Annotated in this window: 51 protein-coding genes and 1 other RNA gene (2 of these 52 running past the window's edge); 23 read left to right on the top strand and 29 right to left on the bottom strand. The window is 44.3% G+C overall.

Annotated elements, in window-relative coordinates:
* Together ACXAH2_RS09060 and ACXAH2_RS09055 are read left to right on the top strand one after the other, a co-directional pair.
* Positions 1 to 799: the 3' portion of an efflux RND transporter periplasmic adaptor subunit gene (locus ACXAH2_RS09060; protein WP_475078010.1), read on the top strand. Its footprint begins 305 nt before the window's first position; only the last 799 of its 1,104 coding nucleotides appear in the window; its start codon lies beyond the left edge, outside the window; the stop codon is at positions 797 to 799.
* A gap of 11 nt (positions 800 to 810) precedes the next feature.
* Entirely contained in the window at positions 811 to 4,086 is a 3,276-nt protein-coding gene (locus tag ACXAH2_RS09055; RefSeq protein WP_475078008.1) for an efflux RND transporter permease subunit, read from the top strand.
* A 73-nt stretch (positions 4,087 to 4,159) separates the two neighbouring features.
* Here ACXAH2_RS09055 and ACXAH2_RS09050 read toward each other — a convergent pair whose 3' ends face one another.
* The 11 genes from ACXAH2_RS09050 to ACXAH2_RS09000 all read right to left on the bottom strand — a co-directional run bounded on the left by ACXAH2_RS09050 (position 4,160) and on the right by ACXAH2_RS09000 (position 16,082).
* On the bottom strand, positions 4,160 to 5,335 hold the full coding sequence (locus tag ACXAH2_RS09050; protein ID WP_475078007.1) for an O-succinylhomoserine sulfhydrylase: 1,176 nt from the start codon (positions 5,333 to 5,335) through the stop codon (positions 4,160 to 4,162).
* 138 nt (positions 5,336 to 5,473) lie between these two features.
* Positions 5,474 to 6,982, bottom strand: coding sequence for an amidophosphoribosyltransferase (purF, locus tag ACXAH2_RS09045; RefSeq protein ID WP_475078006.1), 1,509 nt, complete (start codon positions 6,980 to 6,982; stop codon positions 5,474 to 5,476).
* Between the two features lie 82 nt (positions 6,983 to 7,064).
* The gene (locus ACXAH2_RS09040; RefSeq protein WP_475078005.1) at positions 7,065 to 7,580 is read right to left on the bottom strand and encodes a CvpA family protein; all 516 of its coding nucleotides are present in this window, start codon (positions 7,578 to 7,580) and stop codon (positions 7,065 to 7,067) included.
* An 89-nt stretch (positions 7,581 to 7,669) separates the two neighbouring features.
* Complete coding sequence (locus ACXAH2_RS09035; RefSeq protein ID WP_475078004.1) at positions 7,670 to 8,224, bottom strand: SPOR domain-containing protein; 555 nt, start codon at positions 8,222 to 8,224, stop codon at positions 7,670 to 7,672.
* Entirely contained in the window at positions 8,221 to 9,483 is a 1,263-nt protein-coding gene (gene folC / locus ACXAH2_RS09030; protein ID WP_475078002.1) for a bifunctional tetrahydrofolate synthase/dihydrofolate synthase, read from the bottom strand. The genes ACXAH2_RS09035 and folC overlap by 4 nt, the downstream gene beginning before the upstream one ends.
* Before the next feature lie 4 nt (positions 9,484 to 9,487).
* The gene (gene accD, locus ACXAH2_RS09025; protein ID WP_475078001.1) at positions 9,488 to 10,357 is read right to left on the bottom strand and encodes an acetyl-CoA carboxylase, carboxyltransferase subunit beta; all 870 of its coding nucleotides are present in this window, start codon (positions 10,355 to 10,357) and stop codon (positions 9,488 to 9,490) included.
* Positions 10,358 to 10,389: 32 nt separating this feature from the next.
* On the bottom strand, positions 10,390 to 11,196 hold the full coding sequence (trpA, locus tag ACXAH2_RS09020; RefSeq protein ID WP_475078000.1) for a tryptophan synthase subunit alpha: 807 nt from the start codon (positions 11,194 to 11,196) through the stop codon (positions 10,390 to 10,392).
* The gene (gene trpB / locus ACXAH2_RS09015; protein ID WP_475078051.1) at positions 11,193 to 12,383 is read right to left on the bottom strand and encodes a tryptophan synthase subunit beta; all 1,191 of its coding nucleotides are present in this window, start codon (positions 12,381 to 12,383) and stop codon (positions 11,193 to 11,195) included. The genes trpA and trpB overlap by 4 nt, the downstream gene beginning before the upstream one ends.
* Positions 12,384 to 12,396: 13 nt before the next feature.
* The gene (locus tag ACXAH2_RS09010; protein WP_475077999.1) at positions 12,397 to 13,014 is read right to left on the bottom strand and encodes a phosphoribosylanthranilate isomerase; all 618 of its coding nucleotides are present in this window, start codon (positions 13,012 to 13,014) and stop codon (positions 12,397 to 12,399) included.
* Positions 12,998 to 13,822, bottom strand: a complete 825-nt coding sequence (truA, locus tag ACXAH2_RS09005) for a tRNA pseudouridine(38-40) synthase TruA (RefSeq protein ID WP_475077998.1) — start codon at positions 13,820 to 13,822, stop codon at positions 12,998 to 13,000. The genes ACXAH2_RS09010 and truA overlap by 17 nt, the downstream gene beginning before the upstream one ends.
* Positions 13,815 to 16,082, bottom strand: a complete 2,268-nt coding sequence (locus tag ACXAH2_RS09000; protein WP_475077997.1) for a motility hub landmark protein FimV — start codon at positions 16,080 to 16,082, stop codon at positions 13,815 to 13,817. The genes truA and ACXAH2_RS09000 overlap by 8 nt, the downstream gene beginning before the upstream one ends.
* Before the next feature lie 761 nt (positions 16,083 to 16,843).
* Between ACXAH2_RS09000 and ACXAH2_RS08995 the strand changes: the two genes are divergently transcribed.
* Positions 16,844 to 17,749 (top strand): alpha/beta hydrolase fold domain-containing protein, encoded by a 906-nt coding sequence (locus ACXAH2_RS08995; RefSeq protein WP_475077996.1) that lies wholly within the window; start codon positions 16,844 to 16,846, stop codon positions 17,747 to 17,749.
* Positions 17,750 to 17,837: 88 nt separating this feature from the next.
* On the opposite strand, the gene groL is transcribed toward ACXAH2_RS08995, so the two are convergent.
* The 3 genes from groL to ACXAH2_RS08980 all read right to left on the bottom strand — a co-directional run bounded on the left by groL (position 17,838) and on the right by ACXAH2_RS08980 (position 20,433).
* A complete protein-coding gene (gene groL, locus ACXAH2_RS08990; protein WP_475077995.1) occupies positions 17,838 to 19,484 on the bottom strand; it encodes a chaperonin GroEL in 1,647 nt (548 codons plus the stop codon).
* Between the two features lie 59 nt (positions 19,485 to 19,543).
* Positions 19,544 to 19,834, bottom strand: a complete 291-nt coding sequence (locus ACXAH2_RS08985; RefSeq protein ID WP_353668550.1) for a co-chaperone GroES — start codon at positions 19,832 to 19,834, stop codon at positions 19,544 to 19,546.
* Positions 19,835 to 19,962: 128 nt separating this feature from the next.
* Positions 19,963 to 20,433, bottom strand: a complete 471-nt coding sequence (locus tag ACXAH2_RS08980; protein WP_475077993.1) for an FxsA family protein — start codon at positions 20,431 to 20,433, stop codon at positions 19,963 to 19,965.
* A gap of 63 nt (positions 20,434 to 20,496) precedes the next feature.
* On the opposite strand from ACXAH2_RS08980, the gene ACXAH2_RS08975 reads away from it, so the two are divergent.
* Positions 20,497 to 20,784 (top strand): MGMT family protein, encoded by a 288-nt coding sequence (locus ACXAH2_RS08975; protein WP_475077992.1) that lies wholly within the window; start codon positions 20,497 to 20,499, stop codon positions 20,782 to 20,784.
* Positions 20,785 to 20,844: 60 nt separating this feature from the next.
* On the opposite strand, the gene ACXAH2_RS08970 is transcribed toward ACXAH2_RS08975, so the two are convergent.
* Positions 20,845 to 21,744, bottom strand: coding sequence for a LysR substrate-binding domain-containing protein (locus tag ACXAH2_RS08970; RefSeq protein ID WP_475077991.1), 900 nt, complete (start codon positions 21,742 to 21,744; stop codon positions 20,845 to 20,847).
* Between the two features lie 114 nt (positions 21,745 to 21,858).
* Between ACXAH2_RS08970 and ACXAH2_RS08965 the strand changes: the two genes are divergently transcribed.
* From ACXAH2_RS08965 to ACXAH2_RS08955, 3 genes are all read left to right on the top strand, one after another.
* Positions 21,859 to 23,010 (top strand): TauD/TfdA family dioxygenase, encoded by a 1,152-nt coding sequence (locus tag ACXAH2_RS08965; protein WP_475077990.1) that lies wholly within the window; start codon positions 21,859 to 21,861, stop codon positions 23,008 to 23,010.
* Between the two features lie 99 nt (positions 23,011 to 23,109).
* Positions 23,110 to 24,846 (top strand): BCCT family transporter, encoded by a 1,737-nt coding sequence (locus ACXAH2_RS08960; protein ID WP_475077989.1) that lies wholly within the window; start codon positions 23,110 to 23,112, stop codon positions 24,844 to 24,846.
* 299 nt (positions 24,847 to 25,145) lie between these two features.
* The gene (locus ACXAH2_RS08955) at positions 25,146 to 26,882 is read left to right on the top strand and encodes a BCCT family transporter (RefSeq protein WP_475077987.1); all 1,737 of its coding nucleotides are present in this window, start codon (positions 25,146 to 25,148) and stop codon (positions 26,880 to 26,882) included.
* Positions 26,883 to 26,988: 106 nt separating this feature from the next.
* On the opposite strand, the gene ACXAH2_RS08950 is transcribed toward ACXAH2_RS08955, so the two are convergent.
* Positions 26,989 to 27,474, bottom strand: a complete 486-nt coding sequence (locus ACXAH2_RS08950) for a YajQ family cyclic di-GMP-binding protein (RefSeq protein ID WP_475077986.1) — start codon at positions 27,472 to 27,474, stop codon at positions 26,989 to 26,991.
* Between the two features lie 82 nt (positions 27,475 to 27,556).
* On the opposite strand from ACXAH2_RS08950, the gene ACXAH2_RS08945 reads away from it, so the two are divergent.
* A complete protein-coding gene (locus ACXAH2_RS08945; protein WP_475077985.1) occupies positions 27,557 to 28,504 on the top strand; it encodes a ketopantoate reductase family protein in 948 nt (315 codons plus the stop codon).
* Between the two features lie 54 nt (positions 28,505 to 28,558).
* On the opposite strand, the gene ACXAH2_RS08940 is transcribed toward ACXAH2_RS08945, so the two are convergent.
* Complete coding sequence (locus tag ACXAH2_RS08940) at positions 28,559 to 29,392, bottom strand: CvfB family protein (RefSeq protein ID WP_475077984.1); 834 nt, start codon at positions 29,390 to 29,392, stop codon at positions 28,559 to 28,561.
* Positions 29,393 to 29,451: 59 nt separating this feature from the next.
* A complete protein-coding gene (locus ACXAH2_RS08935; RefSeq protein ID WP_475077983.1) occupies positions 29,452 to 30,006 on the bottom strand; it encodes a DUF1415 domain-containing protein in 555 nt (184 codons plus the stop codon).
* Positions 30,007 to 30,197: 191 nt separating this feature from the next.
* Between ACXAH2_RS08935 and ACXAH2_RS08930 the strand changes: the two genes are divergently transcribed.
* Entirely contained in the window at positions 30,198 to 31,391 is a 1,194-nt protein-coding gene (locus tag ACXAH2_RS08930; RefSeq protein WP_475077982.1) for a DEAD/DEAH box helicase, read from the top strand.
* Positions 31,392 to 31,449: 58 nt separating this feature from the next.
* Here ACXAH2_RS08930 and ACXAH2_RS08925 read toward each other — a convergent pair whose 3' ends face one another.
* From ACXAH2_RS08925 to ACXAH2_RS08905, 5 genes are all read right to left on the bottom strand, one after another.
* The gene (locus tag ACXAH2_RS08925) at positions 31,450 to 32,589 is read right to left on the bottom strand and encodes a hypothetical protein (protein ID WP_475077981.1); all 1,140 of its coding nucleotides are present in this window, start codon (positions 32,587 to 32,589) and stop codon (positions 31,450 to 31,452) included.
* Positions 32,589 to 34,244, bottom strand: a complete 1,656-nt coding sequence (locus ACXAH2_RS08920; protein ID WP_475077980.1) for a lipoprotein N-acyltransferase Lnb domain-containing protein — start codon at positions 34,242 to 34,244, stop codon at positions 32,589 to 32,591. Before ACXAH2_RS08920 ends, ACXAH2_RS08925 begins: the two co-directional genes overlap by 1 nt.
* A 7-nt stretch (positions 34,245 to 34,251) precedes the next feature.
* Entirely contained in the window at positions 34,252 to 35,037 is a 786-nt protein-coding gene (locus ACXAH2_RS08915) for a hypothetical protein (protein ID WP_475077979.1), read from the bottom strand.
* Positions 35,038 to 35,221: 184 nt separating this feature from the next.
* Complete coding sequence (ribA, locus tag ACXAH2_RS08910) at positions 35,222 to 35,839, bottom strand: GTP cyclohydrolase II (RefSeq protein ID WP_475077978.1); 618 nt, start codon at positions 35,837 to 35,839, stop codon at positions 35,222 to 35,224.
* Positions 35,840 to 35,975: 136 nt separating this feature from the next.
* Positions 35,976 to 36,449 (bottom strand): Lrp/AsnC family transcriptional regulator, encoded by a 474-nt coding sequence (locus tag ACXAH2_RS08905; protein ID WP_475077976.1) that lies wholly within the window; start codon positions 36,447 to 36,449, stop codon positions 35,976 to 35,978.
* Positions 36,450 to 36,661: 212 nt separating this feature from the next.
* On the opposite strand from ACXAH2_RS08905, the gene leuA reads away from it, so the two are divergent.
* On the top strand, positions 36,662 to 38,335 hold the full coding sequence (leuA, locus tag ACXAH2_RS08900; protein ID WP_475077975.1) for a 2-isopropylmalate synthase: 1,674 nt from the start codon (positions 36,662 to 36,664) through the stop codon (positions 38,333 to 38,335).
* 428 nt (positions 38,336 to 38,763) lie between these two features.
* Positions 38,764 to 39,417 carry a S24 family peptidase gene (locus ACXAH2_RS08895; protein ID WP_475077974.1) on the top strand — a complete coding sequence of 218 codons (654 nt, stop codon included), beginning with the start codon at positions 38,764 to 38,766 and terminating at the stop codon, positions 39,415 to 39,417.
* 270 nt (positions 39,418 to 39,687) lie between these two features.
* Here the strand turns inward: ACXAH2_RS08895 and ffs are convergent.
* Positions 39,688 to 39,784: signal recognition particle sRNA small type (gene ffs / locus ACXAH2_RS08890), an RNA gene on the bottom strand.
* A 185-nt stretch (positions 39,785 to 39,969) separates the two neighbouring features.
* Between ffs and ACXAH2_RS08885 the strand changes: the two genes are divergently transcribed.
* From ACXAH2_RS08885 to ACXAH2_RS08870, 4 genes are all read left to right on the top strand, one after another.
* Positions 39,970 to 40,833: a 6-carboxytetrahydropterin synthase gene (locus ACXAH2_RS08885; protein ID WP_475077973.1), complete on the top strand. Its 864-nt coding sequence runs from the start codon at positions 39,970 to 39,972 to the stop codon at positions 40,831 to 40,833.
* Complete coding sequence (gene hisI / locus ACXAH2_RS08880; RefSeq protein ID WP_475077971.1) at positions 40,830 to 41,237, top strand: phosphoribosyl-AMP cyclohydrolase; 408 nt, start codon at positions 40,830 to 40,832, stop codon at positions 41,235 to 41,237. The genes ACXAH2_RS08885 and hisI overlap by 4 nt, the downstream gene beginning before the upstream one ends.
* A 31-nt stretch (positions 41,238 to 41,268) precedes the next feature.
* The gene (locus tag ACXAH2_RS08875) at positions 41,269 to 41,454 is read left to right on the top strand and encodes a hypothetical protein (RefSeq protein WP_475077969.1); all 186 of its coding nucleotides are present in this window, start codon (positions 41,269 to 41,271) and stop codon (positions 41,452 to 41,454) included.
* Between the two features lie 136 nt (positions 41,455 to 41,590).
* Positions 41,591 to 42,376, top strand: a complete 786-nt coding sequence (locus ACXAH2_RS08870; protein WP_475077968.1) for a class II glutamine amidotransferase — start codon at positions 41,591 to 41,593, stop codon at positions 42,374 to 42,376.
* Positions 42,377 to 42,414: 38 nt separating this feature from the next.
* On the opposite strand, the gene ACXAH2_RS08865 is transcribed toward ACXAH2_RS08870, so the two are convergent.
* From ACXAH2_RS08865 to ACXAH2_RS08855, 3 genes are read right to left on the bottom strand one after another with little or no spacing between them, the layout of a single operon-like run.
* A complete protein-coding gene (locus ACXAH2_RS08865) occupies positions 42,415 to 43,368 on the bottom strand; it encodes an isopenicillin N synthase family dioxygenase (protein WP_475077967.1) in 954 nt (317 codons plus the stop codon).
* Between the two features lie 20 nt (positions 43,369 to 43,388).
* A complete protein-coding gene (locus tag ACXAH2_RS08860; RefSeq protein ID WP_475077966.1) occupies positions 43,389 to 45,704 on the bottom strand; it encodes an ATP-dependent helicase in 2,316 nt (771 codons plus the stop codon).
* A gap of 24 nt (positions 45,705 to 45,728) precedes the next feature.
* A complete protein-coding gene (locus ACXAH2_RS08855) occupies positions 45,729 to 46,871 on the bottom strand; it encodes a succinylglutamate desuccinylase/aspartoacylase family protein (protein ID WP_475077964.1) in 1,143 nt (380 codons plus the stop codon).
* A 199-nt stretch (positions 46,872 to 47,070) separates the two neighbouring features.
* On the opposite strand from ACXAH2_RS08855, the gene ACXAH2_RS08850 reads away from it, so the two are divergent.
* The 7 genes from ACXAH2_RS08850 (at position 47,071) to ACXAH2_RS08820 (ending at position 55,035) form a co-directional block, all read left to right on the top strand.
* A complete protein-coding gene (locus ACXAH2_RS08850; RefSeq protein ID WP_475077962.1) occupies positions 47,071 to 48,285 on the top strand; it encodes an ABC transporter substrate-binding protein in 1,215 nt (404 codons plus the stop codon).
* Positions 48,286 to 48,332: 47 nt separating this feature from the next.
* Positions 48,333 to 50,084 carry an ABC transporter permease gene (locus tag ACXAH2_RS08845; RefSeq protein ID WP_475077960.1) on the top strand — a complete coding sequence of 584 codons (1,752 nt, stop codon included), beginning with the start codon at positions 48,333 to 48,335 and terminating at the stop codon, positions 50,082 to 50,084.
* Complete coding sequence (locus ACXAH2_RS08840) at positions 50,077 to 50,703, top strand: ATP-binding cassette domain-containing protein (protein WP_475077959.1); 627 nt, start codon at positions 50,077 to 50,079, stop codon at positions 50,701 to 50,703. Before ACXAH2_RS08845 ends, ACXAH2_RS08840 begins: the two co-directional genes overlap by 8 nt.
* 170 nt (positions 50,704 to 50,873) lie before the next feature.
* Positions 50,874 to 52,055: an AAA family ATPase gene (locus ACXAH2_RS08835; RefSeq protein ID WP_475077958.1), complete on the top strand. Its 1,182-nt coding sequence runs from the start codon at positions 50,874 to 50,876 to the stop codon at positions 52,053 to 52,055.
* Positions 52,036 to 54,207 (top strand): ATPase, encoded by a 2,172-nt coding sequence (locus ACXAH2_RS08830; RefSeq protein ID WP_475077957.1) that lies wholly within the window; start codon positions 52,036 to 52,038, stop codon positions 54,205 to 54,207. Before ACXAH2_RS08835 ends, ACXAH2_RS08830 begins: the two co-directional genes overlap by 20 nt.
* Before the next feature lie 13 nt (positions 54,208 to 54,220).
* Positions 54,221 to 54,388, top strand: coding sequence for a hypothetical protein (locus ACXAH2_RS08825; protein ID WP_475077956.1), 168 nt, complete (start codon positions 54,221 to 54,223; stop codon positions 54,386 to 54,388).
* A 110-nt stretch (positions 54,389 to 54,498) separates the two neighbouring features.
* Complete coding sequence (locus ACXAH2_RS08820) at positions 54,499 to 55,035, top strand: glutathione peroxidase (RefSeq protein WP_475077955.1); 537 nt, start codon at positions 54,499 to 54,501, stop codon at positions 55,033 to 55,035.
* Positions 55,036 to 55,058: 23 nt separating this feature from the next.
* On the opposite strand, the gene ACXAH2_RS08815 is transcribed toward ACXAH2_RS08820, so the two are convergent.
* The gene (locus ACXAH2_RS08815; protein ID WP_475077953.1) at positions 55,059 to 56,159 is read right to left on the bottom strand and encodes a tRNA-queuosine alpha-mannosyltransferase domain-containing protein; all 1,101 of its coding nucleotides are present in this window, start codon (positions 56,157 to 56,159) and stop codon (positions 55,059 to 55,061) included.
* 77 nt (positions 56,160 to 56,236) lie between these two features.
* Here ACXAH2_RS08815 and ACXAH2_RS08810 point away from each other — a divergent pair, with 77 nt between their 5' ends.
* The gene (locus tag ACXAH2_RS08810) at positions 56,237 to 56,986 is read left to right on the top strand and encodes a dienelactone hydrolase family protein (protein ID WP_475077952.1); all 750 of its coding nucleotides are present in this window, start codon (positions 56,237 to 56,239) and stop codon (positions 56,984 to 56,986) included.
* Positions 56,987 to 57,164: 178 nt separating this feature from the next.
* Here ACXAH2_RS08810 and ACXAH2_RS08805 read toward each other — a convergent pair whose 3' ends face one another.
* Positions 57,165 to 57,671: the final stretch of an L-lactate permease gene (locus ACXAH2_RS08805; protein ID WP_475077951.1), read on the bottom strand. The gene runs 1,194 nt beyond the window's last position; 507 of the gene's 1,701 nt are visible here — the last part of the coding sequence; the start codon falls outside the window, past its right edge; the stop codon is at positions 57,165 to 57,167.

Raw genomic sequence — 57,671 nt, 5'->3', positions numbered from 1 at the left:
AAAAGGCGATTTGGTCACTCAAGATCAAAGTGTTTTAGAAATCGACTCGCGCACTCTGACCAGCCAAATTGAACAAGCTAAGCTGTTAACACAACAAAGAGAGCTTGAACTCGATGGGGTGAAAAAACTCAATGCAGGTAACCTCAGTTCTAAAGTAAATTTGGCCCAAGCACAAACCAATCTGGCTTCTGCAAAAGCCAATTTACAAAGCTTGCTCGTAGATTTGGAAGATGCCAACTTAAAAGCCCCTTTTACTGGCATTATCAACACATTAGATGTAAAACAGGGGCAAGTGTTATCATTAGGATCACAGGTCGCCACCTTGGTAGCCCTGAATCCGATCAAAATAAGCGTCAATATACCGCAAAATAAAATCCAGCAAATTCAACTTGGTACGATAGGCAAGGTTCAGTTGGAGTCGGGTTACCAAGCCGAAGGCTCTGTGTCTTTTATCAGCGCCATGGCCAACGAATCTAGCCGTACCGTGCAAGTGGAAATGGAAGTACCAAACCCTGACAATAAAATCGCCGCGGGATTAACCGCCAGCGTGGATTTTGTCTTAGAAAAACAAAAAGCGCATGCTTTCTCGCCAGCCTTGTTGACGTTGGATGAATCAGGTCATACGGCTGTAAAAGTCATTGACATCGACAATAAGGTAAAGATGATTCCCGTGGTGATTGTGAAATCAGAACGTGATCAAGTGTGGGTCAAAGGTCTGCCAAACAACATCAATATCATTACCGTCGGTCAAGGTTTTGTCGCCGTTGGTGATACGGTTGACGCACACTATCAAAACTAAGGAGGCGAGCGATGCAAACTCTTATTGAAGCCGCCTTAGCGCGTTCTCGTACCGTGCTGATGTTTTTTGTCTTATTGCTCATTATGGGTACGGTTTCCTATATTGAAATTCCCAAGGAAAGTGACCCAGATATCACTATTCCCATGGCCTATGTGTCTGTTTCTTTGGATGGTATCTCCCCAGAAGACGCTGACAGCCTTCTGGTTCATCCTTTGGAAAAAGAACTACAAGGTCTAGAAGGATTAAAAGAACTCAAGTCAACGGCCTCAGAAAGTCATGCCTCTATCGTGTTGGAATTTGAGTCAGGGGTTGATATTGACCAAGCCATCAGTGACACACGAGACAAAGTTGACCGAGCCAAAAGCGAGCTACCTGAAGACGCTGATGAGCCGACCGTTACCGAAATCAATTTATCCACTTTCCCTGTAATACGCGTCAATCTATCTGGTAATGTGGATTTTGCCACCTTAAGTCGAACCGCACAGCACTTGCAGGATTCCATTGAAGCCATTGACGGCGTGTTAGAAGCCAGTATCAGCGGCGACCGTGATCAGCAAGCACAGATTATTGTGCGCCCAGAACAATTAGAAACCTATAACCTTTCATTAACGGAAGTAGCGAATTTTGTTTCAGGCAATAATCGCCTGGTAGCGGCTGGTAATTTGGATACGGGAGCGGGTCGCTTTTCTCTAAAAGTACCCGGTTTATTAAAAACCAAAGAAGACATTCTTAATCTGCCCGTAAAAGTGGATGGCGACCAAGTCGTTTTGTTAGGCGATATCGCCACAGGCGAACTGACCTTTGAAGACCCCAATAGTTACGCCCGAGTGAATGGTAAACGAAGCATTACTCTTGGCGTATCTAAGCGCGTGGGGGTCAATATTATTGAAACCATTGAATCAGTAAAAGCGGTTGTTGAACAAGAAAGTCAAAGCTGGCCTGACGGTGTCGAATACAGCCTGACAGGCGATAAATCGGTCGACATAGAAACCTCATTAAACGACTTATTTAATAACGTCCTTGCCGCAACCTTACTGGTAATGATTGTCATCGTTTGGGCGCTTGGAATTCGCAGTGCTGTTTTAGTTGGCTTGGCCATTCCGGGGGCCTTTTTAACTGGCATTTTACTGCTTAATATTCAAGGCTTTACCATTAATATAGTGGTGTTATTCGCATTGATCTTAAGTGTCGGCATGTTGGTTGACGGCGCTATTGTTGTCACCGAATACGCTGATAGAAAACTGGCCGAAGGCGCTTCCAAACGCCAAGCTTACAGTGAAGCAGCAAAACGAATGGCTTGGCCCATTACCGCGTCCACTGCGACCACATTAGCGGTATTCATGCCATTATTATTCTGGCCAGATATTGTTGGTGAATTCATGCGCTTTATGCCCATCACCATCATTGCGACCCTGTCCTCTTCATTAATCATGGCCTTAATCGTACTTCCCACGATCGGTTCCATCATAGGTAAAAAAGGCGCATACAGTGATAAAACCATGCATACTTTGCGTATCACTGAAACGGGCAACCTTGGCGATCTGAAAGGCTTCACAGGTCTATACGGACGCGTACTAACTCGTCTAGTGGAGTACCCTATCTGGGTGTTGTTGTTTACCATTACCCTACTGTTTTGCGTTTTAGCAGGTTACGGTAAGTTTGGTAAAGGGGTGGAGTTCTTCCCGGACGTGGAACCTGAATCTGCCAACCTTGATATTCGTGCACGTGGTGATCTTTCCCTAGATGAAAAAGACGTCTTGGTCAAACAGGTTGAAGCTCAAATCCTCGGCACACCAGAACTAAAGAGTGTCGTTGCACAATCTTATGCCACCCCTGGCAATAATTCTGCCCCTGACAGTATCGGTTCAATATCAATGGAGTTTATTGATTGGTATGAGCGCCCTTCTGCAAGCATCATTCTGGATCAAATTCGCGATCAGACGAAACAAATTCCTGGTATCGAAGTCAGTGCGGAAAAAGAACAAGGTGGTCCACAATCTGGTGCAGATATTCAACTACAGCTCAGCTCCAGCTATTCTGAAGCGCTCAATCAAGCGGCCAACCAGATCTCCAAAGAACTGTTACAACGCGATGAAATTGTCACGGTCAGTGACGATAGATCCTTACCCGGTATTGAATGGCGCATTGACATAAACAGAGAAGAAGCCAGTCGCTACGGAGTAGACGTAAACAGCCTAGGGAATGTGATTAAGCTGGTGACCACAGGCATTACTTTGAGTGATTTTTTACCGGAAGGTGCAGATGACAAAATTGATATTATTCTGCGCTACCCAGTGAATCAGCGCAACCTTGAGCAATTGGATCAATTACAGATTCCAACTAACCAAGGCAGTATTCCGGCCAGCAACTTTATTAAACGTTATGCCGCCCCAAAACAAGGTGTGGTGAATCGTACCGAGGGTAAGAAAACCATTACCATAGAGGCGGATGTTGTCGATGGCCTGGTGGTGGATGAAGTAATCAAGCAGATTAAAGCTAAATTGGATGCATCTGATTTAGGAGAGACAGTGGATTATGAATTTCGCGGTAATACGGAAGAACAACAAAAATCCATGGTTTTCTTAACCAAAGCCTTTGGTGTGGCCTTTTTTATCATGGCGATCATTCTAGTCACTCAATTTAATAACTTCTTCCAATGCTTGTTGATATTAAGTGCAGTCATTTTCTCTACCATGGGGGTATTTATTGGTCTTATGCTCAAAGGACAACCTTTTGGCGTCGTCATGAGTGGTGTCGGTGTTATTGCGTTAGCGGGTATCGTGGTAAACAATAATATCGTCTTAATCGATACTTTTAATGGCCTACGTAAGCAAGGTATGAAGGTACGTGAAGCGGCCATTCGAACGGGAGTTCAACGTCTACGCCCCGTCATTTTGACGACCATTACTACCATTCTTGGTTTAGTCCCTATGGTGTTTCAATTAAACATTGATTTAGTGAATCAAGCATTGAGCATTGGAGCCCCTTCTGCTCAGTGGTGGACGCAGCTTTCCACCGCCATTGCGGGTGGTTTAACCTTTGCCACACCACTGACCTTGATTCTAACCCCCTGCTTACTGGTACTGGGATATCGTCGCAAAGAACGCAAACAGCAAGAAGTCTTGTTGGCTGCAGAAACGATTGCAAGTGATGCAACAGAAGCGGATTCCCATCAGCAGCAAGCACAAGCTTCCTACAGATTACAAACATCGCCTTTTTCCGATCAAAGCTTGACGGTAAATGACTCCACTAAGGGCGATGGTAAACCCTCTCACTTAGATCCATAAGCATCGAAGGTTATGAGTTTCCATTAAAAAAGGGGCTTAGCAAAACGCTAAGCCCCTTTTCTGTTTTAAGATATTAAATCAATTGAGCCAACGCCGCCTCGACGTCTGCAATGATGTCATCAATGTCTTCAAGGCCAACAGAAACACGCACTAGACCTTCCTTAATGCCCGCCTGCGCTTTTTCTTCATCGGTCAAGCGTCCATGTGTGGTTGTTGCTGGGTGCGTTACTAGAGTCTTACTATCGCCCAAGTTGCCCGTGATGGACATAAGCTTAACGCCATTAATAAAACCCCAAGCCGCCTCACGACCGCCAGCCAATTCGAAAGACAACAAACCACCAAAGTCTTTTTGCTGTTGCTTCGCTAACTCATGGTATTTGTGATTTGGCAAACCGCCGTAATTCACTTTTAACACCTTAGGATGCGCTGCTAAATATTCAGCCAGTTTCAATGCATTCGCAGAATGGGCTGTCATTCGCAAAGACAAGGTTTCCAAACCATTCAACAACACCCAAGCATTAAATGGGCTCATGCAAGGCCCAGCACTGCGCATGAAAGCAGTGAAGACATCAACAATGTCTTGACTGGCAATCAAAGCACCACCAAGACAACGACCTTGTCCATCAATAAACTTAGTGGCTGACTGCATTACGATATCGGCTCCCTGGGTGAGAGGATTCTGCAAGGCTGGCGTGGCCAATACCGTGTCCACACACAAGAGCGCACCTTTGTCATGGGCCAATTGAGCCACTTTGGCCACATCCACTACTTCATATAATGGATTTGATGGGGTTTCAAAGTAGCACAAACGGGTTTTGTCATTGATCGCAGCTTGCCATGCATCATAATCCGTCGCATCAACGTACACGACTTCAACACCAAACTTAGTCGTATAAGTATTAAAAAATTTCACCGTTGAACCAAAAATATTGCGCGAACAAACCACGCGATCACCAGCACTCAATAGGCTGTATGCCATGGTCATTAATGCCGCCATACCCGAACTGGTGGCTATGGCCGCTTCGCCCTTTTCTAAGGCCGCTAAACGTTTTTCAAAAAGTTCTACCGTCGGGTTAGTAAATCGCGAATACACATTGCCATCATCCTCACCAGAAAACTTACCCGCCGCTTCTTCAGCACTGGCATAGGCAAAGCTTGAAGTGACAAAAATCGCTTCGCTGTTTTCTTGCTCTTGGGTTTGACGCGCTCCCGCATGTATCGCATTCGTTGCGTCTTTATAAGCTGACATTTTGTTCTCCAACAACCTATCTAAAACTGTCTCAAATTAAGGATTTAACATCACTAGTCTAAATCGACTCACTCTCACACTCTACAAAAAATTAAGCCAGGACGAACCTGGCTTAATGACACATAGGTTCAAACAGTGTCACATAGGATGCATCATATCACTCGCTTGCACCGCTTCAATGGAAGCTTTATTTTTGTCATTACGGCTGCCTTCCAATTGCATTAAGTAATCCACATCAATATTTCCAGCAATATAAGTCGCATCAAATACTGAAGTATCAAATTCTCGAACCTCAGAGTGCTTCTCATCAATACAAGCTTCGATCAGATCTTGTAAATCTTGGAAAATCAACTTGTCAGCACCAATCAACTGACAAATTTCATCTGCTTCACGATTATGAGCAATCAATTCTGCCGCAGCCGGCATGTCGATACCATATACGTTCGGATAACGCACTTCTGGCGCGGCAGACGCTATGTAAACCTTCTTTGCCCCCGCTTCCCGTGCCATCTCAATGATTTCTTTACTAGTGGTTCCTCGCACTATGGAGTCATCTACCAATAGTACGGTTTTGTCTTTAAATTCAAAAGGCACAGGATTCAGCTTCTGGCGTACGGATTTTTTACGCACCGCTTGCCCTGGCATGATGAAGGTACGACCAATATAGCGGTTTTTTACCAAGCCTTCACGAAATGGAATATTCAAGGCTTGGGCAATTTGCAGGGCTGCAGTACGACTGGTATCAGGAATGGGAATCACCACATCAATATCGTGATCTTGCCATTCGCGTTGAATTTTCGCCGCCAGACGGTCCCCCATGTTCATACGTGCTTTGTAAACAGAGATACTGTCAATCACCGTATCTGGACGAGCAAAATACACGTATTCAAACAAACAAGGACGCGCCGCTTTCTTCGGTGTGCATTGACGAACATGCACCTTGTGATTCACATCTAGGAAAATGGCTTCGCCTGGTAAAATATCACGCTCAACTTTAAAACCAGCAGCATCCAAAGCCACACTTTCAGACGCCACCATGTATTCAATGCCAGCTTCGGTTTGACGAGAACCATAAATCAAAGGACGAATGCCGTCTGGATCACGAAACGCCAAAATGCCATAACCGGTAATCAAGGCAACCACTGCGTAGCCACCTTCGATGCGCTTGTAAACACGCTCAAGCGCATTAAAGATATCTTCTGGGGTGGGGACCAACTTGCCCTCTTCATGTAACTCGTGAGCCAACACATTGACCAGCACTTCAGAATCCGACGTGGTATTAATGTGACGCAAGTCAGATTCAAAGACTTCCTGTTTCAATTTCGCGGTATTGGTCAAATTACCATTGTGCGCAAGGGAAATACCGTAAGGGGAATTAACATAGAAAGGCTGAGCTTCAGCAGAACTGGAAGTGCCTGCCGTTGGGTAACGAACATGGCCAATACCAATGTTACCCAGTAATTTTTTCATATGGCGAGTGCGAAACACTTCGCTAACAGGTCCATTGTCTTTACGCAGACATAAACGTCCATTATGGCTGGTTACCATACCTGCAGCATCCTGCCCACGATGCTGAAGAAGAGTTAATGCATCAAAAATTGATTGATTAACCACCGACGTGCCTACGACACCAACGATACCACACATTATCTAGATCCTCGTGTTGGGGAATTGCGACTTGATAAGTCGCACGATTTTCTTTCAACTATTTTTTGTCACTGAGTTGTGACTAATTACCAAGGGCACGATCAATGAGAGTCGAATCCATTAGTTCCGAGCTCTTGCCTAACATGTCACGTGTCCAATCATTCAATTGACCTAACTGGGGGATCAACTGCGATGTTTTCCAAAATTCTGTTTCTTGTATTGCTGGGCTAAGGCTGAGCAGAGACACAAAGGCCACCACAATCAAACTGCCACGAGCAAAACCAAATAACATACCCAATACGCGATCGGTACTGGATAAACCTGTCACTTGAATTAACGAACCCAATAAAAAGCTTACCAATGCGCCAACGACCAAAGAGGCGACAAACAAGGAGATAAAGGCCACAATGTATCGTATTTGGTCATTCTGGACTTGTTCAACTAACAAGGATTGCATCTGATCTGAAAACTTTACGGCCACCACAAAGGCCACAATCCATGTCAGCAGCGATAATATTTCTTTGACAAAACCACGTTTTAAACTCAACAAAGAAGATAGCACTACAACGGCCACGATCAGCCAATCAACGGTTGTCATTTATGTCTTTACTCCATCAACATCTATTAATCGCTGCGGAGTGTAACAGATGAATTAGGGATTCAAAATACTGACTTGAAAGCCTGTGATCAATTCACCGAATACTTAACAACCAGCCCCGCTAAGCCAAACTCTTTTTTTATGTCATCACGAATTTTTTTCGACGTTTCACGTTTAAATTCAGGTCCCACAAACACCTTATAAAGCGCGTTAGTGGTGATACTGTAGGCGTCGTAATTCGCTTCTTGTAACTTGCCAACCAGCCGCGTTGCATTGTCTTTACTTTTGAAAGTAGCAATTTGCACGGTCCAACGATCGGCGGCAGGCGTCACTGTTTTTTTCTCAACCTTAACCAGCTCAACTTGGCTTCCTTTTGCCTTTTTCGCTTCGTCCACTGCCTTAGTAACAGGGATTAGCTCAATATTCTGAGGGTCTTTAGCAGCCGTTTGCTGAGTATTGATTTCTTGTACGGACTTCACTGGAGCAATCTCTACTACTTCAAACGCCGGTGGCTCAGAGACCACTACTTGCCGATCCAATTCTGCCGGTCGTTCTCCATCAAGCACCAAAGGTAATACTATGGCCGCGGAAGCTACTATTAAACCAGCGCCAATGAGTCGATAGGTCAAGGCTCTATCTATCATAATTCATGCTTTCCCTTAGCCATTTGCAAATACTCTGAGACAGTCACAAACGAACCAAACACTAGGATGGCACGATTTTCCATCAATGCTTGCTGTTGTGCTGCTTGAAAGGCCTGTGACACCGTTTCAAAAGCGTGGCAAGACACTGACGAGGTGTCTGTTTCTTCGCTAATTAATGAAATAAGTTGTGCGGCTTTCGCCCCTCTAGGGCCAGTCAAATCAGCACAATACCAAGCCGTAAAACAACTCGCTAAGCTGGTGATCACACTTTTAATGTCCTTATCGTGTAACATGCCACACACGGCAATAGGTTGACGCTCAAACCCTGCTAGACGCTGCTGAAGTTCAACAGCCGCTTCCGGGTTATGAGCCACATCAATATAGACATCGGGCTGTTGCGCAACACGCTGAAAGCGTCCTGTTAATTCAGCCTGAGCGAATAGATTTAAAAGCGCTTCATGCTGCGGAGCCAATCCCATGTAAACTAAGACAGCGACTACGGTCGCGGCATTTTGTAATGGCAAAGATGGAATAGGTAAATGGTCAAAACGCACGTCATGGTTGTGCCAAGACCAAGTATCGCCAGACACTTGAAAATAAAAGTCTTGGCCCTTTTGCTTCAAGATGGCACCAATCTCAGCAGAGGTTTCTGCAATGCTGGCCGGGGGATTCACTACCCCACTGATCAAAAAACAATCTCGACGCGCAATACCTGTTTTCTCTCGGCCAATGACTTCAATGTTATCACCTAGCCAATCCACATGATCTAGGGCAATGGAGGTCACCACCGCCACATCCGCATCCACCATATTGACCGAATCCAAACGACCACCTAAGCCTACTTCCAATACCCAATAATCCAACTGAGCATGATGAAAAATCCACAGTGCGGCTAAGGTACTGAATTCAAAGTAAGTTAATGCTATATCACCACGTGCTTGCTCAATGGCTTCAAAAGCCTGACAAATTACATCGTCAGCGCAAGCTTCATTATTGATGGCAATGCGCTCGTTAAAATCAATGAAGTGAGGTGAAGTGTAGGTGCCAACAGAATGGCCTTGTGACACCAGATATTGGGTTAACATGGCACAGGTAGAACCTTTACCATTGGTGCCAGACACTGTGATGACTTGTTGATTTGGTCTGCCTAAATTCAGCTTAGCAAGGACACGGTTACCTCGCTCTAAGCCCAACTCAATTTCTGCGGGATGCTGGCTCTCAATATAAGAGAGCCAATCCGCTAATGACGTATGTGTCATTGAGTTATGCAACCTTATGATGGGTTAGCATTGCAAGGATATTAAACAATCGATCTCGCATTTCATCACGCTTAATGATCATATCCAAAGCACCTTTATCCAATAGGAATTCGCTGCGCTGGAAGCCTTCTGGCAATTTTTCACGTACCGTTTGCTCGATAACACGAGGCCCAGCAAAACCAATCAAGGCATTTGGCTCAGCCACGTTCAAATCACCCAACATCGCCAAAGACGCAGAAACACCACCAAACACAGGATCCGTCATCACAGAAATATAAGGGATGCCCTCTTGCTTCATACGCTCAAGACCGGCACTGGTTTTCGCCATCTGCATTAAAGAAATTAACGCTTCTTGCATACGTGCACCACCACTGGCAGAGAAACACACCAATGGAATACGTTTTTCAAGACACACATTTACCGCTTGGATAAAACGCTCACCCACAATGGCCCCCATGGAACCACCAAGGAAACTAAATTCGAAAGCAACGGCAACCACAGGCATGCCGTTCAACTCACCTTGCATCGCAACCAAGGCATCTTTCTCACCTGTGGCTTTTTGCGCATCGGCAAGACGATCTTTATAGCGTTTAGAATCTTTAAACTTCAGTTTATCTTCTGGCTCAAGGTGGGCACCAATTTCCACACGACCTTCTTTGTCCAAAAAGATGTCTAAGCGACGACGAGCATTGACACGTAAGTGATGATTACACTTAGGACACACTTCTAAATTCTTTTCTAACTCTGGGCGATACAAAACGTTTTCACATTTTGGGCACTTCTTCCATAAACCTTCCGGTACAGAACCAGATGACGTACGACGCTTATCACTACGTACAATAGAAGGTACAAACTTATCTAACCAGCTACTCATTTATTTCTCCATACTTCTTTAATTGCTGCCACTCAGGCGTCCATTTCACTACGCATCGGAGCCAAAATTGCACCCAGAGCGTCAGCTATCTGTTCTATCTGTTGATCTTTATTTTCTGCTATCGCGTTAACCAATACACTGCCGACAATAACACCATCTGAACAACGGCTTACTGCGGCGGCGGTTTTCGCATCGCGAATACCAAAACCTACCCCAATGGGTAAATCGGTCACACCGCGCAAACGATCAACATGATCTTTCACACTGTCCACATCCAACTCGCTTGAACCCGTTACTCCTTTAACGGAAACGTAATACACATAACCGGATGCTAAATCACAAATCTTCTTCGCGCGTTCCATTGTCGTGGTTGGTGACAACAGATAAATTAAATCAATTTCATTTTGTCGGAAGCATTCTACTACATCTGTCGCCTCTTCTGGAGTCAGATCTACTAATAAAACACCATCCACACCAGCTTGTTTGGCTGCATCGGCAAATGTCTGATAACCGTAAAACTCAATTGGGTTCAAATACCCCATTAATACAATAGGCGTAGTTGAATTGCCTTGACGAAACTCAGCGATAATATCCAATACTTTTCGGACACTAGTACCAGCGGCTAAAGCACGCTCGCAAGCCAGCTGAATTACCGGGCCATCGGCCATAGGATCAGAAAACGGCATACCGATTTCGATCACGTCTGCACCCGCATCAACCAATGCATTCATCATGGTCACAGTAAACTCAGGCGAAGGATCGCCTGCTGTAATATAAGGAATGAGCGCCTTTTTACCAGATTTTTGTAGATTTTCAAAACATTGCTTTATTAGGCTCATACTTCAATCCCATCCAATTCTGCCACGGTCAAAATATCTTTATCACCACGACCAGACAGATTCACTACCACTAGCTGATCAGGACGCATACGAGCAGCCAATTTCATACCATAAGCAACCGCATGACTGGATTCCAATGCTGGCATGATACCTTCCAACCGAGTCAAATCACGAAACGCCGTCATCGCCTCATCGTCATTAATCGCCACATAGTTAGCACGACCGACATCTTTCAACCAAGCATGCTCAGGACCAACGCCTGGATAATCCAATCCAGCAGAAATCGAATGCGTTCCTATAATCTGACCATCATCATCGGCCATGACATAAGTACGATTACCATGTAACACACCTGGACGACCAGCAGACAAAGGCGCTGCATGACGACCCGTTTCCACACCATCACCACCGGCTTCAACACCGTACATAGCCACAGATTCATCTTCAATAAAGGGATAGAACATGCCAATGGCGTTTGAACCACCGCCGACACAAGCCACCACCGCATCCGGTAAACGACCTTCTTGCTCCATACATTGCTGCTTCGCTTCACGACCAATCACCGCTTGAAAGTCACGCACTAACTTAGGATATGGATGCGGGCCAGCTGCAGTACCTATGATGTAAAATGTATCGTCCACATTACCAACCCAGTAACGCATGGCTTCGTTTAAAGCGTCTTTTAAGGTTTTGGTACCCGATTCCACTGGCACCACTTCCGCACCCAGCAATTTCATACGGTAAACGTTCAAAGATTGACGTCGAATGTCTTCCGCGCCCATGAAAACTTTGCATTTCAAACCGAGGCGCGCGGCTACGGTTGCAGAAGCCACACCGTGTTGACCCGCTCCCGTTTCAGCAATGATATTAGGTTTACCCATGTGCTTGGCCAAAAGCGCTTGACCTATGGTGTTATTAATCTTGTGCGCACCCGTGTGATTCAAATCTTCACGTTTTAAATAAATCTTCGCACCACCGGCTTTTTCAGTTAAACGCTCAGCAAAATACAAGGGCGATGGACGGCCAACATAATGGGCTAAGTCGGTATCAAAAGCGGCCTGAAAATCAGCATCTTTGGATAGGGTGTCGTACATTTTTGCCAAATCATCCAGAGCTGACATCAGAGTTTCTGATACAAACACACCACCGTAGTCACCAAAACGGCCATGCTCGTCAGGCAAATTCATTGGGATTTTTTTATTATCCACGTTTCGCTCCAGCTATAAATTCGATTACTTTGCGAGGGTTCTTGCGGCCTTTTGAAAGTTCAACGCCACCACTCACATCTACTGCATAAGGTTGCACTTGAGCAACCGCTTGCCGCACATTTTCTGGGGTCAAACCGCCGGCCAATACAATCGGTTTACTAAGATTGTCAGGAATGAGCGACCAATTAAATGTCTCACCAGTACCGCCTGGCACCCCTTTTTTATAAGCGTCTAACAATATGGCGCCAGCAGACTTATATTGTGACACACTGCACCTAATATCATCACCTTCTTTTACGCGTAACGCTTTCATATAGTGACGTCCATAAGACGCACACTCATCTTCGCTCTCATGACCATGAAATTGAATCATCCAACGAGGGCTAGCAGTAATAACCTTCTCAACCCAAGTCTTGTCTGCATCAACAAACAGCGCCACAGGCACCACAAAGGGTGGCAATTTGGCGACTATTTGATTGGCTATTTCAGGAGACACATAACGGGGACTTTTCTCATAGAAAACAAAACCCAATGCATCTGCGCCTGCCTCGACCGCCGCTAATGCGTCTTCTAAATTGGTAATACCACAGATTTTAACTCGGCAATTCATATTTCGGCTCGTCTACACTTGGTAAAAAATGTGGCCCTAATTTGCACACAGGCACATTAAAATGAGATGGGTACTCAGCATCCACAAAATACAATCCATAAGGTGGCGCTGTGATACCGCCTTTTGCCCTGTCTTTTGCATCCAAGACTTGTTGCGCCCATGCCACTGGTTGCTCGCCAGCCCCTATGGTCATCAAAACACCGGCAAAATTACGTATCATGTGATGTAAAAAAGCATTGGCACGTACATCCAAGACAATGTATTGCCCCAATGCCTGCACATCAAAGTTCACAATAGTACGCACGGGAGTGTGTGCCTGACAACCAACGGCACGAAATGAGGTAAAATCATGAGTACCAATAAAGGTTTTCGCTGCTTCACGCATACGATTAACATCAAGCGACTTATAGGTCCAAGTCACCCCTTTTGCCAAAATCGCGGGGCAAAATTCGGACTGATAAATGACGTAACGATAACGACGTGTTAAAGCACTGAATCTGGCATGAAAGTCATCAGCCACAGAGCGCGCGGCGACAACCGTAATATCATCAGGAAGGTAAGTATTAACACCCAAAGTCCAAGCGCGTTCATTACGCTCGGCTTGGGTTTCGAAGTGAACCACTTGCGCACTGGCATGCACGCCGGAATCAGTACGACCTGCACACACCACTTTTACAGTATGGTTTGCAATAACAGATAAGGCTTTTTCTAAACTTTCTTGTACACTTGGAACATCAAATTTTTGGGCTTGCCAGCCCTTATACGCTGAGCCGTTGTACTCAACGACCAGTACCACTTTCTTAGTCACTTGGGAACATTCGCTCCATCATACTTTGTGCTTCGGCAATTTGCTGTTCATTACCAGACTCAACCACATCTTCCAAAATGACTCGAGCGCCTTCTTCGTCACCCATGTCCATATAGGCTCTGGCTAAATCTAACTTGGTTGCCACTTCATCTCCACTGGCATCAAAGAAGTCAAACTCTTCTTCTTCATCACTGGCTTCTTCATCAGATGCCGCTTCTGCTTCACCAAATTCTGGTACTTCAAGCTCATCAGCTACTTCATTCTCCATCTCGGCCAGAGTTTCTTCAATGGAGTTTTCAACACTGTCGTCTGGCACACCATTAAAAATGGCGGACTCATCAACATCTTCTTGTTCATTATCTTCCAATAAATTAGAAACAAAAGATTCTTCTTCACTGTCAATTTCAGGCTCATCGAAAGCAGCAAAATCATCCGTTTCAGGTTCGGCATCCGAAGACGCTTCTTCAACCGCTTGATCAAAAACATCCAGCTCAGGTTCCATGGTCGGAATCTCATCTTCTGCTGGTTCATCTTCGTTATCATCACCTAAATCCAATACAGGATCAGGCAAGTCATCTACCTCTTCAAAACCTGGGAATTCTTCTGGCTCATCTGCATTCTCCAGAATATCTTCCGCGACGGCCTCATCCTCAAAGCCCATTTCATCGTCATCAGTCACCTCTGGGAACTCAGTTGAAGTGACCTCTTCGTCAAAAGAACGGAATTCCTCTGCTTCGCCTGCAGCCACATCTTCATCTGGCGTATCAAAATCAAAAGCAAAGGGATCTTCTTCAGGCAACTCTGGTTTTACTTCCGGCTCAGCTGGCTCCTCATCCATTGCTGCAGCTACCACAGGCGCTGCAGCGACAGTTGCTGTGGCAGGTGACAAATCAAATTCATCCTTTGACACCATCTCTTCTTCGGCTTTTTTCTTACCAGAACGGCGCATAATTAAGCCAATAAGGAATCCAAGTAAAAGGAGAACCACAGCACCAATGGAAACCACAATAGGATTGCCAAACACTTTATTGATTAGAGAGTCGGCTTCCGCCTGCTCTTTTTCACGACGAATTTGATCCGCTTCCAGTAATTGATCGACCGTATTCTTTTGTTCTTGCATGGCTTGCTGAGCGCTGGCAAGTTGTTGTTGTAACTCTGCCATCTGCTTATCTTTCAGACTAATAAGCTGTTCTAATGTTTCCAGCTGATTATTAAGCTCTGTTAGCTGATCTGATAATTCTGTTTTTTCACGCTGTTCTTTATCCAACATCTCCTGTGAAGCGGATAGTTCACTTTTTAAGGATTCCACTAACGCCGAATCATCGCCCTCATTGGAACTGGCTTCTTTCTCCGGCAATACACTTTGTCCAGAGGCCAAGGTCAATTTATCACCCGTATTTTCAGGCGTCGAATCCGCAGGTTTAGCTTCAGCCTGAGTGTTCAACTGAGCTTGTTTCACCTCGCCTTGAGTCGCTCCCCTTGCCGCTTTCAACGCCATCCAAGCATCGTGTTGACGAAGAAATTCCTCTCTGGAGATGTCATTATTAAAAAGTGCTATTTGCTCTTGTGTCGGCAAACGCAGTACCGCACCTTCTTTAAGGAGATTGATATTATCAGAATAAAAGGCATCTTTATTGAGGGCTTGAATAGCCATCATGGCTTGGTAAATCGTCAATTGATTGGAAGGACGATTGCGGCCCGCGATAGACCAAAGGGTATTCCCTCTTTGGACATTCAATTGGCCTTGTGAAGACATTTGCTGTGCCGTTTGTGCCGCTTGACGGAACACACTGCCTGAAGCCGTATTACTTTCCTCTGGAACGCTTGTCTGAGCAGCTTGCACTACTTCACTTTTGGCTTTTTCCACCAATGCAGTTTGATTAAGCGGCACTTGATATTCTCGGACAACCTGTCCACTCGGCCATCGAGCCGCAAGTACAAAGTGCAACTCATCGACCATCAAAGGTCTGTCGGATGATACAGTAACAATTAATTCACCATTATCCTGAGCCACATCAAACTTTAATTGTGATAGGACACGAGTAGGCGCAAAGCCTGCTTGACGAAATTCGCTCTCACTTCCGAGACGAACCAAAATGTCGTCTGTGGTTAATGCACCGACATCGGCAAGCTCAATTTTCCCACGGTACGGCTCATCTAAGCTCGATTGTGAGGTTAACTCACCCAACTCTAATGCGTAACTGCTAGACACATAAAGTGCACCTGACACAGCCATACTGACGAGGGTTTTTCTGAGCATAAGCTTCCCTTTATTTACAAATAACGGACACAAATATTCAACAAGTATCTTACACAGGTGAGCATTTATCAATAGCTTTAGAATCAATGGTTTGGACTTCTCAATACCCTGCTCAAATTTCACACAGATTTTACACAAATCCAACAAACTGAAAGTGGCACAATGAGAGTTTATATGTTCTGCCAACTCTGTCCCAAAGCGGAACAAATTGTTCTTTGACATAAACCCCTGAATGTAGCCCTCACCAATTTGTTGAACAAAAACCACATGCCATTTCCACAGCTTCCAACACCACTTTTGAGCTATTACCTTGGCAAAATAGATAATTTTTCAACGAACACCATAAAATTAGCATCTATTCTTTGTTCTGGCACACATTTCTCCAATTTAACCCATTCGACCAGTTCCAAAACCGCCACTGGCAAGATGCTTTTGAGGGTACAAAACCCTCCAAGGCCCTTCTGAAAAACAAATAATTAAAGGCTTCAACCACAGACAAACTCATCATGGCATTACCCATTGCCGAGTTTTCGATCAATTCCACCACTCGATCTTTGTCTTGCACTTATATCAAATTCATTTATTAAGTCAAACTTAATAAGAAATTTTTTATTATATTTTTCATAGACTTAAAAATGATTTAAATATGTCGAAAAGGCTTTTTTCCGGTCTGTGTAAAGAAACGTCTAGAATCTTCTAGACACAATTGAGAAGCGATATCATTTTTAGTAACAAACTGCTATCAGGATTATGAGGAAACCATGAAAAAATGCTTTGCTGTTACTGCCGTGATCACCGCAGTAGGATTCACTAACGCTCTGGCCACACAAAGCGATCAATCCCAAACCAGCTATCAAATCGAAAAAAACATCACCTTTAAACGCATTGACAACAAAGACATCAAACTCGATCTCTATCTACCAAAAACAAACACTGATACCAAACACCCATTATTGGTCTGGGTACATGGTGGTGCCTGGAAACGTGGCACAAAGGACGCCATCCCCAATAAAAACCCCCTATTACTTCGCTCAGTTCTTGAAGCCGGTTATGCCTTGGCATCTGTGGACTACCGCTTAAGTGGTGAGGCAAGCTTTCCAGCACCGGTACAAGACGTAAACGACGCCATTAACTTCCTAAATCAACACGCAAGTGACTACAATATAAAAGCTGATGAGTTAGTCATGATGGGACGATCCGCAGGTGGGCATTTAGCAGGATTTATTGGCGCCACAAACGCCGCCTATAACAAGGTAGATTTTTACGCTCAACCCAGCTACAAAGTCGACGCCGTCGTCAGCTTCTTTGGCCCTACCGACCTACTTGCCATGGGCACCAAAGGGGGCAAGAAAGTCGGACCAAGATCCTCTGTGTCCATGTTTCTTGGTAGCACCCCTACTGATAATCCAGAGTTAGCTAAACAAGCCTCTTCGACAAGTTATATCAACGCCAATTCCCCAGCTTACATTCAACTCCACGGGGATGAAGACAAACGCGTCCCCTTATCACAAAGCGAAAGCCTTAAAGCTTTACTGGATGAATATGGCGTAGACAACGAGCTTTATGTGGAACAAGGTGTTGGCCACAGCGCACGTATCTTTGATAGTGAGAAATACGTACCTTCCGTCATGGCATTCTTGAAAAAGCATTTTCCAGTCAATCAATAAACCTTATTGCCCTTTCACAACAAAAAAGCCCCGCTACCTTTCGGCAGCGGGGCTTCTTTTTTCAGCTAAGCTGAGCGTTGAGGGATGATTACATCATGCCGCCCATGCCGCCCATTCCACCCATGCCACCCATGTCTGGCATAGCTGGAGCGTCTTCTTTTGGAAGATCAGCAATCATAGCTTCAGTAGTGATCATCAGACCAGCAACAGAAGCGGCTGCTTGAAGAGCAGAACGCGTTACTTTCGCTGGATCTAGAATACCCATTTCCAGCATATCACCGTACTCACCAGTAGCCGCGTTGTAACCGTAGTTACCTTCGCCTTGCTTCACTTTATCAACAACAACAGACGCTTCGTCACCTGCGTTGCTGACGATTTGACGCATTGGCGATTCCATTGCACGAAGTGCTAGGGCAATACCAACATTTTGGTCTTCGTTGTCACCTTCAAGGTTAATGACTTTGGTTAATGCGCGAACGAGAGCAACACCACCACCCGCAACCACACCTTCTTCTACCGCTGCACGAGTTGCGTGAAGGGCATCGTCAACACGAGCTTTCTTCTCTTTCATCGCCACTTCAGTTGCTGCACCGATCTTGATAACCGCTACACCGCCTGCCAATTTCGCAACGCGCTCTTGAAGCTTCTCTTTGTCATAGTCAGAAGAAGAGTTAGCAATTTCAGCACGAATTTGCTCAACACGAGATGTGATGTTTGCCGCATCGCCAGCACCATCAACAATGGTTGTGCTTTCTTTTGTCAAAGTAACACGCTTCGCTGTACCGAGTTGCTCTAGGGTTGTACCTTCCAGGTTTAGACCCACTTCTTCAGAGATCACTGTTGCGCCTGTTAGAATCGCAATATCTTCTAACATAGCTTTACGACGATCACCGAAACCAGGTGCCTTAGTCGCTGCCACTTTAACGATACCGCGCATGCTGTTCACAACCAATGTTGCCAAAGCTTCACCTTCAACGTCTTCAGCAATGATCAATAGTGGACGAGAAGATTTCGCAACACCTTCTAATACTGGTAGCAAGTCACGGATATTAGAAATTTTCTTGTCAACCAATAGAATAAATGGGTTTTCAAGTTCCGCACTCATAGTATCTTGGTTGTTGATGAAGTAAGGAGAAAGGTAACCACGATCAAACTGCATACCTTCTACAACATCTAGCTCATCTTCAAAACCAGAACCTTCTTCTACTGTGATAACGCCTTCTTTACCGACACGCTCCATTGCTTCAGCAATGATTTTACCAACAGACACATCAGAGTTAGCAGAGATAGTACCTACTTGCTCAACCGCACGAGTGTCGGCACAAGGTGTGGCAAGTGCAGCGATTTCCGCAACAACTGCTTCAGACGCTTTGTCGATACCACGCTTAAGATCCATTGGGTTACGACCAGCAGCAACAGATTTAAGACCTTCTGTTACCAAAGCTTGCGCCAAAACAGTCGCTGTTGTCGTACCGTCACCTGCTACATCATTCGCTTGTGACGCTACTTCTTTGACCATTTGCGCGCCCATGTTTTCGAATTTGTTTTCCAATTCGATTTCTTTAGCAACGCTAACACCGTCTTTGGTCACAAGTGGCGCACCGAAAGATTTTTCGATAACCACATTACGACCTTTCGGACCCAAGGTGACTTTTACTGCATCAGCAAGTACGTTAACGCCTTTCAACATTTGCTGACGTGCACTGTCTCCAAATTTCACTTCTTTAGCTGACATGCTCTAATACCTTTTTAACTGTTTTAATCTTGTAATATAAATAGGAAGGACAAGAAGATTTAGGCTTCTACCACACCGTAGATTTCATCTTCTTTCATGATAAGTAGTTCTTCACCGTCGATTTTCACTGTCTGGCCAGAGTATTGACCGAACAAAACAGTGTCACCAACGCTAACAGCAAGTGCTTGCACATCGCCATTAGACTGAATACGGCCAGTGCCCACAGCCAACACCTCACCTTGTGTCGGTTTTTCTGTAGCAGATCCAGGTAATACAATACCAGATGCGGTTGTTGTTTCTTCTTCTTTACGGCGAACAACGACACGATCGTGCAAAGGACGAATATTCATCTCTCATTTTCTCCAAATTAAAACAATACCAGGACTCCCCTGGCAGGACTTATCTCGCATTCTCACGAGAATCTCTATTCGTGCTCATATATAGAGCTACTCAACTATTTTTCAACCCTAGAAAAAAATTATTTTTTATCAATTAAATCATTATCTTCGTTCTCGTATTCTCCTTCGATAATGTCACCCTCTTGGGAAGAACGATACTGACCACCAGCACGCCATTGGGCCCCTCGCGCCATCATGGAACTCATTAATTTAACCACCAACCCTGCGGCAAACAATTTGCGCAAACCAGGAATCAACAGCAAACCACCAATGGCATCCGTAACAAACCCTGGAATCAACAAACATAGGCCGGCAAATAATAACATCACGCCTTCCGCCACTTCGGATGCAGGCAACTCACCACGGCGCATTTTTTCTTGTGCTTTCAAGGAAGTTTCCAAACCTTGCTTACGAATCAAACTCACCCCTACAATAGCGGTAAGAAATACCAATCCTACTGTGGCCAAACTGCCAATTTCGCTGCCGACTTGAATCAGCACCGTCATTTCAATAATGGGCACAAGGATAAAAAGTAATAACGCGAATCTCATGATCACCTTCATTTTTTTTTCAATTAACAGATTACTATGGGCAACAAAGGGACTAATCAAGCGATGGACGAGTTTAAATCGCAAGTATTTCAAATCCTACATCAAACTCGGGCGGGAGAATGCATCAGTTACGGAGACATTGCCAAGCAGGCAGGCTTCCCTGGGTATGCGCGTCAAGTGGGTCATTTACTGAAAAATCTTCCCAGCGATACCAAACTACCTTGGTACCGAGTAATCAATGCGCAAGGACGAATCAGTTTTGCTGAAGGCACAGATGCCTACTTTCGACAAAAACAAAAGTTAGAGGATGAGGGGTGGCTGATTATCGGTCAAAAAGTTCGGCATTTATAGCTATCTTACCGCTTCTCATGAACCACCAACAGCAGCCTTTCTCTGGTCACTAGCATCATTTTAACCCTCAGCGTCAGTCAAGCGTCTCATCTCTGCCAGTAGCCAGCTCCGAAAGACATTAGCGGACTTTGATAAAGGGCGACCTTGCGGAGACGCCAGATAATAATTGTCTTTGGTGGGTAATAACACCTCAAAAGGCGCGACCACTTCGCGTTTCAAAAACTGTTTATTAAGCAAATCTGGGTACGCCAACATGACTCCCAACCCCGCCTCAACCATCAATAATGCGGATAAAAGTGTGTCTACCTTGTGCACGATGACTTGCTCTGGATCAATAGACACTTTCGCCTTATCGAACCATTGATGCCAAGAATGACTGACACCTAATACTTCAATTAATGGAAAGGCTAGCAAATCGTCAGGTGAAGACATAAGTTTTGCATTTTGCCTAGAACAGAACGCCGTCACTTCTGGTGTCACCAAAGGCTCAAGAGACACATTCGGCCATTCACCGTGACCATTGATAATGGCCAAATCATAAGTATTGTCAAAAAAATCATTATCCCAATTGGCATGGATAATTTGCAGACCAATACCAGGGTAGCGAGTACAAAACTTATTTAGGTTATTGGATAGCCATAACGACGAAAAAGCATAGTTTACTTCTAATGATAACCCTCCCTTACCAATGGGTGAAAAAATATCCGCCGTTTTACGTTGTAGATTGGTTATCAAATTCTGCACGACAGGTAAATAAGCCTGACCACTATTAGTCAATGACACTTTGCGATGATTGCGAATAAACAAATCATCTCCTAAATGATGCTCAAGTAATTTAATTTGCTGACTGACTGCGGACTGTGTGAGGTTTAGCTCTCGAGCAGCCGCACTAAAATTAAGCAAACGCGCAGCCGATTCAAATGTCTTGACCCAATTTAGTGGCGGTAGATCATTTTTCATATTTTGCATTACCTATTCTTATCAATAAACCAAAATTAAGTTGTTTGAATAAGTATTTCAATCTATTTAATATGGACGAATCTATCCATTCTTTTTTGAGGCAATATATAACACATGATCATTTCCTCCAGTTCGCCTTGTCATACCGCGCTGATCTCTCATATTGAACTGAACACTCTAAGTCTCACTGTCTTTTGGCAAGATGACAGTCAATCTGAATATCACTATTTATGGTTAAGAGATAACTGCCCTTCAGCATTTCACGCCAAAACCGGAGAACGAGACTTTGATCTATTGAGCGTATCCCCAGATATCCACCCCATCCATTACACCAATAATGAAGACAGTTTGACCATTAACTGGTCTGAAGGACAACACACGAGCCATTTTTCAAATCATTGGCTAAAACAACACAGTTACTCCAATACCTCAGATCATCATCAATCAACCAGCTATCTTAGTTGGGACTGCAGTTTTAAAGAGCGTATCCCTTCTGCTGATTATCATGCCGTAGTGGAGCAAGACAGCGCCCTGTTAAATTGGATGCAGGAACTGGATAAATATGGTCTAACCATCATCGACAACATGCCAAATGAAACCGCCGCCACTGAAACCTTAGCAACACGTATTGATTACTTACGTAGAACGAATTTTGGTACAATGTTTGATGTGGTGTCGGTTGAATCTCCCATCAATCTAGCTTACACAGCAATAGCCCTTCCCCTACACACAGATTTGCCCAATCAAGAAACGCCACCTGGTTACCAGTTTTTGCACTGCTTGGCCAATGATAGCGAAGGGGGTGAATCTATTTTCGTAGATGGTCTCAAAGTCGCGGAAGAGTTGCGCAAAGAATGTCCAGATCACTTTAAATTGCTTTGTGATCATGCTATCCCCTTTCATTTTCATGACGAAGATCATGATATTTTGCATCATCACCCCATCATCAATTTAGACAACTTCGGCAATATAGTAGAAATCAAATACAACGCTCATCTGGCGACGGTTTTCGATCTGCCTGCAGACATTATGTACGACTACTATTTGGCTTATCGTAATTTAATGGCCCGTTTTCGAGACGAACGATTCAAGATCGAATTTAAATTACAAGCGGGACAAATGGTCGTTTTTGATAATCGACGAGTCTTACACGGCCGCAATACATTTGAAGACACCAGAGGTCGTCGTCACTTACATGGCTGCTACGTTGATCGTACCGAATTCAAGAGTCGCCTCAAAACACTTTCCAAAAAAATTCTTAAATAACATAAAGTTAGATTTTATTCGTTAAAATAAGGAGTTAAACGACAAAACAATTCATTGGTCAAACCTAAAAAATTACAAGCATCGAGAGGAACATTTATTATGATGAGTAAGGAAAAGATAGACGAGTTAATTGAGACTCGTGGGGTCTTGAAAGGGCTCAATTCTACGTTAGGGATTACCACCATTAGCTTAGTAGCAGTCTTCGTACTCTATACTATCTTATTGGGAAAAACCGCAAGTCTGCAATTTCTAGGACTCAAAAACTGGATAGAGCAAACTCTGGGCTGGTATTACATTGCCCTGATGCTCGCAGCCTTTCTAGTCTGTATTTATTTTATGATAGCGAAAACAGGCAGCATACGTTTAGGACGTGACGATGAACGACCTGAATTCTCCAATTTTGCCTGGTTTTCTATGCTCTTTGGCTGTGGTACGGGTGCCGGCATGCTATTTTTCTCCATGTCAGAACCCATGATTCACTTTGCCAGTCAATGGAGTGGTGGGAACCCTTTCATGAGCGCTGAAACCAAAGCCGCTGTAAGTGAATTTTTCGCTGCTAAGCAAGCCGCTTTGGCAGCAGGCTTACTGCCAGGTGATGAAGGCTTCCCTATCCCTAGTGATCTGGTTGCTGAAGCCGCTGCCGGTGGTTTAACCTTAACGGTTTTTCACTGGGGCACCGTTGCTTGGGGTATGTACGGTATTGTTGGCTTAGCGTTAGCCTACTTTGCTTTTCGTAAAGGCCTACCCTTGTCCATTCGCTCAGCTTTGTACCCCTTAATTGGTAATCGTATTTACGGACCCATTGGTAATGCCGCCGATATTCTGGCTGTGCTTGGTACCATTTTCGGTATTTCTACGACATTGGGCTTGGGCGTACAACAAATAGGTGCGGGATTGGTGTCTCTGGGACTGATTGAGAAAACCTCTCAGACCGTTACCGTCTGTTCTATTATTCTGGTGACTTTTATTGCCACATTATCGGCCACCAGTGGCGTGGCAAAAGGCATCAAGGTTCTTTCTACAACAAACAGCTATATTTGTATCGCTATCCTGCTCTACTTCTTATTAGCAGGTTCCGGCACCAATTACATCATTGCCAGCACCCTAACAACATTAGGCGATTATATTTCTAATGTGACCTCAATGACATTATGGACTGCGCGTAGCCCTGTCGAGCGTACTTGGCAAGGTGGCTGGACAATCTTCTACTGGGGCTGGTGGATCGCTTGGGCAGCGTTTGTTGGCTTATTCATTGCGCGCATTTCTCGCGGTCGAACCATCCGTGAATTTGTTCTAGGGGTTATTATCATTCCATCTATGGTGGCCCTCGTATGGTTTGGCATCATTGGCTCTGCAGGCATTTATCAGTCAATTTACGGTGCTGATATGAGTATTTACAATGCTTCCGTACAGAACTGGGATTATGCTGGCACCATTTACGCCTCATTTGATGTACTGACGCCTGGCGTCGCTGCTATCATTGCCAAAGCGTGTGCCTTAGTCGTTGTCGTAATCTTCTTTGTTACTTCTGCGGATTCAGGCACCTTGGTATTAGGTCGTTTATTGGCTTTTGGTCGTCGTCCGCCGACACAACAACGCATTATCTGGGGAAGCGTGTTAGGCTTGGTCACTCTTATTGTCTTGCTAATGGGTGGCAATGAAGCACTAAGGGCCTTACAAGCCGCATCCATTGCTGGTGCCTTACCATTCTCTATTGTACTGATCGCCATGATAGCAGGCTTAATCAAATCCTTACGCAAAGACAGTGAGTTTTTGGTCGCAGACGAAGAAGCCGTGAAGAAGATGATCGAAAAAGAAATTGCTGATTTATCTTAATGAAACACTAGCTTAGTAAGACAAAATTTAAGCAATTTAAAACCAGAGTTTATCAAGGATACACTCTGGTTTTTTTATGACTGTACGTTACTTAGTCACGGAAATTTGTGAGAAGGCACAACAGATGAAGCGCAGAGTGCCGCCCCTCCTAACAAAGTCACCAAATAAGCAGTAACAAAAAAAACAGCAAAACTCCACACCTCATTAAAGTCTCGTTTTTTGGTTCAAAAACAGGCACTATGTTTCTAACAAAAGGATTTAATAGACAATTCATCACCCAAAAGAAGGAACTCGATAAGATGAATAGCAAGAAGTTAGATTCGATGATCGCAACCCGAGGTATCTTAAAAGGCCTCAACTCAACCCTTAGTATCACCTGCATCAGCCTCATTGTTGTCTTTGTGCTTTACAGCATTTTGCTTGGCAAAACCGCAAGTTCGCAATTCTTTAACATCAAAAACTGGATTGAGCAGACACTTGGCTGGTATTACATTGCCTTGATGCTAGCGGCATTTCTGATTTGTTTGTATTTCATGTTTACCAAAGTGGGTAGCATCCGGCTTGGTCTAGACAACGAAAAACCGGAATTCTCTAATTTTGCTTGGTTTTCCATGCTGTTTAGCTGTGGCACTGGTGCCGGCATGTTGTTTTTCTCCATGTCAGAACCCATGATTCATTTTGCCAGTCAATGGAGTGGTGGCAACCCCTTCATGAATGTTGAAACCAAGCAGGCGGTTCACGCTTTTTTTCTCGCTAAACAGACTGCATTAGAAAATGGCTTACAGCCAGGACAAAAGGGGTTTCCTGTGCCAAACGACCTAGTTGCCGATGCGGCCTCAGCGGGCTTAACGCTCACCTTTTTTCACTGGGGAACCGTTGCCTGGGGCATGTATGGTCTAGTCGGATTGTCCCTCGCCTATTTTGCCTATCGTAAGGGCTTACCCCTATCCATTCGTTCCGCACTTCACCCTATTATTGGCGACAAAATTTATGGTCCAATAGGCAATATTGCTGATATCCTCGCCGTACTGGGAACCATTTTTGGTATTTCCACTACATTGGGGCTGGGCATCCAGCAAATTGGCGCTGGCTTAGTGGCATTAGGTATTATTGAACACACAACCTTGCCCATCACCATTGGCTCCATTGTCATGGTTACGGCTTTAGCGACCTTATCTGCCACCAGTGGTGTATCACGAGGAATAAAGTCTTTAGCCACCACTAACAGTTATATCTGTATCCTTATCCTTGTGTATTTCCTCCTCGCCAGCGATGGCACCAATTATATCATTGCCAATACGTTAACATCGTTGGGCGATTTTATATCGAATGCCGTGGCAATGAGTTTATGGACAGCTCGAAGCCCTGAAGAAAGAAGCTGGCAAGGCAGCTGGACAATCTTTTACTGGGGCTGGTGGATCGCCTGGTCTGCTTTTGTTGGATTATTCATTGCGCGTATATCTCGTGGTCGAACTATCCGTGAATTTGTCTTAGGGGTAATTTTAACTCCTTCATTGGCCGCTATGTTGTGGTTTGGCATCATTGGTTCTGCGGGTATTTACGAATCCATTTATGGCACAGACATGAGCATCTACAACGAAGCAGTGACAAATTGGAATTACGCAGGCAGTCTTTATGCCGCTTTTGACGTATTAACGCCTGGAACAATCGCTTTGATTGCCAAAGGGTTTGCTCTTATTACTGTCGTCATATTCTTTATTACTGCTGCCGATTCCGGCACCTTAGTCATTGGCAGATTACTCGCATTTGGGCGTCGTCCACCTAAACAACAGCTGATTATCTGGGGCATTTTATTAGGCACAGTGACCTTAATTGTTTTATTGATGGGCGGCAAAGAGGCATTGCAAGGCTTACAAGCAGCATCTATTGCTGGGGCTTTACCCTTCTCACTTGTCGTTATTACCATGATGTATGGATTGATTAAATCGCTTCTGAAAGAGAGCGAATCAATGACTTCAATTCAGCAAGAGACAAGTGGTAATCTAGAAATGGAAAACTTTGAAAACTCAAAATAGTAAAACCTGCAGCAAACAAACCTTATTAAAAAGCCATATTCACCTTAGCAGGTGAATATGGCTTTATAATTAAGTCTGTTTAGAGTGCTGTAATTGCGACTCTAAATCAGTCACGGAAGTTAGTGAATTGCACCGGTTGACCAAGGTCAGCACCACGCAACAAGCTCATGACCTGTTGAAGGTCATCACGCTTCTTACCTGTCACACGCAATTGCTCCCCTTGGATTTGGGCTTGCACCTTGATCTTACTGTCCTTGATCATTTTTACTATCTTTTTGGCTTCCGCCGTTTCGATGCCTTCTTTCATTTTGATGGCTTGTGAAACACGCATACTGCCTTTATCAACGTCTTCTTTTTCAAGGCTTTTTAGATCAATACCACGTTTCACCAATTTCTGATTCAAAATATCCGACAATTGAGTCAGTTGTGGCTCTGCTTCCGCGTGCATAACAACACTGGTTTTATCCTTAATTTCAAAGCTGGCTTTTACCCCTTTAAAGTCATAACGTGTGGTAAGTTCACGATTAGCTTGGTCTACCGCATTGCTGACTTCATGCCAGTCCAATTCAGAGACAACATCAAATGATGGCATTTTCTGCTCCTATGCATTTTCAATCAATTCATTTGGCGCGATAATAACAAGAAATGAAATGAAACACCTAATGGATCACCTTATGAAACGAACTCGTTGGTTAGTGGTCGGCTCAGGCGCCATTGGTCTTCTTTGGGCCTGTAAGCTGAAACGACTCGATCACAAAGTGCATATGGTCTACCGAAGCACCAACCCCGGGAAACAAATCACTCTTGATGCCCATGTTGATGACTACGGTGAACAACAGGCTGAAACTCAGATCTATAAAATCAAACCCTTCACCGTTGCAGAGTTAGAAAAACAATATGACCGGGTTTTGTTCTGCACCAAATCCTTTGATCTGGTTAATGCTTACCAACAAATCGCACCACACTTAACCAAAGACGCTGAGGTAATTTGTTTGTGCAACGGCATGGGGGCACAAGCTGAATTGGCGAAAGTAATGACACCAGAGCAAACCCTATGGGCAGGCGTTACCAACGAAGGGGTTCTAAAAATCGATATTAATCACATCAAGCACACTGGGCTTGGCGATACCTTCGTTGGGCAATGGAACCGTGAATCAACAATGAAGACCTGTCCATTAGAAGGCTTTGGCGTCATCAATATTCATCAAAGGATTCTCGAAAAACTCGCAGTCAATGCTGTCATCAACCCCATTACAGCCATTTTCAACTTGCATAATGGCGACATTCTCAATGATGAATATCAAAACTTGATACAAGCCACTCTCACTGAACTGGCAAGTATTTTTACCCACCCGAAGTTTACTTACGCTGAACAGAGCCAACACCTAACCTATAACAACCTGAAAAATCGCGTCGAAACCGTGGCCAAATTAACGCGCTTAAATCGCTCTTCCATGTTTGAAGATTTGCGCTTGCAACGTCAAACCGAAAACGACTTTATCTCGGGCTTTTTGATTCATCACAGCCCGATCAATCTCAAAGTTCAGCCCTTACTCCATGAAGGCATAGCTCACCCCGAACGACGTGCTGAAGTACAAAAAAAACTGCTAAACCTTGCTTAGCAGTTTTTAATCAGATCCGAATTTAATGGAAAAACGACTGCGCTCACTCAAACATTAGAGCTTAGTAATCTTTTCCTTGGTTAACGCAATTTTCTTCTCTTTGTACAAGGCACCTAAGGCTTTTTTATAGGTTGCCTTACTTACCTTAAAAACTTTATAAATGGCTTCAGGAGACGCTTTGTCCGTTAAATCCGATTCACCACCTTGGGCATCCAGATAGTCCAGCACATCGTCCAAAATATTTCGCACTTTTTTATAACCCACTTCCTGTAAGCTGATATCGATCTTACCGTCTTCACGCATTTGCTTAATATAGGCGGTGGTTTTCTCACCTTTACGCAATTGGCGAAAAGCATCTTCAAAAAACAACACCCCCCAGAAGCGATTATCGATAATGCATTTAAAGCCAATATTGGTCTTATCACCCACCACAATCGACACCTTGTCACCTACTCGATAAGGAGCCTCTTCACGATTCAACAAAGGATCGATTTTGGTAGTCGCCACGATACGATGTGTGTGTTGATCCAAGTAGATAAACATTAAATGAGTTTCACCTTCCTCAACGCGATTCTTTTGTTGGCTAAAAGGCACCAACAAATCTTTTGGCAAGCCCCAATCAAAGAAAGCGCCAACCTGATTCACCGCCACCGCTTTTAAGGCCGCAAACTCACCTACTTGCGCTTTTGGAAAATCCGTCGTGGCAATCAATTTATCGTCCGAGTCCAAATAGACGAAGACTTCAATAGCATCACCCAGCGCCAAATTTTTCGGCACATAACGTTTCGGCAAAAGGATTTCACCCAGTGTTTCAGCATCCAAATAGACGCCAAACTCTTTTTCTTTCACAACGCTTAAGGTATTTAAGCGCCCAATTTGTGTGGCCATGGTTTCTCCGGCTAACAATTTTTCCCGCACTATACTGACTTATCCTGGTATCGCAAGTGTTAGTTTGCACTCATGCAAGCTTGAAAAATGTCTTCCAAGCGTTTTTTTCCCAATGCTTCCATTTTGCTGATGTTGTCACTCGGAATATTTGAGGTATCACCATAAAAGGCAATGGCTTTATCCAAACTGGCTTCACGAAGAATATGCAACATTGGATAGGGCGAACGATTGGTATAATTCGACACATCTTCGTCTTCTGTTCCGGCAAAGCAATAATTAGGATGAAAAGTCGCCAATTGATAAACGCCTTCACAACCTTGATCAAACATTAAGTTTTCCGCCGTTTCGACAAAATCCAAATAACGGTGAAAGTCTTTAAACAGGGTTGGAAAAATCAACAAGGTAGTTTCCGTGTCTGAATGTTCATCTAACCATTGAATTTCCGTCATTAACTCTTCTAAAGCAATGTCTACTTTCTTTGAACGCAACACCACCAAACGCACAGTGTCATTGTCAATTTCACGTTTCGCAAAAGGACAAACATTGTGTTCCACAATAAACCCTTTTACCCAATTCATGGTTTGGTGAATCACCAAGTCGTCTGATAGCAACATAAATTATCTTCTTATAGTCAATGGTAATACTCATCTGCAAGCAATAAGCCAAAAACCCACTTTTGTAAAACGGCTTTTGATTTCGAAACAGCATAAAACAAGGTATCATGCTGCTCATCTGCCTGTTACTGATTATTGCTCAACAACAGGTCTTTTTTTCTGCAATACAATTCCTGCAACAGAGAGATTACATGTCATTTGCTGAGTTAGAGCTAGATTACACGATAGAAGAAGCGATCAATAGTCTAGGTTTTGAGACGCCGACCGAAATTCAACAGCAAGCCATCCCTGTTATTTTAGAAGGTTCTGACTTATTGGCCACCGCCCCAACCGGAACAGGCAAAACCATTGCCTTTTGCGCCCCTGCCGTTCAACACGTACTAGATAGAGACGAAGCCTCAACTACCGCGCCAAAAGTACTTTTTTTGGCACCCAGTCGCGAATTAGCACGCCAAATTTTCAACGTAATTGGCGAACTGACTCAGCATACACGCATTCAATCACAGCTCATTATTGGCGGCACCCCTTACGGAATGCAGCAACAACAATTAAGCGAAGCATGTGACATTTTAATTGCCACACCTGGACGCTTAGTGGAGTTGGACGAAAAACAATGGTTGGATCTAACCGATGTCAGCTATTTTGTCATCGACGAAGCCGATCGCATGTTGGATATGGGCTTTGTTAATGCCATTAACCATATCGCCAAAGAATTGCCCGCAGAACATCAAACCTTGATGTTTTCGGCCACACTTGAAGGTGAGAAAATGGGGCGCTTTGCCAGCGCTTTATTAAGCCCAGAGACAGAACAAATTCGCCTTGGTGAATCGTCACGCACTGTGCCCAATCAGATTCGTCAAATGGCTTATCGTGTTGACGACGATAGCCATAAAGAAGCTGTACTCAAGCACTTACTCGGCAAACAAGGGGTTCAACAAGCAGTCGTATTCGTATCCAACCGTGATCATGTGGATCTGTGGGTACAAAAAATCCGCAACATGAACATTATGTGTGATGGCCTGCATGGAGAAATGAAACAAGGCGATCGCAGTGAACATTTAAAACAAATGAAACGCGGTCGCTTGCAAGTATTAGTCGCCACTGATGTGGCATCCCGAGGTATTGATCTACCAGAAATCAATACTGTGATTAACTTACGCTTACCACGCAAAGCCGACTCTTACATTCACCGTGCTGGTCGCGCTTCACGAGAAGGCGCGCCTGGTGAATGTATTTCTTTGATCGACATTAATGATTTGCCGATGATTGAGAAGATTCAGCGCTTCATGCAAGCCAACATTAAGTTTGGTCGCATCGAAGGGCTAGAACCAAAAACCAAAGCTCGATCATCACGTAATAAGAAGAAAAAGAAAAAAACTAAGTGATTGCTTTCATTTTACTTGAGCAGCAAAAGCGTCGATTCATTAAGCGACGCTTTTTACACTAACAAGCTTCTACCGAAGTGGCACGAACCACAAACTGTTTAGCAGGACAAGCAACCGAGCTAGGCACTTGGGTGATATCGCCAAAACAACTTCCTGCATTCATATTAACGTGATTTATGAGCACGCCGCGATGCACCACAGGCCCCGAAGTTGAGCATTGCACAGAGAAATTCACATTCACACATGATACTAACTCAGGCGTAATTACTGGCAAGGTAGCAAAAACATATTTCTCCCCAAAACAATTTCTTCCCCCCAAACGGGCACCTGAGGTCAGTTTGCTCAAATATATTTGCTTATTTCTAGCCGCTTCTTCTTTCGCTCTCTGCTGAGCCAACAAACGAGCCTCTCTTTCCTGACGACGTTTTTCTTCTGCCAAACGACGCTCTTCCTCTCTTTTACGACGCGCCTCTTCTGCCTGTCGTCTTTGTTCTGCTTGACGTCTGGCCTGTTCTTGTTGCTGTTGTAGATTTGCCAGAGCCTGTTGTTGCTGTTGTTGCACACGACGCTGTTGCGCCTGTTGCTCACGCTTTTGCCGTTCTTTTGCTTGTCGTTGCGCTTCAATCAGTTTCATTTGACGATTAAAATCCGCTTGCTGACGCGCCAAATCTGCCTGTAATTGATTATTCAGCTGAGTCAAAGCGGAGCTCAATGCCGCCATAGTGTCGCCAGATCCAGATGAACCACTTGAGTTATAGCTTGGTTGCTCATCACGACAATCCCAAGAATCCAAATTTCCAGCGACACACTGCGCATATTCTCGAGCAATAGGGCAACGGCTGGCACATTTAGTTTCCAATTTTCGTTGGACCGCGAGACGCTGCTTTTCTTTGTAGTATTTTTCCTGATCCTTACGGTAAACAATCAAGTCATTCAGACGTTTTTTTGAGTCTTGATCAAATACCAACGGACGCGCTTTTTTGATTTCGTGATCTGCACAGGAAAAGTTCTCATCGTCCGCACAGCGATAAGCGGCTTCAATAGCATCATCAAATTCCATTTGATCCAAACGATCCAACTGATCTAATTGGTCCAACATGTTAAGCATGTCTTGCTGCGACGTTTCAGCCATTGTCACCATGGGCACAAAGCTGAGTAACAGACTTATTATCCCACCCATTATTGTGAATTTCTTCATCAGAACAGCCCTTCTAAAGTCTCAATATTATCGAGCGTTTGCACCAGTTCTTGCTCCAGTACCTTCAGCTCTTTTATCCCTTGATGATCATCTGGCACCACCGACGCCACCATAGTAAATATTTTCTGTTGTGCTGGTTGCGAGCCACACTGCAATTCGTTGTTAGCTTGAAAACCCACTAACTGCCTTAGCTTAGGAATGCCATCAAACCTAGGCACCGCCATCTGCACTTGCAATAAAGGTTGCACATAACAATGTTGTAAAAGTTGTTTATCCAATCCCTCTGGCATGGCCTTTAGCTTGGCTTGCATTACTTCCAGCAAATTAAGTTCAACCACCATATCGACGACTTTACGAAACAGCTCAAAACGCAAATACACTAGCTGGTGTTCTTCAAGCAACAATTGCGCCTCTAACAAATAGTCATTATTGGCTAACCTGTCATAAGCAGAATCGGACGATAAAAGATCGTATAGACGTTTTGCCGCACGGGTTTGGCCATATTGCTCTAAACTTGCATACGGATACTGATCAATGACATCCATCAAAGCCGATAAGGCTTGTTGATAATAAAGACGATTACGTGGAAAGTAGTAGCCTTGCGACTCGGCCTCAGCAAGAGAGACAAATACATCACCTCGCGCCAGTGGGCTATTTTTTAACTTATGAAACAGTGAATCCGGACGCAGAAAACTCAGCTCTTGGTCTGATTGCCCCTCCAAACCTAAGGCTTTATTTAATAAATCTTGCAATAAGGTTGCGCAGTTAGCGGTGATAAAACGGTAATTACCTCGATAACTCCAATGAATCTCAGACAAGTCTCTAACTACCTGCTCAACTTCAGGCGCTGTCAAATTCAACGGTAAAGAATACAAATCGCGATCCGCAAGTAAGGTATTGGCACGGAACACTTCACGAAAAGTAGAACCAAATAAATGCGCATCATAACCACCAAAAAAACCTTTCAACAAATTCATGGTGAAGCCATCAATTCGCGCCACGTATCCCAAAAACACATGATTAAAGAGATTTTGTTGACACCTTTGTAAGCTGGATGAGGCATCAGGACACACCAGAAGACGCACCGAGACATGACCAAAAGAGGACGCAACGCCCTCTCCTTCAGAAGCAAAAACCAGATGAATCTCTCGCACATGCTGTGGATTAATGGATACCAATTGCCCGCCTTGATTGGAATCAAACAAATAAAATGGCACTGGATCCTGACAGTTTTGATAAGTCACTTGCGTCTGATAACGTCGTGCAAAATAAGCGGCGTAGACAGGATGACGACAAGCAAAGTCTTCTTCTAAAAGATACGCGCGTAACACCTCAAGGAAAATATCCGACTGAGCTTGATGCCGGTCTTTAATTAAATCTCTGGCGTATTGAAAACGGTTATCCGCCTGCAATGCAGATGACGAAACCTCAACATCAGCCACAGCCTTTTCGACCGTTAACAAAGCAATCAATTGCGCGCACAAGCTATTGTCTCGATGTGCGGAAGCAAATAAAGCTGGTGCTTTATTCAGCAAACCTTTGCCCATCGCATCTTCACAATGAACAACAGGCTTACTTGCCTGATAGGGTATGGCGCATCCTTGCAATAACATGAGCAAGCCAAACAGCAAGCTCATCGAAATGCAGCGCTTCATATCAAACCTATGGCGTCGCCTTTGCCACCATTGCATCCGGCTTGGCCCAACGCACTGCATGACCTTCGATGGCATCTAATCTTTGTTGGATGTCTTTGCGAGCTGAATACACGGTTGGTGAAGAAAGGATGTCACCAATGGTATAACTTGGCAGCCCTGTGATCAGGGTTGAACTGACAGACGCATCAGAATTCTTCATGGCCCTTGGAAACAGACCTAACCAATAAAAATAAGGATTATCGTCCAGCTCTTGTTGCGCTTTTTGCACTTGATATTGACGCTGCCAATAGTCTACTTGAACTGAATTTTTCTCCACGCCTTGACCCGTTTGATAGCGCTCAATGACTCGTTGCATTGCTGCTAAATCCCCCGCTTTGGCTTGCGCCAAATCTGACTCTACAGCTTGCTTAGCTTTGCGCTCCTTTTCAAGCGCCAATTTTCGCGCCGCTTCCGCTTCTCGTTGCTTTTTCATTGTCACACCATAAGCCGTCAGGGTGGCTTTTTCTGGCATGGTTATACGCACTCTCTGTGGTCGATCAGGCGTTGCCTCCACTTGTTGAAAAAAGATTTTTTCTTGCTCTTGATTGATACTTTGTACTGCTTTAATTTGATGGCGACCTTCCTCAACCACCAGGGCTTCACGAGCAAAATCTGTACACTCAAATTTCAGTTCCTCGTTCACATACACCTTGGCACCATTGCTGTTTTCCTGACAATAAATGCCAATTAATGCGCTATCAGCCAGAGCAGCTGATGACCCTAAAACAAGCAAAACAAGAGACACCTTCTTCATAACAACACCTTTCTATTGATTCCATCACTTCGTGATCTATAGAAGCATTTTTTTGATCTGTTTGGCTTTTTTTGTCAAATAAAGGTCAAGATTACTCAAAAAATGTACAGAGGCCAAATCATCAAGGCCAAAAAAAGCCCCTTTCGGGGCTTTCGCAACAAAACGTAACATTTTCAAGTCGACGTCATTCTTCAAACTTAAGGGTATGCTGCTTGCGTTTCGCCTTGGTTTCCAAATATTGGCGATTATGTTGATTAACATGCACCTTTGTCGGTACCAGTTCCACCACATCAATGCCGTGCTCTTTTAGTTGCTGAGCTTTGTCAGGATTATTGGTTAACAAGCGTACTTGCTTTACCCCAAGCGCCAGCAACATATTGGCAGCAATACCAAAATCACGGCCATCCTCAGGCAAATGCAACATTTCATTGGCTTGGTAAGTATCATAACCTTGATCTTGTAAAGCGTATGCTTCTAGTTTGGCATACAATCCAATACCACGACCTTCTTGACGCAAATAGAGGATATAACCCCCTTCGTCATTAATGCGATCAATGGCTTCATCCAGTTGTTCGCCACAATCACAGCGGCCAGAGCCAAATACATCCCCTGTCAAACATTCAGAATGCAAACGTACTAAAGGCACATAATCCGCTTGCTGCGTTTGTTTCGAATTACCTTCAAAATATATCCCTATATGTTCTTTACCTGAGTCATCACCATTAAAGGAAATGAACTCAGCGGTCACGTCACCGGCTCGAACCGGAATCATTACTCGACGCTTAATGGTCAAATCTGTCATTACTGCTCTCTCTAGGGATTATTTACTGCGGTAAAGTATAACGCCCTTACATTTGGTCAATTATGAAAAAATCAATATTAATTCAGCGTTTCTTTCATTCTTTTATTTCTCACTGGCTCAATACCTATTCAACGCATCATGTCAAATGATCCAACGGCAAGGCGGTACGATTAATAATACGTCTCAATAAGAAACTGGAATGCACTCCTGTGACACCCGCTATACGCGTCAATCTACCCAGTAGAAACTCCTGATATTTATCCATATCTTCTACCACCACTTCTAATAGATAGTCTGCGGATTGGCCAGTCACTAGATTGCAAGATTTGACTTCTGGATAGGATTCCACCAAAGATTCAAAGACTTCAAAGCGTTCCGGTGTATGTCTGTCCATACTAATCTGAATAAAAGCAGTTAATTTTAATCCCAGTTTCTTTTGGTCTAATAAAGTGACACTGCGCTCAATCACCCCAGCCTCTTCCAAAGCTTTTACCCGCCGTAAACAAGGAGAAGCAGACAAGCCGACCCGATCAGCCAGCTCTTGGTTGGTTAAGCTAGAATCTTGCTGTAATTCTTGCAGAATATTCAAATCAATCTTATCAAAAACCAAAATATAAGCCTCATATTGCTAATTTATACTTTATATACGCAATATAATGCCATACAGATTGAAATTTCTATAAAAAACGCAATCTTTTACCCCAGAAAGTTCGCTATTATATAGACATAGCGAAATCATTAAGGGAGTTACCACACTTCCTGACAACGCAAACTGTTTACTATCGGAGCTTATCCGCTCCTCAACATAGGAAGGGAAAGATCATGACCTCTTTTGATCACACTAAGTACAGACCATTCCAGCCTGTCGCCATTGAAAATCGCACTTGGCCTGACCAAGAAATCACTAAAGCACCGATTTGGTCGAGTGTTGACCTGCGCGATGGCAACCAGGCACTGGTTGAACCCATGACAGTGGAACAAAAGAAACAATTCTTCGCCCTACTTGTGGACGTCGGTTTCAAAGAAATCGAAGTCGGCTTTCCGGCCGCCTCTCAATTGGATTTTGATTTCGTTCGTTGGTTGATCGAAGAGAACCAAGTGCCAGACGATGTTTACATTCAGGTACTAACCCAAGCTCGACCAGAGTTGATTGAGCGCACTTATGAGTCTCTAAAAGGGGCCAAAAAAGCCATTGTTCACGTTTACAACTCAACCTCGAAAACTCAGCGTGAGCAAGTTTTCCGCTTAGGTAAAGAGGGCATCAAAGAGATTGCTGTAAAAGGCGCACAATGTGTCAAAGAACATGCTGCGAAACACCCAGAAACAGAATGGGTATTCCAATACTCACCAGAAAGTTTTACTGGCACAGAAACCGACTTCGCCGTCGAAGTAGTGGATGCGGTTGCTGACGTATGGCAACCAACACCAGACAATAAAATCATCATTAACTTGCCTGCAACGGTGGAAGTGGCGACACCAAACCGTTTTGCTGATCAGATCGAATATTTCTGCCGCAATGTAAAACAGCGCGATAACATGATCATCAGCCTTCATACTCATAATGACCGTGGCTGTGGGGTTGCGGCGGCGGAACTAGGCCTCATGGCTGGCGCTGATCGCATTGAAGGCACCTTGCTAGGCAATGGTGAACGAACCGGCAACATGGACGTGGTCACTATGGCCATGAACATGTACAGCCAAGGCATTGATCCAGAGTTGGCATTAGGCGATATGGACCGCATCATAAGTGTGGTTCAAGCCTGCACCTTACTACAAGTTCATCCGCGCCACCCTTACGCGGGCGAATTGGTGTTTACCGCTTTCTCTGGCTCTCATCAAGACGCGATCAAGAAGTGCTTGGCGAATCAGACCGACGACAAACCCTGGGATGTGGCTTACTTGCCAATTGACCCTCGTGATGTTGGTCGCAGCTACCAAGAAGTGATTCGCGTTAACAGCCAATCCGGTAAAGGCGGCGTGGCTTATACCCTTGAGCAAGAATACGGCTTGGCATTGCCGCGCTGGTTGCAGGTGGAGTTTAGCCCCATTGTTCAGCAATTTGCCGAGCAAGATGGTGGCGTTGTCAATGCGGAATCGATGAAAGATTTATTCGAATCCACTTTCATGACAGGTACCAAACCTTATCAATTAGGCAAATACGACCACGCCAAAGATGAGGTAGACACAGTTCATGCCGACCTAAACAGTACGTCTGGCACTGTAACCATAACCGGAACCGGAAACGGCGCTCTGTCTGCCTTTAGTGAAGCGTTAGGCAAACACTTCGGCATGCGTATTGATATTATCCAGTACCAAGAACATGCTCTAACGGTTGGCAGTGATGCACAAGCCATCGCCTATGTACAAGCCAATATTGATGGTGATCGTTTCAATGGCGTGGCGATTGATAATGATATTGTATCCGCTTCCGTACACGCACTGATGGCGACTGTTAACCAAAAAATCCTACAAAGCACAGACGCTAATGTCGCTTAGTTAAAACCTAAATGTTTTAAGCTATTTTAAGCATCTTAGAATAAAGCCAGCTATCAAGCTGGCTTTAGTTCATCTCATTTCGACAAGTTTTCATCAGTGCGACGCTCATTTCTCTCCCATCCGGCATTCGATTACCTTTTTAATATACAAAAGCTTGCAAAACGACATTCGATTACCTTTTTAATATACAAATGCTTGCAAAAAGGTAACAGAACAGATCTAGAGCCCTAGATAGTGCAGTATAAAATATAGACTGTACATCCCGAGTCAACTGAGCCAGAACGACATGAATTTGAACCAGATACTGAATCTTATGTGACAATTTTTTTAAAATTGATCGGTTCTTTGGCATTAGCGGGCAAATAGTTTATTTAATTAAACAAAATAAAGTCATATAAATAAACCTAAATTAGTTTAGCCTTCTTAACATGGATATATCAGATCGTATTAGACAAAAAATGACGGAACACAACCTTCGGGCCGTCGACATAACAAGGATGACAGGCGCGACCAAAGGGTCAGTCAGTCAGTGGCTGCACGGTATTTCTTCACCTGGCGGTAAATACATTATTCCACTCACCAAAGCATTACAGTGTGATGCAAATTGGTTGTTTGGAGGCGTGTCAGCCAATTCGCAAACTTCTTCAGCTCATCAAGGAAATGGTTTCATCCCTTCCTTTATCAGCAAAAAGCTGCCTATTCTCAGCTACGCTCAAGCAGAGTCTTGGCGTGAATTTGAAGAAAAAGCCAGCTTAAAAGACCAATTAGACTGGGAATACGCTCCAGCTGCCATTAGCCATCAGGCTTTTTGGCTAATGGTTTCGGGGGACAGCATGGTATCCCCAGTTGGCCCAAGCATTTGTGAAGCCCACATCATTCTGGTTGATCCTTGTATGCAAGCACAAAACGGCGACTTAGTGGTGGCTAAAGTTGGCTCAACCAAAGAAATCACTTTTAAGAAGCTGATCATAGATGCAGGTCAAACCTATCTAAAACCGCTCAATCCAAATTACCGTCCAATTGAAGTCACCGACCAATGCCGTGTCATTGGCGTGGTACGCGAAGCCAGACTAAAACTCTAGCCTTGCACTTACACATCACTTTCTAACAAAGCATCATCATCGAAACCTGCTTCCTTGTTGATGTTTTTACAAATTAAAACACAAGTTTGTTTTTGTGTACACTAAAAGTTTACTTTAATGTACGATATATTAAGAAAGGCATACAGACCCAATTTATCAAGCGAAAAGAAGGGAAAGCTGTTTTTTACTGCAGAAAATTCATACTCGCCGAAAACAACAAGTCGTTTGATGATTGCGAAATAGAGAATAGGTAGAGAATTTAGGTGGCATCTCCACCAGCCGCACCTCGGCACACAAGTCCATCGCTGTGGCTGCTTCCTTCCGGACCTGACCAAATTCACGATTTATTGTTGCGAGGGGACCAGCAGAGACACCATAAAGGAGGCCTGTTGACCTTGGGGCGAGATTATACGCTGCCAATTTGAAATATCAACAGCCTTCTTATGTTTTTCAAATACTTATAAAGTCATTCTAAAACATCCTTTTTCTTCGGCTATATCCTCCTATGTAAATAAGGTAAAATGCGAGCCGTTATTTTTGAGGAGTAGCAAGTTGAAGCTATTTGTAAAAGACCTAACCCACGTCGATTTTTCCTACTATGACACAGAACGTGGCTTGTTGGGCGAAAGTTGGCAAACCGATATTGTGCTAACAGGTAAGCTGAATGAAGAAAGCATGATTTGTGATTTCAGTATAGTGAAAAAACAAATCAAGAAATGGTTGGATGACAACATTGACCATATGCTGGCCATTCCCACTCAGCACCCCAGTAGCACATTAATCACCTTGCCTGATGATCGCCTATCGTTTCAATTTGATCATAAAGATGGCCGTCATTTTCGTTGCGATGCTCCTCAACAAGCTATTTGTTCACTGCCTTGTGACAAGATTACCGCGGAATTTGCTCAAGTCTGGGTTGCAGAGCAAATACTCAATTTATTGCCCGCTGAACTGGAAGCCATCAGTGTTCGCTTTACTCCTGAAAAAATCCATGGCGCCCAATACCAATACAGTCATGGTTTAAAAAAACACGCGGGTAACTGCCAACGTATCGCTCATGGACATCGCTCTACCATTGAGATTTATCAGAATGATGAAGCCTCGCCTGAACTGGAACAGGACTGGGCAAAACGTTGGCAAGATATTTATTTGGGTACACAAGAAGATTTGCTTGACGTTACGCAAATCAATGGCCTGTCGCATCACGCATTTCGCTACACCAGCCAACAAGGGCTATTTGAACTCACCATCAACAGTGATCAGGTTTACATGTTAGAGTGTGACACGACAGTGGAGTCATTATCCGACCACATCGCACACACCTTGGCGAATGAACATCCAAATAGCGTGATACAAGTTCATGCCTTTGAGGGAATAGGTAAAGGCGCCATCTCAGAATATAAGGTAAACAAATGAGTTTAAAAGCATACGAAAACCTAAATAAAGGCGAGACCATTTCATTAGACACAGTATTAGCGAATCTGAAAACAGACGATGCAGGTCTCATTGCGGCCATCGCTCAACAACATGACACAGGTGAAGTTTTAATGCTCGCCTATATGAACGAAAAGTCGATTCGTGAAACCTTAGCAACAGGACAAGTATGCTATTGGTCACGTTCCCGACAAACCTATTGGCGCAAAGGCGAAAGCTCTGGTCATCGTCAGTCTTTGATTGCCATGTCATTTGACTGTGATGGCGACTGTATACTCTTGCAAGTGGATCAAAAAGGCCCCGCTTGCCACACCAACCGTCGTGACTGTTTTTTCTTCACCGTTGAAGGTGATCAAGTGGTCGTGAGTTCAGCGCCTGAAAAATAAATAAACAAGATTCAACAAACATGACGTCCTATTGAACATCAATCAAACTGTGTCTAAAATTCTTGAAATGAATGATCGTATTTTGGCGAGCACAGAACAACAAACATCCGTTATCACTGAAGTAAACCGAAACTTATTGAACAACACCAATACTATAGAGAAAACGACAAACTCGATTCATTCCGTTAACCAATCTGCTGAACAATTAGCAGACTGAACAAAATAGCTTGCTCGCAAAGTAAGCTATTTCAACGTCTAATGTTATCAAGGTGAAAAACCAGTCGAAAAGGGAAACTCAGGTTTCCCTTTTTATATTTTAAATATCTTATGCTTCTTGCTGTTAGGAGAAGAAAATGTGTCGTTGGATGGCCTATCAAGGTGACACGGTTTACCTTGAGTCATTATTGTTTGAACAGGAACATTCTCTTGTTCACCAAAGTTTGAGTGCGAAGAAATCGGAAGTCACCGTGAATGCCGATGGCTTTGGTTTGGGCTGGTACGATGAGCGCAGTGAGCCCGGTTTATATCATGAAATTCTGCCTGCATGGAGCGACAGCAATCTCAAAAGCCTTGCCAAACACATTAAAAGTGGGCTCTTTTTCGCTCACGTACGAGCCTCAACAGGCACCGCCACCAGCCGTTCCAATTGTCACCCTTTCAGTTATAAGAATTGGCTCTTCATGCACAATGGGCAAATTGGTGGCTATGAATCCATTCGCTACCAATTGGATCGTCTTATTCCAGAAGAGCTGTATGGCGAGCGACAAGGGGCGACGGATTCAGAAGTGATTTTCTTGTTAATGATTGCCAATGGTTTGGAACATAACCCAGAACAAGCCATTGCCACCACACTGGCTCAGATTCTAGACATCATGAAGCAGAAAGACATTACAGAAGCGCTGAGATTTACTTCTGTGGTTTCCAACGGTGAAGAGATGATTGCGATTCGTTTTTCCAGCGATGAACAAGCGCCAAGCCTGTACTGCAAAGCCTTTGAGTCTCACATTGTGATTGGTTCTGAGCCTCTGGAACTGTCCAATCAAGATTGGACACTGGTGCCAGCTGGACACATGGCGAAAATTCGCAACAATGAATACCAGATTAAAGCCCTACCAGACTTAATGAAATTGAGCGCCTAAAGGCGCTCAATGTTTTTTCCCATGACAGATTGATTAGCCTAGTGCTTTTCTTCTCGGTACGCATAGGTAGCATCAAAACGCGATTGAATCCAATCCCCTGCCAATACCCTTTGGTATTTCGCTGGTTTTTCCGCAGATTGACAGCTTGGCACACAACTGACTTCTGTTTCATAGTCTGGCTCAACGAAAAACGGGAAAGAATAACGATGCACATCTGGCATAGACGCTCGAACTCGATGGGCGGTGGAAACGTATTCATCGTTTGTCCAATGCTGCATCAAGTCACCAATATTCACCACCAAAGCGTTCTCAATTGGTGTGGCGTCCACCCATTCTCCTTGACGATTTTTCACCTGTAAACCACCGGTTTGATCTTGCAGCAATAAGGTCACACAACCATAATCCGTGTGTGCACCTGCGCCATTGTCATGGCCGACTTCTGGACGCGGTGGGTAATGAATCATACGCAGCACAGTCACATGGTCAGTAAAACAGCGTGTAAAGAAATCGTCTTCTAAGGACAAAGCTTGCGCCATGGAGGTAAGCAACTTTTGTGCAACCTCAAATGCCGCCACATAATAGTCTTGCAACACTTCCAGAGTTTGAGGATCACTCGGATTCTGATTAGGTCCGTACATGGTTGGGTATTTGGCGACCAAGGGATGATCTGCCGGAAAGTCCAACGCCATATCAAAGGTCTCTTTCCAGTCGGCATGGCTGACTTCATCGAGCTGTTCTTCGCCTATGTTGCCATAACCTCTATGGTTCAGGCTGTTTTTAATGTCTATGGCATTTTTGGTGGCTTGCGGCTGATTAAAAAAACACTTTGCTTCTCGCATTAAAGCTTGCATTAAACTGCTCGGAATTCCGGTATTGACCAAATAAAAAAAGCCGATTTCTCGACATGCTGTGTCCAACGCCTGTATTTCATCTTGGCGCACGGCTTCACTTGTACTGGTTAATTTGGCTAGGTCAATAAGTGGGATGGACATCTTTAGTCTCCTCGTCGGGTTTAAGTCCGTGAAGATAATTTCACTAATTTAGTATGTTTGGGATTAAAACGTTTTAACCCGGCTTCACCAAAATCGACAAAAATCATCTGCCTATCATTCTGTTCTTGTCGGACAACCACACCTTGACCAAATTGATCATGACGCACCTTGTCCCCCGGCTTGAGCTGCCTTTTTCCTTCCACCTTATGGCGAAAAGATACATCTGGCGAAGGCCGAACAAACGCCAAGTAGCGCTGAAACACTGAGCCTTTCTCCGTATCAATCACATCACCATCACGTTCCTGATACCAAGCATCGCATATTTGGCTCACCGCATAGGGCTGTGCCTCAAAAATAAAACGTGATAATGACATCGACTTTAAACCGGCTCTGGGGATATTGCCCAGCTTCATTTGTTTGTTCTCGTCAGCACTTGGTGTTTCTAATATCACTAACTTATGACGGGCTCGTGTCATAGCCACATAAAATAAACGCCGCTCTGCCGCCAATTCATTAGCGGCTTGCTTGTCGATTGCACTCAGGTCTTCTTCATAATAAGGAAAACGGCCTTCTTGCAACCCACACAAAAGTACTTGCCCAAATTCCAAGCCTTTGGATTTATGGATCGTCATCAGATGCACACCTTGTGCCACTTCACACTGACGCTCGTTCAAACTGGCAAGCTGTTGCAAAATACTGGCGGCATCGCCTCCCACACCTCGAACATAGGCAATGAAGGCCTCACAAGTCGCGATCTTTTCTTGTGCCTGAATGTCTTTGCTACTGGTGCTTTCGAAGTAACGATAAATACCCAGTTTTTCCAAGGTATGCAGCAAACCTTGTGCAGGATCCTTGCGATATGCACTCAAACTACGTAGCCAATCGGCTCGCTCCAGCAATTTTTTCGCCCGCCAACCTTCTATATTGTCCGCCATACCCTCTATGATTTGCGGCAACAAATGAGGCGCCTGTTTGGCCTGCTGAATCAAATGGCGACGTTGTGCAACGGCGCCTCCTAAACTGGGTACGGTCAGCAGGTACTCAATGTCTTCTGGTTGAAAAAACACATTGGCTTGCTCTAAGCCACCGGCCATCACAGCCAAATACGCCATCAACATGCGTATCTGTCGATTTTCTAATAATGGCGAGTCACCATGCAATTGATATGGAACTCCCTTGTGCATCAACGCCAACTGCACTGGCACCATATCACTGTAAAGCCGAACCAACACCGCACTATCGTCCAGCGATTGCCCTTCGTCTAACCAAGCTTTCAGTTCACCTAGTAGAGCTTTACCGGTTTTTGCGGATTTCGCAAAGGAAACTCGTGTGCGTTCCCCCATTCCCACCACCAAAACCTCGGCATCATTCTCACTGATGACACTGGACGCCATCAAACCCACCGCATGACCAAAGCGAAAGCTGGTACTCAATGGATAGGTCACACTATCGGCAAACTCAGTATCGAATTGGCGCGCCATGATGTCTGGGCTGGCCCCGCGCCATTCATAAATACACTGCTGCACATCGCCTACTATCATCCATTGACAAGTTGTGGGATAAAGGCGCTTTAACAGCTCATACTGGCATGGGTTAATATCCTGAAACTCATCAATCAATAGGTATTGAAAATTGGGCACCAAAGCACCAACACGATGCAGATCTGCTGCGCTTAGTTGGGCAATTAATTCATAAGGATCGCTCAGTAAGTCGGCAAAAAAACGTATTTTTTGACGTCGTCGTAAGCTCTCTAGTTCATCATATAAGGCGATAAAAAAGTGCCGCTCTTTGGACCAAGCCAATTGTTCGAAAACGACTTGAGCAGCATTGTTGGATGCTTTTACCTGATCGATGAAAAGCAACATGTCTTCCAGCCAGTCTTTTTCATCTTGAATGGTGATTTTCTCACCGCGCTTCAGCAAACGCTGCATGGCGTCGCGCAATAACTTGATCAGGCTAAAATCGTCCGTCAACAACTTAGCCGTCTCCAGCCAGCCTTGCTGTTCCAAACGACGACACAAACGCATGCCGAAAGCGTGAAAGGTCATCACGCTGGGGGCACGCCAGCCTTTGTTGGCAAGTGTTTGATGTAAACGTTGAGAGAATTCTTCCTGGGCGCTTTTATTGAACATAAAAACACCGATCTGTGAGGCATCTATTCCCTGTGACAAAAGATACTCAATGCGTGCGATTAAGGTGGTGGTTTTACCCGCACCAGCGACGGCGATCACCTTAGCAGGTCGGCTTAAATCGTGTTGTACCACGGCCTTTTGCTCATCTGTTAAATGGGCAAAGGCGGCGCTCGATTGCAAATTAGTCAAGATTTCATCACTCAAACATTTCCTCACTCAAGATAGTGCCTAGTCTTCAAATAGGTGACCGATTTCTCGGTACGCCAAGTGTTGTTTGCCAGCAATCTTGCCAATCGACTCGCCACACACCACTAAACGACGTTGTACTCGAGCAAAGAAAATACCATTGGTTCGCGACACCAAAGGGTAATGGGATTGATCCACATCGTCTTCCAGTAGATTAACCACTTCGCCGATCACTTCTCCCTCTTCTACCGGCTCACCAATGGCTTTGTGATAACACACAATGCCCGCACAAGGTGCCTTCACCAGATCCATGGCGTCCAGAGGGTAATAATGAACGTGCGATTCATCGGGTTCGGCCAATTCACCTTTCACCACACCGCGATAAATCATGTAATCGAATAAGGCTTGTGCATCTTGCCCTGCAAAAGCATGATTAATATCGTTCTCGCCACGCAGTTCTAACGTCAAAGAACGACAGCCCCATGGAATCAGATGAGCGTAGTGATTTTTCAAACTGCGCCAAACACTGGCATTGGTTTCATCGAAGGAAGCCGCGCCTGTATCCAATTCAGACAAGCCAACCTTAGCGTCCAATAACGCTAACAAAGGCTTAAAGTAGTCTTCAAACTCCTGCGGCACATAAGCGTGCATACAAGCTTCACCAGAACAATGAAGGTCAATTACTTCATCTGCGTCCATGGATAAAGCCAATAAGGTTTTCTTCATGCCTTGCAGTTCGGTTATTTCAGGCAAAAGCGCAAGCTCTTCACGAATCGCTTGGCGCACCAGTGTTAAGTTATTGTCCACTTCCGCACTGACATCCCCTTTGATGCGTTTTTCAACCTTATCACCAAGCCTTGGCCAGTTGCGGTTGAAGTTACCGCCACCGTCTGAAAAGGCAAAGCGCCCCGGAATATAACCGTGAAAATTCTGTGCTAAACCAATGGGATTGGCCACTGGCACTATGATGATTTCCCCTTGAATTAAGCCCGCTTGCTCGGCCTGTTTCAACAACTTAATCAACTTATTCAGGACCAAGAAACCTGGCCATTCGTCCGCATGTAAACCCGCTTGCAAATAGACTTTAGGACGAGCGCCAGCCTCACCAAAATGATGTGCTTTCAGTACTCTTTGCGTGCCCGGTGTCGCACTGGGTAAAACATGAGAATAGATTTGATAGGACATAGAACCTCAGTTTAGGCAGATCCTTCATTGATAATAATGTTACCAATTAGAGCACCCTGTTTACGCTACAAATAATGTCGCGTAGTTTACGCTAAATCACTGTGTTAATAAAAACCAAATACTATAATAAAATCAGTGTAATAAAGGACGAACCTGTTACGTCTAAAGAAAATACTCAAAACACATTAGGAGCTATTTCGTGATCAAATCTGTTATTGTGGCCTCTCTCACCAGTGCTATTTTACTTTCTTCCCTCTCTGTACAAGCCCAATCGACACCTGAGGATTGGCAAGACACCCTACAACAGGCTAAGGGACAAACCGTTTACTTCAATGCGTGGGGCGGCTCCGATAACATCAATAATTACATTCAATGGGCTGCTGATCGCATTCAGGACGAATATCAAGTGACCTTGAAGCAGGTTAAACTCACTGATACTGCCGATGCGGTTAACCGAGTGTTAGCAGAAAAAGCCGCAGGCAAAGATCAACAAGGCTCGATTGATTTAATTTGGATAAATGGCGAAAACTTCCGCGCCATGAAGGACAATAACCTCTTGTTTGGCCCATTCAGTCAGAACCTACCAAACTACCAGAACTATGTGGATGAGAATGCCCGCCAAAGTTTGACGCAAGACTTTGGCACCTCGGTTGATGGAATGGAATCCCCTTGGGGAATGGCACAGGTCATCTTTATGTATGACACAGCCAGCCTTAACAACCCGCCCAAATCCATGGCGCAATTACTGACTCACGCTCAAGCCAACCCAGGTCGCATTACCTATCCTGAGCCACCACAATTTTTAGGCTCAACTTTCTTGAAACAAGCCCTATACGAGCTAACGCCACACCGTAAAGCCCTCGCTCAACCGGTTGACAAAGTAGACTTCGAAAAAATCACCGCGCCTTTGTGGGCGTATTTGGATCAGTTGCACCAAGTGGCTTGGCGCAGCGGTCAGGCTTTTCCATCCAGCTCTGAAGAAATGATGCGTTTACTGGACGATCAAGAAATTGATGTTGCCCTCAGCTTTGATATTTCCGCCGCTTCGGTACACATTGATCGGGGTAACCTAGCCGATACAGTGCGTTCTTATGTGTTTACCGGCGGGACGATTGGCAATACACACTTTTTGGCCATTCCTTACAACAGCAGTGCGTCCGCTGGCGCGCAAGTGGTAGCCAACTTCCTCTTGTCACCAGAAGCGCAAATTCGTAAGCAAACTCCCACTGTCTGGGGCGATTTGAGCGTGCTCGCCTATAACAAGTTAAGCGCAGCGGATCAGCAAAAATTCGATGATTTGCCTCGTGGTATCGCGACCCTAAGCATTGAAGAGTTAGGCCAAACCTTGCCAGAACCTCACAGTAGCTGGGTCGGTGCATTGGAAACCGAATGGCGTAAAAGATACGCTAATTAAAACAAACAGGTGTTTGACTCTGTTTTCATTTAAGAAGTCCGTTATTTATGCCTAGCAAATTCCGCCAGATGGCCACAGGGCTAATTTGTATATTATTGCTTCTGCCGATTCTGGCGGGGTTAGTGGGCACTCTGCTACCCGCTTTTCAATATTTCCCCCCCCTTGGAGAAAATCATTTCTCATTAGCGGCCTGGCGAGGCCTCTTTGCTCAACAAGAATTCTTTGCCAGTCTCAAGCTCACCCTCATAACAGGAATAGTAGCGCCGATTCTGGCCTTATGGATGGCCTTAGCACTATTAGCATGGGGCTACGACAAGCCATTTTTTCGTACAGTTGAAAATCTACTCGCGCCCATTCTGGCCATTCCTCACGCGGCCATAGCCATCGGCTTGGTATTTTTGTTGAGTCCATCCGGCTGGTTGGTAAGACTTTTTAGTCCTTGGCTAACAGGCTTTGAGCGACCACCGAATTGGATTAGCGTACAAGACCCTTATGGCCTGTCGTTGATTCTGGCCTTAGTGATCAAAGAAATGCCCTATTTACTGTTTGTGATGTTAGCCTGCATGAAAAGCATTCGTGCCAGTGACACCTTACAAGCCTGTCAAATCTTGGGGTATGGTCGCCTTACAGCATGGCGAAAAGTCCTGATTCCGCAATTGTATCCTCTGATACGTTTACCTCTTTTCATTGTCATCAGTTTCAGCCTTACCGTTGTGGATCTGGCATTAATCATTGGTCCGAATACGCCTTCTACCCTTGCTGTTACCCTATTCCGTTGGTTTAACGACCCAGATTTGACCATGCGCTTCAACGCCAGTGCTGGAGCCGTATTTCTTATGCTAGCAATTGTATTGGTGTTAGCAGGTTGGGAACTTGGTCATCGTTTATTGAGCCAGCTTACGCGAGCCGAACGCAGTAATGGCAAACGCTGCGGCATTAGCGATAGTCTGTTAGCTGGCGGGGCAGCGTTAGCTTGCATGAGCTTAATATTAGCGATTTGGGCATTATTGATTCTACCTTTATGGTCGCTGACAAAGCGTTGGCGCTTTCCCGACGCCTTGCCATCCAAATGGACCTTGGACAACTTAGAGCGTGCTGCGCCGTTATTGATGGAGCTCACGCAAAACACTTTATTCATCGCCTTTGTTAGCACTTTCATCGCCTGTCTCATTAGCCTTGCTATGCTAGAAATTAAACGCGTCGCCCAATCAAATAGCCACCCACCAAACGCCAATCATACTTTTGACAGCCTTATTTATGTGCCCATTTTATTGCCGCAGATTGGCTTTCTATTTGGTTTGCATGTTTTATTGATTCACCTCGATTGGAATGGCAGTCTGTCAGCGGTCACCGCGCTGCATTTGCTGTATGTTTTGCCTTATGTTTATCTGACCTTGAAAAATCCCTATTTGGCCTACCCACAAGCCTATTTGGAACAAGCCAATCGATTAAACCAGCGCCCTTGGCAAAACTATTTTTTTATTAAACTCGCTATGCTGAAGCCTGTTCTCTTTACCGCCTTTGCCATTGGTTTTGCAGTCAGTATTGCGCAATACCTTCCCACCCTGATTGCCGGTGAAGGTCGCTATAGCACCTTAACCACAGAAGCGGTCACTCGTGCTGCTTCTGGTGATCGTAAACAAGTTGGCAGTATGGCCTTGTTGCAAACCCTGTTTCCAATTATTGTCTTTTGGCTGGCGATGACGTTACCATCACGCTGGACCCGATGGCGACTCTTACTCAAAACCACCTTCAAAGCCATTTTCACCTCATTGCAAAGTAGGAGATCTCGTGCTTAGTCTTAAACATTTCAGTCTTCAACTTGGCGAACAAAGCTTAATACAGAATCTCAGTTTTGATATTCAAAAGGGCGAAGTCTTGTCCATAATGGGGCCAAGCGGTATTGGTAAATCCAGCTTATTGCACTATTTAGGTGGCACACTCGATAACTCGCTCAATGCGCAAGGTGACGTCTTGTTGGATGAAAACAGTCTACAGGACTTAGCGCCCCAAGAACGTCGAGTAGGCCTATTACAACAAACGCCCTTGTTGTTCCCCCACATGAGCATTATAGAGAACTTACTTTTTGCCATTCCCCATCTTCACAACAGAACAATGCGTCAGCAAAAAGCACAACAAGCACTAGAGAAACTGGGCATTCCCGATAAAGCCAATGCCTTACCTGACGCTCTGTCTGGTGGACAACAAGCCCGTGTGGCACTGTTGAGAACCTTATTGGCGGAACCCTGCTACTTATTGCTAGATGAACCCTTTAGCAAACTCGATCCGGCTTTGCGACGTGATGTGCGTAAATTCGTCCTTGAAGAAGTTCGTCATTTTAACATTCCAGCCTTACTGGTCACCCATGACGCAGCAGACGCCAAGGCCATGCAGGGCAAATGCATGACGTTAGCGTAGTAGCAGTACAAGCCCGTGCTGTCTAATCATCGCAACACTTACCCTCTCACTAACCACCAGGTATTTGGCTGCACCCAATTTGACTATTTTTTTATAGCCAAAAAACTTGACAATATTTTTTTTGCCATATATTTTGACAGAAAATTCATTGTTAAAAACAGGGAAGCACTATGTCAGGACAGGTGGTATTTGGCGCACACTATTTCCAACGAAAAAAAGAACAAGAAAAAGTCTGGCGCTACTTAGACAGAGGGGCACACATTATCTTGTTAGCACCAAGGCGATCCGGTAAGACTTCCATGCTCAGGTATTTAGAGCAAAATCCAAAAGAAAAATATCTTTTCTTATACTGTATGGTTCAATCCTGTACCACGGAGAAGGCGTTCTATAAACAAATATTTGAACAACTGTATGATACTGACTTCATTAAAAATTTAGAAAAAACCAACAAAAAAGGCAAAGAACTACTTCGCAAGGTTTTAGAGAGTATTGATGATATTCGTATTGCAGGCACTGGCATCAAGTTAACCGACAAGAGTCGCCATATTACTCATCAAGATTTAGCCACGGTGATTCGTAAACTGCAATTGGATAAAAAGTTAGTCATTGTCATAGACGAATACCCCGATGTGATTGAATCCATCTATGACAATGAGGGATTATCCGCCGTTAAAAACTTCATGAAAAACATCCGTTCCCTCTGTCAAGACACCTCACTTGCTCCGATAGTGCAGTTCATCTTTACAGGTTCAATTGGTTTAGACTCTTTGGCCAATCGACTGAACGTCTCCAACCTCATTAATGATCAACACAAATTAAACCTCGCCACGCTCAACACAACGGATGGCATCGCATTTATTGATTTTCTTACTGCCAAAAATGACAGCCCATTGCAGATCAAACACGAGGTGGCGCATTATATGCTGGATAAAGTGCAATGGTTAATGCCTTACTATATTGAAATCCTATGGGAACGGCTTGAAGACCATTGCCTAGACGTGGACCAACTTATTCCTGAAAACGCACAGGTTGACGAGGCCTATAACACTCTATTTGACCAAGCGTATCGTTCCAATTTTAACCACTGGGTGGAACGCCTGAATCGCCTCAAAATGTCCGAAAAAGCCTTAGCGAAAGACTTTTTAAACTTACTCGCCAAATCGCAACAGGTTTCCTATAACGAATTATTTAATATTAGCCAACAAGAAAAATACCAAGACACTCAGCATAGCTATGTCATGGATTGTCTAGAACATGATGGCTATCTGTTTGAAAGCGAACCCAAAATTTACCGCTTTACCTCACCCATATTAAAAGACTGGTGGAATCGATATGCCGACCGTGCCTTATAAAAACGAAATACCTAAAAAGTACAACCCGCAAAATACCTCCGCAGGGGTATTAAAGAAAACCTTTGCCATCAGACTGAAAGAATTTCAACGGCTTTGGAGAGCCATTTCACAATCAGACATGACCTCACCAGAGCAACATTACATTGTGCAAGGCGTAAGAGGCGCAGGTAAAACCACCCTACTGACTCGACTTTACATTGAAGTGGAAGAAAATGACGCCTTATCCCCTTGGCTGATCCCCATTCAGCTGAAAGAAGAAGAGTATGGTATTAACTCTTTATTCAGTTTTTGGCTACGCATTGCCGAGGATTTAGAAGAACACGCTTTGTATGGAGAAAGTTTTAAAGGCTTAGCGGAACAGATTGAAGACATAGAACCCGAAGATGGCGAAGACGCCAAAATGGCCTTCAAGCTGCTCAATAATGCCCTGAATACCAAAACCAAAAAAATCATCCTGTTTATTGATAATATTGCTGAATTGTTTGATCACTTCTCCAAACTCGATTTAGCCATACTTCGTGAGGTATTAAGCCAAAATACCAATATTAGAATGATAGGCGGCTCGGCCGTTTCTCTTGAAAATTTCTATGATCACAAACACCCTTTCTATCAATTTTTCAACATCATTACCTTAAAAAGTCTCAGCCAACAAGAAACCCTAGATTTGCTTTTAGCGCTTGCCGAAGCCGCAGGAGAAGAAGCGGTTAAACAAATTACATTGGCCATCAAACAGCAACCGGAAAAAATCGAATCTATTCGCCGTATCACGGGCGGCGTACCAAGAACCATGGCGTTATTATTTGATATTTTGGCGGAAGGCCCTCATGGCTCCACCTTTGGCTATTTAGATGACACGCTAGACATGGCGTCTCCTATTTATAAACACCGAATGGATGATCTAAGTAAACAGCAAAAACCCATAGTGCACGCCATTGCGAAGCACTGGGATGCCATTTCGGTCAAAGAAATTGCTCAAAAAACCCGTATTGACAGTAAAACCATCTCGGCTCAGCTATCTCAATTACAAAAACAATGGATCGTCGAAAAAATTCCGACCGACAATAAAAACCATCTGTATCGCATTCAAGAACGTTTTTTCAATATTTGGTATTTAATGCGCTATGGCCGCCGAAGAGACAAAAACAAACTACTTTGGCTAACGCGATTCATTGAAATGTGGTGTAGCAAGGAAGACTTAACCCACCTGATAAGCAAGTTTTCTGACGGGCTACGCCAAGATGCTTATTTACCTGGCACCTTGGCTCTCACATCAGCATTATTGGGCTGCAAAACCATTAACATCGATGAGAAAGAGCAGATATATCAGCATGCTCACAACTTTTTCCAACAACATGAATCTAATTTGATACAAGCTCTGCCGGAGATAAGTTTTAAAGAATACGGCCTGGAAGCATTTAATTGCATGGACAATGGAGAGTTTGAAAAAGCAATAAAATATTTTGAAAAAGCAATCTCAAAAGGCTTTGATCCGGTTTACTTTGCAATTGGTTTCATTTATCAATTTGAACTCAACAGTCCTCACTTAGCAGAGGAAAACTACCTTAAAGATATCGAGCATAAAGAGAATGGCCATTCTTATTTTTTCTTAGGGACTCTATATGAAGATGAACTTGAAAACTTACAAAAAGCAGAAAAAGCTTACCTTAAAGCCATTGAACACGATTACCAAATAGCGTTTAGAGCCATAGCTAGACTATATTATTCATTCGCATTAAATGACAAAAAAAACCTAGCTTTCAATTATGCCAAACAAGGTGTTAGCCATGATGAAGATTATTTCAATTTATATATCTTAGCATGTGTTGCTCTGTGGAACGATGAGCTTGATGTTGCAATAGAAGCGATGGAGAAGATTTTTATTAGAGATACATGGACGAAAGAATTTAAAGAAAACACTGATGATATGGTCAGTGTATTCGCATTATTTTTAGCAAAAAAACAAACTCACTTTGTTGCTAAATGGTTAAAAAAGCTGGATTTAACAGAACAACTCAAGCCTGTTTATTATGCTGTCATGTTTCTAATGAAAGATGAGTATCCCAATGAGTATTTGCGCATGGGATCGGAACTGGAAGAAACCGTCAAAGAAATATTGGTTGGGATCGAGCAATTAGCGCTGAAGTATCGATAATCATGGTATCTTATTGGACGAACCCTTTAGCAAACTCGATCCGGCTTTGCGACGTGATGTGCGTAAATTCGTCCTTGAAGAAGTTCGTCATTTTAACATTCCAGCCCTACTCGTCACGCATGATCGAGAAGATGCCCAAGCCATGCAAGGCAAATGCATTGAACTGAGCTCATCAAGTTAAAGATAAAATATAGCGAATTGCATTCTTTTCGTAATTGTCTTGTGTTTATTGCTTATGCTATGTACAAAAGGAAAGTACCTATTGTTATTCAAAACATTAAGGAGAGCAAAATGACCACAGTCTTAAATCATGTTGTAAAAACCATTAAAGGGGATGCGATTAACCTTTCTGATTACGAAGGCAAAACCTTACTCCTAGTGAACGTGGCATCAAAATGTGGTTTGACCCCACAATATGAAGGATTAGAAGCCCTTTATAAAAAATACCAAGCACAAGGCTTGGTAATTTTAGGTTTTCCAGCCAATGATTTTGCTGGCCAAGAGCCCGGCACAGACGCCGAGATTCAAGAATTTTGTAGCCTAACCTATGATGTTAGCTTTCCCATGTTCAGTAAGATTGTCGTAACAGGGGCCGAAACTCACCCTTTGTATCAAGATCTCACTCAAGCGGTTCCTATTACACCCAATCGTGAAAACATGGAAAATATGCTTAAAGAGCATCAGATTGAGCCAACCCAAGCCCCTGAAGTAGTATGGAATTTCGAAAAATTCCTCATCAGCAAACATGGTGACATCCAGCGTTTTGCTCCAGATGTGGACCCCAGCAATGAAACATTGATTGCTGCCATAGAAGCAGACCTCAATTGAGGTCTGTTTTACTCAAACAGCGATTAAACCACCTCTTCAATTAAGCCCCGATAGCTTTTAATGAGATGTTCAGCTGAATATTCCCTTATGCTCGGAGCAAGCCTGTCTTGCTCCGGCATTTGTAAAAGACAATCCACTGCCCCTTTCGCCTCAATTACTTCATCGTCCAATACACTTGGATAGAGAAACACATCATCAAACAATTCTGGATAAACTTGGCGTTGTGGTAAGAGTGGCAAACAGCCCATAGCAACGGCTTCCAGCACCGACAAACCTTGAAACTCGTGCAAGGCCGTGGAGATAAAAACATCTGCTGCACGCAATCTAGACAAGTACTCTTGTCGGCTTTCGGCAAAGCCAAACTGAGTAATTTGATCAGCAAACTCGCTCTGTATCTGATCGAACACTGCTGGGTAATGGCGAAATTGTTCGCCCATTATCGCCATCTCAAACCCCAGTCTACGTTGTTTTAATTCTCGTAAGATGGCCAACAGACGCTCTGGCCCCTTGTCAAACTCCCAGCGAGCAGCCCACACCAGCTTGAGTTTGCCTTGTTTTGCAGACTTTACTCTTCTGGGTGGCCATTGCTCCGCTAAGGGTAAGGACAAAGGCACAGGAATAACGTGTGAACTTGCTTGGGTGGCATTGAGCCAGTCGGGCGAAACATAGTCAGGCAACTTCTTTAATAACGCCTGTGCGCCCTGAAAAAAGCTAGTACGATTAAATTCACTATTAAACACGCATTTATCAGCCGCCAACGCACTGTATAAGGTGACCATTTGCATTTCCACTAGCCCCTGCTGCTGATCATTTTCAGGGTAAGCAAATTGGTTCTCATGAAAATATAAGATCCAAGGCAGATTTTGCAGATCAGGGCAAAAGGCTTTTAGTCCAACACAATCGGTCATGGAGGTGGCGATCACCAGATCATAAGATCTCTGCAATGCGTCTTTGAATTTGGGATCAAAAGCAAAACTCATGGCGTTCCCACGAAGGCGCCAAGCAAAGTGCCTTGCCGGTAGCGACAAGTATTGCCAAGTGTGTTCCGGCATCGCCGCCATCAGCGTCTTTGCCCAGGCTTTATGACTGCTTGCCTCATACGCACTGATTAATAAAATTCGCACTGGCTCATTTTCCTTCTAGCCCACACTCTTAGACTCGCTTATCATGTAATAAAGCAACACATCCGATAAGGACCAAGATGATTATTCAACGTCACGATCAAGATATTACCACGCCAACCGGCACCATGCGCTGCACTGTGTTCCGTCCAACAGCGGAAGGCCGTTACCCTTGTATCATTTTTTATTCTGAAATTTTCCAACAAACCGCCCCCATTGCTCGCTCAGCCGCCATCATGGCGGGACATGGCTTCACTGTGATTGTTCCAGAAGTATTCCATGAACTGAACCCTATCGGTACGGTGCTAGGTTACGACGATGAAGGCAAAGACAAAGGCAATTCGGATAAATTTACCAAGCCATTGGAGTCTCACGATTCTGATACGGTGGCCATGTTAGACTACTTTGCCCAGCAAGATTATTGTAACGGTCAATTTGGCAGCATGGGGGTCTGTTTAGGCGGTCACCTAGCCTATCGCGCCGCATTAAACCCTCGCATTCAAGCGGCATTTTGTCTCTATGCCACCGACATTCACTCCAATACCATTCCTTGTCAGCCTGACAATGACTCCTTTACTCGCACTGGGGAAATCCAAGGGGAATTGGTTATGGTTTGGGGCAAACAAGACCCCCATGTGCCAAGCGAAGGACGGCAGAAAATTTATCAGCAGTTGATGGCGACTGATCGTTTATTTACTTGGTATGAAGTGAATGGACAACACGCCTTTATGCGGGATGAAGGTGATCGCTACGACCCTGCGCTGGCGTTGGAGTTTTACACCAAAGCCATTGCGCTATTTCAACGCACCTTAAACACAACCAATCACTAAAGTAACGGAACAAAGTCCACATTGGCCCATCCTAGAGAGTCCTTGTCGTTTGCAATCACCCTCTAGGATAAAGCTCGCAAAAGATAACTTGATTTAAAAATATTCATCAGTAACTCTCGCGAAAAAAATCTTAAATGGTGTTTAGCCGAAAATTGCTTCTAGCCGAATTATTGTATGCTTACATCAAAGCGTCAGTGACATGAAGCCCGTATAGACAGATCATGCCCACTAAGCCGGTTAGAAATAAGTAATAAAAAGTGGGGATGGCTGTTTTACGAAGTATCGTACCTTCTAGCCCCAATAAACCGACTGTCGCCGAAGCGGCAACCACATTGTGTATTGCAATCATATTACCAGCGGCTGCGCCTACCGCTTGCAACGAAATAACCAGTGCACTTGATACTTCAAGTGTTTGAGCAACTTCAAATTGAAACTGACTAAACATCATATTGGATATCGTATTTGATCCCGCAATAAAAGCCCCTAGTGCGCCTATCGCAGCACTAAATGCTGGAAAAACATGCCCCATGAAATCTGACACGATATTGGCCGTCATCACTGGCATACTTGCCAAGTCCGCTTGATTTACCCCAGAGTTAATAAAAATTCGAACCATAGGAATGGTAAAAATTAAAACAAATCCCGCTCCGATCAGAGTCTTTGTTGATTCTCCTAACGCCTTGGT

Source organism: Marinomonas sp. ABL3_031, assembly GCF_056161265.1.
Note: the sequence above shows the minus strand (reverse complement) of the source record. Positions and strands in the feature narration are given on the sequence as shown.

Bases quoted from the DNA above. Each gene is read 5' to 3' on its own strand.
- ACXAH2_RS09055 (WP_475078008.1), top strand. From the start codon at position 811: ATGCAAACTCTTATTGAAGCCGCCTTAGCGCGTTCTCGTACCGTGCTG.
- ACXAH2_RS09050 (WP_475078007.1), bottom strand. From the start codon at position 5,335: ATGTCAGCTTATAAAGACGCAACGAATGCGATACATGCGGGAGCGCGT.
- purF (WP_475078006.1), bottom strand. From the start codon at position 6,982: ATGTGTGGTATCGTTGGTGTCGTAGGCACGTCGGTGGTTAATCAATCA.
- ACXAH2_RS09040 (WP_475078005.1), bottom strand. From the start codon at position 7,580: ATGACAACCGTTGATTGGCTGATCGTGGCCGTTGTAGTGCTATCTTCT.
- ACXAH2_RS09035 (WP_475078004.1), bottom strand. From the start codon at position 8,224: ATGATAGATAGAGCCTTGACCTATCGACTCATTGGCGCTGGTTTAATA.
- folC (WP_475078002.1), bottom strand. From the start codon at position 9,483: ATGACACATACGTCATTAGCGGATTGGCTCTCTTATATTGAGAGCCAG.
- accD (WP_475078001.1), bottom strand. From the start codon at position 10,357: ATGAGTAGCTGGTTAGATAAGTTTGTACCTTCTATTGTACGTAGTGAT.
- trpA (WP_475078000.1), bottom strand. From the start codon at position 11,196: ATGAGCCTAATAAAGCAATGTTTTGAAAATCTACAAAAATCTGGTAAA.
- trpB (WP_475078051.1), bottom strand. From the start codon at position 12,383: ATGAATTTGCCTGACGAGCATGGCCGTTTTGGTGACTACGGTGGTGTG.
- ACXAH2_RS09010 (WP_475077999.1), bottom strand. From the start codon at position 13,014: ATGAATTGCCGAGTTAAAATCTGTGGTATTACCAATTTAGAAGACGCA.
- ACXAH2_RS09000 (WP_475077997.1), bottom strand. From the start codon at position 16,082: ATGCTCAGAAAAACCCTCGTCAGTATGGCTGTGTCAGGTGCACTTTAT.
- ACXAH2_RS08995 (WP_475077996.1), top strand. From the start codon at position 16,844: ATGAAAAAATGCTTTGCTGTTACTGCCGTGATCACCGCAGTAGGATTC.
- groL (WP_475077995.1), bottom strand. From the start codon at position 19,484: ATGTCAGCTAAAGAAGTGAAATTTGGAGACAGTGCACGTCAGCAAATG.
- ACXAH2_RS08985 (WP_353668550.1), bottom strand. From the start codon at position 19,834: ATGAATATTCGTCCTTTGCACGATCGTGTCGTTGTTCGCCGTAAAGAA.
- ACXAH2_RS08980 (WP_475077993.1), bottom strand. From the start codon at position 20,433: ATGAGATTCGCGTTATTACTTTTTATCCTTGTGCCCATTATTGAAATG.
- ACXAH2_RS08975 (WP_475077992.1), top strand. From the start codon at position 20,497: ATGGACGAGTTTAAATCGCAAGTATTTCAAATCCTACATCAAACTCGG.
- ACXAH2_RS08970 (WP_475077991.1), bottom strand. From the start codon at position 21,744: ATGAAAAATGATCTACCGCCACTAAATTGGGTCAAGACATTTGAATCG.
- ACXAH2_RS08965 (WP_475077990.1), top strand. From the start codon at position 21,859: ATGATCATTTCCTCCAGTTCGCCTTGTCATACCGCGCTGATCTCTCAT.
- ACXAH2_RS08960 (WP_475077989.1), top strand. From the start codon at position 23,110: ATGATGAGTAAGGAAAAGATAGACGAGTTAATTGAGACTCGTGGGGTC.
- ACXAH2_RS08955 (WP_475077987.1), top strand. From the start codon at position 25,146: ATGAATAGCAAGAAGTTAGATTCGATGATCGCAACCCGAGGTATCTTA.
- ACXAH2_RS08950 (WP_475077986.1), bottom strand. From the start codon at position 27,474: ATGCCATCATTTGATGTTGTCTCTGAATTGGACTGGCATGAAGTCAGC.
- ACXAH2_RS08945 (WP_475077985.1), top strand. From the start codon at position 27,557: ATGAAACGAACTCGTTGGTTAGTGGTCGGCTCAGGCGCCATTGGTCTT.
- ACXAH2_RS08940 (WP_475077984.1), bottom strand. From the start codon at position 29,392: ATGGCCACACAAATTGGGCGCTTAAATACCTTAAGCGTTGTGAAAGAA.
- ACXAH2_RS08935 (WP_475077983.1), bottom strand. From the start codon at position 30,006: ATGTTGCTATCAGACGACTTGGTGATTCACCAAACCATGAATTGGGTA.
- ACXAH2_RS08930 (WP_475077982.1), top strand. From the start codon at position 30,198: ATGTCATTTGCTGAGTTAGAGCTAGATTACACGATAGAAGAAGCGATC.
- ACXAH2_RS08925 (WP_475077981.1), bottom strand. From the start codon at position 32,589: ATGAAGAAATTCACAATAATGGGTGGGATAATAAGTCTGTTACTCAGC.
- ACXAH2_RS08920 (WP_475077980.1), bottom strand. From the start codon at position 34,244: ATGAAGCGCTGCATTTCGATGAGCTTGCTGTTTGGCTTGCTCATGTTA.
- ACXAH2_RS08915 (WP_475077979.1), bottom strand. From the start codon at position 35,037: ATGAAGAAGGTGTCTCTTGTTTTGCTTGTTTTAGGGTCATCAGCTGCT.
- ribA (WP_475077978.1), bottom strand. From the start codon at position 35,839: ATGACAGATTTGACCATTAAGCGTCGAGTAATGATTCCGGTTCGAGCC.
- leuA (WP_475077975.1), top strand. From the start codon at position 36,662: ATGACCTCTTTTGATCACACTAAGTACAGACCATTCCAGCCTGTCGCC.
- ACXAH2_RS08895 (WP_475077974.1), top strand. From the start codon at position 38,764: ATGGATATATCAGATCGTATTAGACAAAAAATGACGGAACACAACCTT.
- hisI (WP_475077971.1), top strand. From the start codon at position 40,830: ATGAGTTTAAAAGCATACGAAAACCTAAATAAAGGCGAGACCATTTCA.
- ACXAH2_RS08870 (WP_475077968.1), top strand. From the start codon at position 41,591: ATGTGTCGTTGGATGGCCTATCAAGGTGACACGGTTTACCTTGAGTCA.
- ACXAH2_RS08865 (WP_475077967.1), bottom strand. From the start codon at position 43,368: ATGTCCATCCCACTTATTGACCTAGCCAAATTAACCAGTACAAGTGAA.
- ACXAH2_RS08855 (WP_475077964.1), bottom strand. From the start codon at position 46,871: ATGTCCTATCAAATCTATTCTCATGTTTTACCCAGTGCGACACCGGGC.
- ACXAH2_RS08845 (WP_475077960.1), top strand. From the start codon at position 48,333: ATGCCTAGCAAATTCCGCCAGATGGCCACAGGGCTAATTTGTATATTA.
- ACXAH2_RS08835 (WP_475077958.1), top strand. From the start codon at position 50,874: ATGTCAGGACAGGTGGTATTTGGCGCACACTATTTCCAACGAAAAAAA.
- ACXAH2_RS08830 (WP_475077957.1), top strand. From the start codon at position 52,036: ATGCCGACCGTGCCTTATAAAAACGAAATACCTAAAAAGTACAACCCG.
- ACXAH2_RS08820 (WP_475077955.1), top strand. From the start codon at position 54,499: ATGACCACAGTCTTAAATCATGTTGTAAAAACCATTAAAGGGGATGCG.
- ACXAH2_RS08810 (WP_475077952.1), top strand. From the start codon at position 56,237: ATGATTATTCAACGTCACGATCAAGATATTACCACGCCAACCGGCACC.